Below are 48,481 nucleotides of genomic sequence, written 5' to 3' on the forward strand. Positions count from 1 at the left end.
GCCTGGGTCGCGAAGATGGCGGGCCTCGCGCTGGCGCTGGCGGCGTTTGAGAGCGCGATCGCCAAGATGCGCGTCTTCCGCGTGCCGGAATTCCTCGGCGCCGCGCTGCTGCTCGGGCTGCTCGGCGCGGTGCTGCTGTTCGTCTCCACGAGGCTGGCATGAGCTTCGGCCAGCTTCCCTACGACCTGTCGCACCTGCTGGGTGGCAGCGTGCTGCTGCTGTCCTTCCTGCTGCTGTACCAGCGACGCATCGGGGCCGTGATCAACGCCTTCGCGACGCAGGGCACGCTGCTCGCGCTCGCGGCCGCCTGGCAGGGCTGGGTGCAGGGGGCGCCGGGGCTCTACCTGACGGCGCTTCTGGCGTTCGCGGCCAAGGGCGTGCTCATCCCGCTCGCCCTCCATCATATCGTCCGACGGCTCGACCTGCATCGCACGGTGGAGACCGCGCTCAGCATCGGGCCTTCGCTCATGGCCGGCGTGGCGCTGGTCGGGCTCGCCATCCTGGCCGTGCTGCCTGCGACCGAGGGCGCGGGCGCGCTGGCGCGGGAGGACCTGGCGCTGGCGCTGTCCGTCGTGCTGCTCGGCATGCTGATGATGATCACGCGGCGCAACGCGATCAGCCAGGTGATCGGGCTGCTCAGCCTGGAGAACGGGCTGATCCTGGCGGCGATCGGGGTCGCGGGCATGCCGCTCGTGGTGGAGCTTTCGACCGCCGCGCTGGTGCTGATGGTGGCGGTCGTCGCCGCCGTCTTCGCCTTCCAGATCCGCGAACGCTTCGACACGCTCGATACCGCGAGCCTCGAGGAACATCGCGGGGAGCGGCGCTGATGCCGCTGCAATGGGCGATCGTCTTCCTGCCCTGGCTCGGCGCCGCGGCGCTGGCGGCGGTGCCCAACCTGCGCCAGGCCACGCTGGCGAACATCGGCGTCAGCGCGCTGTCGTTCCTGATGGCCGGCGCGCTGGCCGCCATGCCCTTCGCCGAGCATGGCTGGACGCGCACCGACGCGCTGAACCTGCCCTTCATCCTGGTCGCGTCCTTCGTCGGGCTCACCACGGCCGTCTTCTCGGCCGCGACGCTCGACGCCGAGGGCTTCGACCACTGGCGCATCCGCGCCTACCACGCGGCCTACCAGGTCTTCATGGGCGCGCAGTTCCTCGCACTTGTGGCCGACAACCTGGGCGTCATGTGGGTGGCGGTCGAGATCGCGACGCTCGCCACCGTCTCGATGGTCGCGGTGCACCGCACGCCCGCGGCCTTCGAGGCGGCGTGGAAGTTCTTCATCCTCTGCGGCGTCGGCATCGCGCTGGCGCTGTTCGGCACCATCGTCCTCTACCTCGCCGCGCAGCCCTTCCTGCAGGAGGAGAACGGGCTGTCCTGGGCGGCGCTGATGGGCGTGGCCGCGCGCTGCGACCCGGCCACGCTCAACCTCGCCTTCGCCTTCCTGCTGCTGGGCTACGGCACCAAGGCGGGGCTGGTGCCGCTGCATTCCTGGCTGCCGGACGCGCATGCCGAGGGGCCGGTGCCGATCTCGGCCGTGCTGTCCGGCCTGTTGCTGAACGCGGCTATGCTCGCGGTGCTGCGCGCGAAATCCATCGTCGGCGCGAACCCGGACGCGATCGCGCCCGGCCCCTTCCTGCTGGCGCTCGGCCTGGCGTCGGTGCTGCTGGCCGCGCTCGCGCTCTGGCGGCGGCGGGACGCGCGGCGCTTCTTCGGCTGGAGCAGCATCGAGCACATGGGCCTCGCGGCCTTCGCCTTCGGCCTCGGCGGCGCGGCGGCGAACCTGGCGGGGCTGTTGCACCTGCTTGGCCATTCGCTGGTGAAAAGCGCGGTCTTCTTCGGCGTCGGCCGCGCGGCGCAGGCCAAGGGCAGCCAGAAGATCGCCGAGATCGGTGGCCTGGTCGCGACGCATCCCGCGCTCGGCTGGGGGCTGGCGCTGGCCATCGCGGCGATCGCGGGGCTGCCGCCCTTCCTGTTGTTCGCCTCGGAATTCCGGCTGCTGACGGTCGCGGTGGCCGAGATGCCGTGGCTCGCGCTGCCGCTCGTGCTCGGCATGGTCACGGCGCTGGCGGCGCTGGTCACGGTGCTGCAGCAGATGTGCTTCGGCGCGCCGACGCCCGATGCGGCCGGCGCGCTGGACGGCTGGCGCGAATGGGCGGCGGCGGTGCCGCTCTGGCTGCACCTGGCGGTGGCGGCGGCGCTGGGCGTGGCGATGCCCGCGGCGCTGGCGGCGATGCTGGCGGAAGCGGCGAGGGTGGTCGGATGAGCCAGGAAAGCACGGGGGAGGGGAACCTCACCCGATCCGTGCCCCACGACGTCGCTGCGCGACGCCGTAGGAACCCCAAGCCCTCCCTTCTTTGGCATTTGGCGCCGGTCCTGGACGGTGGGACGCCAAGTGGCAAAGAAGGTTGGGGGGTGCGGGGGGAAGTTCCCTTCCCCCCCCCCGTGCCATGACCGCCACCGCCCTCATCCGTGCCGGCCTGCCGCAGGGCGCGCGCCCGCATGAGCGCCACCTGCTCACCGCCGAGGAATGGTCCCGCCTGCCCGCCGCGCTCGCGGCCGCGCCGGACCTCGCGCTGCTCGCCCTCTGGGCCGAGCCCGGCATGGTGCATGCTGCCTTCCTCGACGGCGCGGCGGTCCTGCTCGCCTCCGCGCCGGCCGAGGGCGGGCGCTATGCCGCGCTCTCCCCCGCGCGCCCCGGCGCGATCCGCTTCGAGCGCATGATCCGCGACCTCTGGGGCCTGGGCGCGGAGGGCGCGGTCGATCTCCGCCCCTGGCTCGACCATGGCCGCTGGCCGATGGCCGGGCCGCTCTCCGCCAACCCGTTGCCGACGCCCGGCGCCGAGCCGCCGCAGCCGGAATTCCTGCCGGTGGAGGGGGAGGGCGTCCACCAGATCCCCGTGGGCCCGATCCATGCGGGCGTGATCGAGCCCGGGCATTTCCGCTTCCACGTGCAGGGGGAGGTGGTGGTGCGGCTCGAGGCGCGGCTCGGCTACACGCACAAGGGCACGCTCTCGCTCATGCTGGGCAAGTCGCCGCGCGCGGCGGCGGCCTTCCCTGCCCGGTTGTCGGGGGATTCGACCGTGGCGCATGCCTGGGCCTTCGCCGCGGCGGCCGAGGCCGCGCTCGGCGTCGAGGTGCCGCTCCGCGCCGTCGCGCTGCGTGCCGCGATGGCGGAACTCGAGCGCATCCACAACCACCTGAACGACTGGGGCTTCGTCTGCAACGACGCCGCCTTCGCCTTTCCGCATGCGCGCTGCGGGTTCCTGCGCGAAGGCGTGCTGCGCGCCTGCCAGGCCGCCTTCGGCCACCGGCTGATGATGGACCGCGTGTTGCCCGGCGGCGTCGCGCCCGACATCGCGCCGGGCGGCGCGGAGGCGATCCTCGCCGCGCTGGCGGACGTGGACACGGAACTGCCGGCATTGGTGCGGATCTACGAAAGCCACGCGAGCCTGCAGGACCGCGTGGTCGGCACCGGCTTCCTCGACCCGGCGCATGCGCATGCCTTCGCGGCCGGCGGCTATGTCGGCCGCGGATCGGGCCGCGGCTTCGATGCGCGGATCGCGCTCGGCTACGCGCCCTACGGGCTGGACCCGCCGCTGCTGGCGCTGGAGCAGGGTGGCGACGTGGATGCGCGGGTGCGCGTGCGGATCGCGGAGCTGCGCAGCTCGGTCGCGCTGGTGCGCCGCCTGCTGGCCACGCTGCCCGAGGGCGAGACGCTGGTCCCGCTGCCCGCCGCGGCGGGGGAGGGCACGGCGCTCGTCGAGGGCTTCCGCGGCGACTGCCTGGCCTGGCTGCGGCTGGACGGCGGCGGGCTGATCCGCGGCGCCTTCCTGCGCGACCCGTCCTGGCTCCACTGGCCGCTGCTGGAAGCGGCGGTCGAGGGCAACATCGTCGCTGACTTCCCGCTGATCAACAAATCCTTCAACGGCTCCTATTCGGGGGTGGACCTCTGATGCTCTGGCCCCGCCTTGCCCGCGCCCTGCTGGCGCGGCCGCTGACGGACCCGGCACCCGGCGCGCCCGGCGCGACCGTCGCCGCGCTGGCCGAGCGCCTGGCGACCAGCGCCCGCGCCCGCCTCGGCCGCAGCCTCGCGATCCGGGAGGTCGACAGCGGGTCCTGCAACGGCTGTGAGCTGGAGGTGAACGCGCTGCAGAACGTCGCCTACGACCTCGAGCGCTTCGGGCTGCGCTTCGTGGCCTCCCCGCGGCATGCCGACGTGCTGCTGGTGACCGGCCCCGCCTGCCGCAACATGCGCGAGGCGATGGAACGCGCGCTGGCCTGCACGCCTGAGCCGCGCTGGGTGGTGGCCGCCGGCGACTGCGCCGTGGATGGCGGCGTCTTCAAGGGGTCCTACGCGGTCGAGGGCGGCGTCGGCGCCGTGCTCCCGGTGGACCTGCTGATCCCCGGCTGCCCACCATCGCCCGCGCAGCTGCTGGAAGGGCTGCTGGCGCTGCTGGAGACGGAGGCCCAGACAGAAAATAGGGCCGGCCGGATTGCTCCAGCCGGCCCATAAACCCAACCCGAAGGCGGGTCAGTCTGACGGCGACCTGCCGGGAATAAGCCGCCGCGACCCCTGAAGCATTGCAGGCCGCGTCTCTCTGGGTGGTGGCGGCGGCCTTAATTTCCTGCAACCAGCGGGCGTCCCGCGGTAGGCTCCTGGCCTCCGGATCGGCCAGGAGCCGGCCCCGGGGGTCGCTCGGGAGGTGCCACGATGCGCATGACCAGATCATGGCCGACCCGCGTGGGGCGGGTCGCCGTCCTGGCGCTGATGCTGCTGTTGCCCGCCGGGATGTCGGTGGCCCAGCAGCGCGTGGCGCTCGTGATCGGCAACGGCTCCTACCGCGCCGTCCCGCGCCTCGAGAATCCGGCCGCCGACGCGGTGGCCATCGCCGGGTCCCTCCGCGCCGCGGGCTTCGCGACCGACTTGGTGCGGGACGCCGGCAAGGCCGAGATGGAGGCGGCACTGCGCCGCTTCGGCGCGGCGGCGGAGGGGGCGGAACTCGCGGTCTTCTACTTCGCCGGCCACGGCATCCAGATCGGCGGCGAGAACCACCTGCTGCCGGTCGATGCGCGCCTCGCCCACGCACGGGACGTGGACTACGAACTGGTCGACGTGCCGCTGGTGCTGCGCGCCATGCAGGGCGCGCGGGCCCGGGTGATCATCCTCGACGCGTGCCGCGACAACCCGCTGGCGGCTCAGGCGCGCGGCTTCTCGGGCACGCGCTCGGTCGGGCGGGGCCTCGCGCGGGTCGATACGGTCGACCTCGGCACGCTGATCGCCTTCTCGACCAGCCCGGGCGCGGTGGCGCTCGACGGCAGCGGCCGCAACAGCCCCTTCACGGCGGCGCTGGTGCAGCACATGGCGACGCCGGGGCTCGAGGTCCGGCAACTCATGACGCGCGTGCGGCGCTCGGTGGTCGAGGCGACGGGCGGGCAGCAGGTGCCCTGGGACAACAGCAGCCTGATCACTGAGGTGGTGCTGCGCCCCGGCCGCGGCCCCGCGGGCCCCGCGGTGGCCGCCGCCCCGCCGCAGCCGCAGGCCGAACCCTCGGCGCCGCGCCGCCCGCAGGCGGCGTCCCTGCCTCAGCCGCCGGCGGTCGCGCAGCAGCCGGGGGCGGAGCCACGCTTCGCCGCCGTGCGACAGGTCGCGGCGAGCCAGGGCATCCCGCTGCCGCCGGACCTGCAGGCCGCGGGTGCCGGGCGCGCGGCGCATCCGATGATCGGTGCCTGGGGCGGTTCGCCGCGCTGGAACCGGACCTCGCGCAACTACCTGCTGCTCGTGCTCGGCGTCGACGCCGCCGGCGGCACGGCGGACGTCATCCTGGCCGGCGGCTGGGGCGCGCCGCGCAGCTTCTCCGACGGCCTGGCGCCCGGCTGGAGCCGCCACCGGGCCGTGGTCAGCGGCAACCGCCTGGCCTGGACTGACGCGGCGGGCGACCATTTCGAGGCGCGGCGCAACGATTTCTTCGGGGAGGTGGTGGAGATCGTCCACACCCGGTCGCGGACCGTGGGCGGGGTGTCCAACCCGCGCTCGCAGATCGGCCTGCCGCGGATCGAATGACGGGGCCGGCGGCCCCCGTCAGATCAGGCAGAGTTCCGCGAGGTCCCGCCGAAGCGCCGGCGGCAGGCGATCGAGGCCGCGGGCCGCGGGCCGGCCGCGCGCGACATCCGCCGGCGCTTCCTCCGGCTTGAGGTAGCGCCAGCCCTGGAATGGCTTCATCGGGCGCGCCTCGACCGCCACAATGTCGGGGTCCAGCAGCAGCGCGGCGCAGGGCGTGCCGTCGTCCCAGGCTTCCTCGCGCAGGCCGAGGATGCGCTGGCGGACCCGGACGAAACCGCCGATCACCCAGAAGATCGAACCGCCATTCGTGACCTCGTCGATTCGCTTCGGGAACATGCGCGTCCAGGCCCGGAGCGGTGGGTCGGTACGCAGCCGTTCCGTCTGGAGCGCCGCCAGCGCGGCGACGTCCTTGGGCCCGACGCAAAGCTTGATGAGATGCAGCACGCCGCTTCATCCCGCGCCTCGGCCCGAGTCGGCAAGGGGGCCGAGGGGTTCACATCGCGGCATCGCGTCGCTATCTCCAACAACAACGCCTCTTGTCGGGGGTGCCGGGAGCCTACGAAAAGCCTACGAAAGAGGATACGAAAACATGTTCAATCGCCGTCACATTCTTGCCGCCGGCCTTGCCGCGCCCGCCCTCGCCATGCCGGGGCTCGCGTTGGCTCAGCCCCGCAACCCCGCCTGGCCGCGCGCCCTGAACATGGGCACGGCCGCGCCGGGCGGCACCTATGCGCTGTATGGACCGGCCTGGGGCCAGATCGCGCAGGAAGCGACCGGAGTGAACATCTCCTACCGCGCCAGCCAGGGCCCGAACCAGAACATCATCCTGGTGCAGCGGCGCGAGGTCGAGCTCGGCATGGTGACGATGGGCGTCGCGCTGCAGGCCTGGAACGGCCAGGGCGCGTGGACCCAGGGCAACCAGATGCGCGACATCCGCGCCCTGTTCCCGATGTACGACACGCCCTTCCACGGCATCGCGCTCAAGCGGAGCGGCGTGGCCAAGCTGTCGGACCTCAACGGCAAGAATGTCGGCCTCGGCCCGCGCGGCGGCACGCCCGGCACCTATTGGCCGCTGATCCTGGAGCGGCTGAACATCCGCCCGGCCAACATCCGCTTCGGCTCGGGCTCGGACATGGCGGGCCAGGTGCAGGATGGGCTGCTCGACGCCTTCCTGTTCGCCTCGGGCGTCCCGGTGCCGGCCTTCTCGGAACTCGAGACGCAGCAGGACGTGAATTTCCTCGACTTCACGGCGGAGGAGGCGGCGACCATCGCGCGCGCCTTCCCGGAAGTTGCGCCCGGCACCCTGCCGGTCACGACCTACCGGAAGGCCGGCCGGCCGCTGAACATCGTCGGCATGTTCAACTTCTCGATCGGCCACAAGTCGCTGCCCGAGGACCTGGCCTATGAGATCGTGAAGTCGGTCCTGACCCAGAATGCGCGGCTGAAGCAGGCGATCGCGGCCGGCGCCGAGACGCTGGCCGAGAATGCCGGCAAGAACACCTTCCTGCCCTTCCACCCCGGCGCCGCGCGCTTCCTGCGCGAGGCCGGGCAGACCATCCCCGCCAACCTCGTGATGGCGTAACCATCGGGGCGGGGCGGGCGAAAGGGTATGCGAAGGCGGCCATGCCGGTCGCCGACGGAGACCCCGAATGGCCCGCCCCGCCCCGGCCGACGCGGCCCGCCGGAAGCTGGCCCGCCCGAAGCGGGACCTCAGGCTCGACATCATCCGGGGCTGGCTGCAGATCTCGATCTTCGGCGCGCATGCCGTGGGCTCGGCCTTCGGGGCCTACGGAATCCATGCGGTCTGGGGGCTGTCCGACAGCTCGGGGCAGTTCGTGTTCCTGTCGGGCTTCGTCCTCGCCTCCGTCTTCACGCTGAAGGCCGACCGCGACGGCGCGCCGGCGGCCGCGCGCGACGCCTGGCGCCGCGCGGGCCGGCTCTATCTCACACATCTCGTCGTGTTCTTCATGTTCGGCGCCATGGTCATCTGGTCCGAGATGGCGCTGCCCCTGCCGGGGGAGGTCGACCGCCTCGCCTGGCGGACACTGGTGGACGACCCCCTCATGGCCCTGCCAGCGGCGGCGGCGCTCGTCTACCTGCCGAACTACGTCGACGTGCTGCCGGTCTTCGTGCTCTGCATGCTGGTGCTGCCGGGGTTCCTGTGGCTCGCGGCTCGCATCGGCGCCTGGGCCCTGCTGCCGTCCTTCGCAGTCTGGGCGGGGGTGCAGGCGGGGCTCTGGCAGTACTGGTCCGTGCTGCCCGTCGGGCTCGACCCGCTTGCCTGGCAGTTCGTGTTCCTCCTGGGTGCCTGGTTCGGGCGGCAGGCGCTGCTGCACGGGGCGCGCCTGCGCCCGCATGCCGCGGCCATCGCGGCCGCGTTGCTGCTGGTCGGGCTGGGCTTCCTGCAACGGCTGGGGGAGGGGCTCGGGGCCGGCTGGGCGCTCGATGTCGAGACCGCCTGGATCCTGGCCGGCAAGGCCCATATCGGGCCGCTCGGCCTGTTGCACGGCCTGGCGCTCGCCTACCTGGTGGCGGTGCTCGTGCCGCGGGAGGCGCGCTGGATGCACCACCCGGCAGCGCAGGCCATGGCGGCGGTCGGCAGGCACAGCCTCAACATCTTCTGCCTCGGCATCTTCCTGTCCTGGATCGTGACGGCGGGGCTCAGGCTCCATCCCGGCGTCTGGTGGGTCGATCCGGCCATGACGCTGGGCGGGATCGCCATCCTGGTCGGCTGCGCGCTGGCGGCCGAGCGGCGCCGGACGGCACATGCGGTCGCCGCGCGATGAGCGCCGCCATAGGCTTCGATGGTTACGGCCCCGGCGTCGGGTCCTATAGACTGCGCCGGCAGCACAGCGGGGCCAGGGTGGCGGACGGACCGGATGGCAGGTGGGAGGCGTGGATGGTCGCGGCGCAGGCCGGCGACGGGCGGTCCTACGACCTGCTGCTGCGCGACTGCCTGCCGTTGCTGCGCGCGATTGCCCGCCGCCGGATCGCGGATTTCCACGAGGCCGAGGACGCCGTGCAGGACACGCTGCTCACCATCCACCGCATGATGGCGACCTACGACCCGTCGCGGCCGGTCAGGCCCTGGATCGCCGCGATCGCCGAACGCCGTTGCATCGACCGGCTCCGCCGCCGCGGCCGCGGCGCGGGGCGGGAAGCGCCGCTCGACGACCATGCCGAGACGCTGGCCGCGCCCGCCGGGGAGACCGGCGAGGACCGCATCGCCGGCCGCCAGCTGCGCGACGCCGTGGCCGAGCTGCCCGAGAGCCAGCGCACCGCGCTCCGCCTCGCCAAGCTCGAGGACCTTCCCCTGGCCGAGGCCGCTGCGCGGTCCGGCCTCTCGGTGGGCGCGCTGAAGGTCGCGACCCACCGGGCCCTGAAAACCCTGCGCCGGCGTCTCGGCGTGGAGGACACGTGATGAAGACCGAGGATCTGATCGGCCGGCTCGCCGGCGACCTCCGCCCCGTCCGGCGGCTTGCGCATCCGCTGCGCCGCGCGGCCATGTGGCTCGCCTTCGCCGCCGTGCTGGCGGCGGCGGCGGTCGCCTGGTACGGGCCACGCCACGACCTGATGGAACGCCTCGGCCGCCCGCATGAGGTGGCGCAGCTGATCTTCGCCGTGGCGACCGGCGTGCTGGCCGCCGTCGCGGCCTTTGAACTCTCCCTGCCCGACCGTTCCGCGCGCTGGGCGCTGCTGCCGCTGCCCGCGGCGGCGGCCTGGGTCAGCAGCCTGGGCTGGGGGTGCCTGGCGGACCTCGCGCGCGTCGGGCCGCAGGCGCTGGTGCTTGGAACATCCTGGGGGTGCCTGCGCTTCATCGTGATGCTGGGCGTGCCGCTCGCGCTGTCCATGGTCTGGATGCTGCGCCATGCGGGGCCGATCCGTCCCGTGCCGGTCGCGGTGATGGGCGGGCTGGCGGGTGCCGCGCTCAGCGGCGCGGCGCTGTCGATGTTCCACCACCTGGATGCGGCGGCGATGGTGCTCGCCTGGCATGGCGGCAGCACGCTGCTGGTGCTGGCGGTCTTCGTCGTGTTCGGGCGGGCCTGGGGGGCGCGCGCCGCGCCACGGTTCACGCCGGCTTAAGCGACGCCGATGCAATCTCCGCCCGTCCTGTGGCGGAGATGGCGATGCGTCTGTTTCTCAACCTCTCGGTCGGCCTGAAGCTGGCGGCGTCGGGATTGGTCGCGCTGGCCATGGTCGGCGCGATCGTGGCGACGATGCAGGTGACGGGCGCCTCGCTCGAGGACCGGATCCTGCAGCGCAGCGAGGTCGCGGCAAGCGCGGCCCTGCTGACCAACGCCTCGACTTCGGCTGCCGAAGCGCCGCTGCAGGTGCGCGCCCTTCTCGCGGCGAACACGCAGCACGACGTCGAGGCCGCCCGCGCCGGGGCGATCACGGCGATCGAGGGCGCCGTGGCCCTGGCCGCGCACGCCAACGCCAACCTCCAGGATGCAGGCGTCGCGACCCTCGTGGCCGAGATCGGCCGGCGCGCCGCCGCCTACGGCGCCACGGTCGGGGAGGCCGCGCGCCTGCGCCTGGTCGTCATCGAGGCGCGCGACAACGGCTTCCTGCGCCGCAGCCAGGACTACGACCAGGCCTTCGAGGGCGCGACCTCGACGATCGAGTTCGACCTCTCGGGAGATGTCCAGAACGAGGTGCGTACCCGCTTCCTGACCTTCCACCAGGGTGTGAACGACATGCGCGCCTCGGCGCTGCGCTACCTCGCGACCGGGGACGACCACATGGCCCAGCGCGCGCGCCGGGCGATGGCGCAGGCGCGCGTGCACATGCGGGGCGCGGTCGCGCAGGCGGGCAATTCCCAGCGGGTGCGGGAGGAGCTCGAGCGGATCGGCACGCTGGCGACCGAGGCGGGCGACGCCGCGCTTTCGGCCATCGACACGGGCGTCGCGCTCGGCAGGCTGATGGCCGAGACCTCGCAGCCTACCTGGCATGCGCTGTTCGCGGGCTTTTCCGATGCGAATGCGCGGCTGGTCGAGCTGGACCACGCCTCGGCCGAAGGGGTCACCGCCTCGCTCGCGCAGCAGTCGCGCATCGTGCTCGGGGCGACGGCGGCGATCGCGCTGGTGCTGGCGCTATCGGCCCTGCTGATGGCGCGCAGCATCGGCACCCCGCTGCGCCGCCTGGCGGGGGCGATCGGTGCCATCGCGGGCGGGGATGCCGCGGCCACGGTGCCCGAACGCGGCCGGCGCGACGAGATCGGACGCATCGCCGAGGCGGTCGAGGACCTGCGCGTGACCGTTGCCGAGGCCTTCAGCCGCGGCCAGATGATCGAGCAGCTGCCGTTGGGCGTGCTGGTGGCGGACCCGCGCGACGGGTTCCGCATCCGCTACGCCAATACGCACTCGACGGAGCTGGTGCGGACGCTGGAGGCGCACATGCCGGTCAAGGCGGATGGGATGATCGGGCAGTCCATCGACATCTTCCACAAGGGCCCCGGGCGTGTGCGCGGCATGCTGGAGGACCCGTCGCGGCTGCCGCACAAGGCGCGCGTGCGGATGGGGCCGGAGACGCTCGACCTCAACGTCTCGGCGCTGCGCGACCCGCAGGGCGCCTATGTCGGCGCGATGCTCGCCTGGCAGCGCGTGACCGAGCAGGCGCGCCTCGCCGATAGCTTCGAGTCGGACATCGGCGCCGTGGTGCAGTCCGTCGCCGCCTCGGCCGGACAGCTGCAGCAGGCGGCGCGCGACCTGTCCGACGCCGCCGCCGAGGCGGGGCGCGAAGCGATCGCGGTGTCCGAGGTCGGCGTGCAGGCCCATGCGGACGTGCAGGCGGTCGCGGCGGCGGCCGAGGAGATGGCCGCCTCGGTCGAGGAGATCACGCGCCGCGTGGCCGAGGCCGCGGAGGTCGCCCGCCGCGCGGTGGCCGAAGCCAAGGCGACCGATGCGACGATGCGTGGCCTGGCGGACGCGGCCTCGCGCATCGGCGACGTGGTGCGCCTGATCGGCGAGATCGCGGGCCAGACCAACCTCCTGGCGCTCAACGCCACGATCGAGGCGGCGCGCGCCGGGGAGGCCGGCAAGGGCTTCGCCGTGGTGGCGGGCGAGGTCAAGAACCTCGCCGGCCAGACCGCCAAGGCGACCGAGGAGATCGGCCGGCAGATCGCCGGGATGCAGTCGGCCACCTCCCAGGCGGTCGATGCCATTCGCGGCATCGGCGCGACTGTCGACCGCACGAGCGACATCGCGACCGCGATCGCCGCCGCGGTCGAGGAACAGGGGGCCACGACGCGCGAGATCGCGCGGAGCGCCGCGCAGGTCGCGCAGGCGACGGACACCGTCGCACGCCGGATCGAGGGCATCCGCGCGGCGGCGGACGCGACGGGCGGTTCGGCCGGGGCGGTGCTCGAGGCCTCGGGCGCGCTGTCGGGCAATGCCGAGACGCTTCGCGCGCGCGCGGACGGCTTCCTGCGGGAGGTGCGCGCGGCATGAGCCGCCGGGCGCCATCCGTGCCGTGCCCGGCCCGATCCTGGGCGAAGCCTTCGATCGGATGATTTCGCCGGATCGGTTCTTGCTCTAATCGGTCCTTGCTCTAGGACAGGCTCGGCGCGTCCGCCCGGGCCGCCACCCCGGGCAGCAGGAGCAGGCGATGGGCTATCGGATCGCGGTCGTCGGCGCCACCGGCGCGGTGGGGCGGGAGATCATCAAGACGCTGGCGGAACGGGCCTTCCCTGTCGCGGAGGCTGTGGCGCTCGCCTCGGGGCGCTCGGCCGGCGCCGAGGTTTCCTTCGGCGACAAGACCGTGCTGACGGTGCGCGACCTCGACCGCTTCGACTTCGCGGGCACGGACCTCGCGCTGTTCTCGCCGGGCGCGGCGGTCTCGGCCGTGCATGCGCCCCGCGCGGCGGCGGCGGGCTGCCTCGTGATCGACAACACCTCCCAGTTCCGCATGGAGCCCGGCGTGCCGCTCGTGGTGCCCGAGGTGAACCCGCAGGCGATCGCGAAGCGGCCGAGGAAGGGGATCGTCGCCAACCCCAACTGCTCGACCATCCAAATGGTGGTCGCGCTGAAGCCGCTGCACGACATCGCCAAGGTGAAGCGCGTGGTGGTCGCGACCTACCAGTCCGTCTCGGGGGCGGGGAAGGAGGCGATGGACGAGCTCTGGTCCCAGACCCGCGGCATCTTCGTCAACGACCCGCCGCTGGCCGAGCAGTTCACCAAGCCGATCGCCTTCAACGTCATCCCGCACATCGACCGCTTCATGGACGACGGATCGACCAAGGAGGAATGGAAGATGGCGGTCGAGACGCGCAAGATCCTCGACCCCGACATCCAGGTGGTCGCGACCTGCGTGCGCGTACCGGTCATGATCGGCCACGGCGAGGCGGTGCACGTGGAATTCGAGCGCCCGATCACCGAGCGCCAGGCGCGGGACGCGCTGCGCGACGCGCCGGGCATCACGCTGCTCGATACCCGCGACGATGGCGGCTACGCGACACCGATCGAGATCGCGGGGGAAGATGCGGTCTTCGTCTCCCGCCTCAGGCGCGACCCGACGGTGCCGCATGGCCTCGCCTTCTGGTGCGTGGCGGACAATCTGCGCAAGGGGGCGGCGCTCAATGCGGTGCAGATCGCGGAGGAGATGCACCGGAACGGGGCGTTGAAGGCCGGGGGAGGGTGAACCTCCCCCGGACCCCCTCCCTTCTTTGTCATTTGGAGACCAACCTCCCCTGACGGTGCCCGAGTGACAGAAGAAGGAGGGGGACCGGGGGAGTTCACTCCCCCGGCCTTCTTCGCCTCGGCCAGGCCAACACCAACCCGCCCGCCGCGATCAGCCCGCACCCCGCGAGCGCCCACGCCTCCGGCACGCGTGCGAACAGGATCGCATCCAGCGCCAGCGCGAAGACGATCCGCGAATAGTGCCAGGGCGCCAGGCCCGAGACCTCCGCGCGCCGCACCGCGCCCGCGATGCAGAGCAGCGCCGCCGTCTGCACCGCCGCATAGACGGCCACGAGCACCAGCGCCGCGGCATCGGGCATGCGCCAGAGGAAGCGCATGGCCGGCGCCAGCAGCACGACGCCGGCCAGCGCGCCCTGCAGCGTCGCGTCCCATTCGTTCGCGACCGCGCGGATGCGCCGCGTCATCACCTGATAGAGGGCGTAGGTCAGCGCTGCGCTGACCGGCACGGCGGCGGCCGCGCTGAACAGCTCGCCCCCCGGCCGCACCACCGCGAGCATGCCGGCAAAGCCCAACGCCAGCGCCGCCCAGCGCCGCGGTGTCACCGTCTCCCGCAGCACGAGCGCGCCCAGCGCCACCAGGATGATGGGCGCGGTGAAGCCCAGCGCCGACGCTTCGGTGACCGGCACCAGCGAATAGCCGAGCACGGCGAGCGTGGTGGACAGGATGAGCATCGCCGCCGCGATGCGCTGGTCGCGCGCCTGCGCGGGCGCCAGTAGGCGGCGCAGGGCGCCGGCCGGGTCCGCGAGGCGCGGCAGGATGACCGCCGCGCCGGCCAGCACCAGGGCCGAGCGCAGGAAGGTGATCTGCACCGGGTCGAGCGATGCCGACAGGATCTTCGCGATCGCGTAGCCCAGCGTGTAGAGCAGCCCCGCCGCCAGGGTCAGCAGGACCGCCAGCGCCGGCTGGCTCATCGGCGGTCGGGGTAGTCGCGCCCGGGGCGGGCGCGGTAGGCGGGCAGCGACCAGCCCGTCGCGATGGCCGCTGCGCGCGCGCCGAAGGCGAGAAGCCCGCCCGCCGAGATTGCCGCGGTGCGCCCCGCGCCGGCCTCCTGCAGCAGGATGAAGGCGATGGCGCCGAGTGCGGCGGCGGTGGCGTAGATCTCGCGCCGGAGGATCAGCGGCACCTCGGCGCAGACGATGTCGCGCAGCACGCCGCCGAAGGTCGCGGTGACGGTGCCCATCAGCACCGCGACCCAGGGTGTCGCGCCCGCGCGGAGCGCCGCCTCCGCGCCCAGCACGGCGAACAGCCCGAGCCCGACCGCATCGGCCCAGAGCAATGCCACGAAGCGCCGCTCCAGCAGGTGCGCGGTGAAGAACACCAGGATCGCGAGCGCCGCCGCCAGCGCCACCATGCCCGGCACCGCAAGCCAGAAGACCGGCTGGTTCAGGATCACGTCGCGCACCGTGCCGCCGCCGAAGGCGCAGAGGCAGGCGACCAGAATGAAGCCGACCGGGTCGAGCTGCTTGCGCGACGCCGAGAGCGCGCCGGCAACGGCCAGCACCGCGACCGCGGCCCAGGTGAGGCCGGCGAGGAGGTCGTCGAAGGCCGTCATCGGCAGAGCCGCGGTGGCGGCGGCTTCACTCGGCCGGGACCGCCGCGGCCCGCCGGCTGCGCGCCTCCGCCTGGGCGGACCCGGCGCAGAGCAGCGAGAGCCCGAGCAGCGCCGCCACGACCGGCAGCACCAGGCCCGGATACCCCATGTCGATCAGGAAGCCGAGCGGCACCGGCGTGATGGCGCCGCCGAGCGGCAGGCCGGAGGAGACGAAGCCGAAGACCTTACCGATCTGCCCCGGCGGCGCAGCATCCTTCAGCATGACGTCGCGCGGCGTGCGCGATGCCCCCATGGCGAGCCCGCCGAGCAGGCCCACCACGGGCAGCATGGCCTCCGGCAGCGGCAGCAGGCCGAGGGCGAGGATCATGGCGATGGCGAAGCCGGTCAGCACGACGACGAAGCCGATCAGGTTCCGCTTCGTGCGGTCCACGATCCAGCCGCCGACCAGCGTGCCGGAGGTGGCGCCGACCATGTAGCCGGTCAGCACCATCGAGGCGACGGCGACCGGCGTGCCCCAGAGCTTGCCCAGCACCGTGATGACGAAGGCCTGGATGCCGGACCCCGCCATCGAGGACAGCATGAAGAAGCCGAAGAACAGCAGGATGGGACGGGAGAGAAGGAGCTCGCGCCCCGAGGGTTCCCCGGCGGGCTTCGCCTTGGGCTTCGCCTGGTCCTGCAGGATGCGGCTCTGGACGATGATGGCGAGCACGACCGGAATGCCGAGCAGCCCCACCACCAGCAGCGCGCCGCGCCAGCCCATCGCCGCCGCGAGCAGGGCCACGACCGGCGGTGCCAGCGCGAAGCCGAGGTTGCCCGTGAAGGTGTGCAGGGCGAAGGCGCGGCCCATCCGCGCCTTGTCGATCGAGCCGGCGAGGATGGCGTAGTCCGCCGGGTGGATCACGGAATTGCCGACGCCGGACAGGATGGCGAGCAGCCAGATCGCCCAGATGCCCGGCGCGAAGGCCATGGCCGAGACCGAGAGCGCCATCAGCAGCGTGCCACCGACCAGGAAGGGCCGGGCGCCGTGGCGGTCGACCCAGAAGCCGACTGGCGTCTGCAGCAGCGCCGTGGTGCCCGACATCAGCGCCACGGCAAGGCCCAGTTCGGCGAAGGAGACGCCGAATTCCTCGCGCCAGACCAGGAACAGCGGCGGCAGGCTGAGGACGTAGAAATGGGACAGGAAATGCCCGGTACCGATCAGGGCGATGATGCGGGCGTCGCGGCCGGTACCGGGGGCGGGCTCGGCGGTCATGTCGGCACACCTGTGAAATGCATCACATTGCTTGCGCGGGTGTGCCTTCCGCGTCAACGGCTCCCGGCACTAGCATGGCTGCGATGAAGCGGGCGCGGGCCCCTTTGACGGGAGCAGGCGGCGATGGCCAGGAAGGTCGTGACCTACGAACGCGGGACAACCTACATCTCGAACATCGTCGCCGGCAGCACGCCCTGCTACGGCCTCGTCGGCACCCTTTGGATAGGCGGGCTCGCCTTCGACACGCTCGAGCGCTTCGAGCTCGACCTCAAGACGAAGGACTACGTGCACCTGCCGAAAGGGGACTACCAGCGCGCCGTCATGTACTGGCATTCCGGCAAGAAGCGGGTGATCCACCCCTGGGCCGGAAAGGCACCATCCCAGAAGCAGGAGAACATCCTGATCCATGCCGGCACCAAGCCGTCCCATTTCGAGGGGTGCCTGGGCGTCGGGTTCCTGGAAAAGGCGGGAAGCGCCCAGGAGCTTCGATACGACAAGGAATCGCTCGAGTTGATCTGGGAACAGGCGGGCGGCGTGCCAGGGAAGCAGGAGGGGTGGAACGCCTCCTCGCCGATCGTGCTGTTCAGGGTGCTGAACGCCTTTCCCGACCGGACGGCGCTCAGGCCGCATTCCGGCTGAATGCGTGGGTCGCAAACAAGGAAATCCGACGGAAGGGAGCGCAAGTCATGGCTACGTCAGCCGTCATCTATGAACGCGGAACCTCCTACGTCACGAACATCAGCGGCGGGAAGACCTGCTACGGCCTGGTCGGCGAGATCTGGATCGGCGGCCTCTGCTTCGAGACGCTTGAGCGCTTCTCCCTGAAGGACAAGGTGGATTTCATCCACTTGGCCAAGGGCGACTATGCCGGTGCCGTGATGTACTGGGACGCGAAGCGCGGGCGGGTGCTGAACCCCTGGAACGGCGCGGCGACGAGCAAGCAGCTCAACAACATTCTGGTCCACAGGGGCAGCAGGCCGTCGCATTTCGAGGGCTGCATCGGCCCGGGCTTCCTGGAGAGGCGCGGCACCGCGCGGGAATTGAGCTATTCGCCCGAGGCCATGGAGGTGATCTGGGAGACGGCCGGCGGCGCACCCGGCGACAGGACGGGCTGGACCAGGACCGCGCTGAAGGTGCACCTCACGGTCAAGAACGCCTTCCCGGACCGCGCGACGCTGACGTCGCATACGGGCTGACCGCGACGGGATCGCCGCCCGCGCCGATTTGACGCTGTCCCGCGCCGCACCATACAACAGCGCCCGCAAAGGCCGGCCCCCGGCCAGGGGATCGGGGCAAGCGGCCGCACGGAGTACCGGACCCATGTCCAAGATCACCGACACGCGGGAGGCCTTGATGGTCGGCCGCCGGTCGGACGGCTCGCTCGTCCGCCGCCCGCTGTCTCCTCACCTGCAGGTCTACGACATGATGCAGGTCACGAGCGCGCTTTCCATCACCCACCGCATCACCGGCACCGTCTGGTCCGTGGGGATGGTCTTCCTCGTGTGGTGGCTCGTCGCCGCCGCCGCCGGGGAGGCGTCGTTCAACGGCGTGCAATGGTTCTTCGGGTCGTTCTTCGGCGCGATCGGCCTGATGGCCCTGACGGCCGTGGCCTGGTTCCACACCCTGGCGGGGCTCAGGCACCTCTACTGGGATTCCGGGCGGGGCTACGACCTGCCGACCACCTACCTGACCGGCCGGGCGGTGCTGATCGGCACCGCGGCGCTCACCGCGCTGACCTGGCTCGTCATGCTGATTTCCTGGATCTGACGGACATGGCCGCGCCCACGATTCGCACCCTTCGTTCCCCGCTCGGCCGCGTGCGCGGCCTCGGCGCCGGGAAGGGCGGCACGCATCACTGGTGGATGCAGCGCGTCACCTCCATCGCGCTTCTGCCGCTGACGCTCTGGCTGGTCTTCTCACTCGCCACCATGCCGGACAGCACCTGGCAGGAAGCGACGGCCTGGATCGGCCGCCCCCTCAACGCGGTGCTGCTGCTGGCCTTCCTGGCCGCCGCCTTCCACCACACGGCGGCGGGCCTGCAGGTGGTGATCGAGGATTACATGCGGGGCGAGATGGCGCGGCTGGCCACGCTGCTCGCAGTCAAGGGCCTCTGTGTCCTGCTCTGGCTGGCGGCGACGCTCGCGGTGCTGCGCATCGCGGTCTGACGCCCCCTGGCGGGATCGCCCGGGCTGACTAGGTGGTTGGTTGAGAACGGCACACGACGCGGGCCGGAGGGCAACTTCCCCGCCGCGGAAATGAACGAGACGGATGCGATGAACGCGATCAGCAAGCCTTCGAACGGCGCCTACCGCATCGTGGACCACACCTACGACGTGGTGGTGGTGGGTGCGGGCGGCGCCGGCCTGCGCGCCACCTTCGGCATGGGCGCGGCGGGGCTCAAGACCGCCTGCATCACCAAGGTGTTCCCGACGCGCTCCCATACCGTGGCCGCGCAGGGCGGCGTGGGCGCCGCGCTCGGCAACATGGGCGAGGACGACTGGCGCTGGCACATGTACGACACCGTGAAGGGGTCGGACTGGCTCGGCGACCAGGACGCGATCGAATACATGTGCCGCGAGGCTGTGCCGGCCATCATCGAGCTCGAACACTACGGCGTGCCCTTCTCCCGCACCGAGGACGGCAAGATCTACCAGCGCCCCTTCGGCGGCCACATGACGCATTTCGGCAAGGAGCCCGCCATGCGGGCCTGCGCCGCGGCCGACCGCACCGGCCACGCGATCCTGCACACGCTGTACCAGCAGTCGCTGAAGCACAATTGCGAGTTCTTCATCGAGTATTTCGCCCTCGACCTCATCATGGACGATGAGGGCGTGTGCCGGGGCGTGACCGCCTGGTGCCTTGAGGATGGCTCCATGCACCGCTTCCGCGCGCAGACCGTGGTGCTGGCCACCGGCGGCTACGGGCGTGCCTATTTCTCCTGCACCTCGGCCCATACCTGCACGGGCGATGGCGGGGGCATGGTGCTGCGCGCCGGCCTGCCGCTGCAGGACAACGAGTTCGTGCAGTTCCACCCGACCGGCATCTACGGCTCGGGCTGCCTGGTCACGGAAGGCGCCCGCGGCGAGGGCGGCTACCTGACCAATTCCGAGGGCGAGCGCTTCATGGAGCGCTACGCGCCGACGGCCAAGGACCTGGCGTCGCGCGACGTCGTCTCGCGCGCCATGTCGATGGAAATCCGCGAGGGCCGGGGCGTCGGGCCGCAGAAGGATCACATCCACCTGCATCTCGAGCACCTGGGCGCAGACATCCTGCACGAGCGCCTGCCCGGCATTTCCGAGACGGCGAAGATCTTCGCCGGCGTGGACGTGACGAAGGAGCCGATCCCGATGCTGCCGACCGTCCACTACAACATGGGCGGCATTCCGACGAACATCCATTGCGAGGTGCTGGCCGCCACGTCCAAGGACCAGGACAAGGTGGTGCCCGGGCTGATGGCGGTGGGGGAGGCGGCCTGCGTGTCGGTGCACGGCGCCAACCGGCTCGGCACCAATTCGCTGCTCGACCTGGTGGTTTTCGGCCGGGCGGCGGCGCACCGGGCCGCCGAGACGATCAAGCCCGGCGCGTCCCAGCCGCCGTTGCCGCCCAAGGCGGGCGAGGCCTCGCTCGACCGCTTCGACCGCGTGCGCAACGCGAAGGGCGGCACCAGCGTGTCGGACCTGCGCCTGACCATGCAGCGCACCATGCAGACCCATGCCGCGGTGTTCCGCACCACCGACCTGCTGCGCGAGGGCGTCGAGAAGATGGACAAGGTCGCCGCCGGCTACGGCGACATCAAGATCGCGGACCGTTCGCTGATCTGGAACTCCGACCTGGTCGAGGCGCTGGAACTCGACAACCTGATCGGCAACGCGCTGACCACCATCCATGGCGCCGATGCGCGCCACGAAAGCCGCGGCGCCCATTCGCACGAGGACCATCCGGACCGCGACGACGCGAACTGGATGAAGCACACGCTGGCGCGGGTGGACGACAAGTATGCGGTGAAGCTCGACTACCGCGACGTTAAGATGCGCACGCTGACCAACGAAGTGCAGGTCTTCCCGCCCAAGGCGCGCGTGTACTAGGACCCGGACCGATGGCAACCTTCACGCTTCCCAAGAACTCCACCGTCGGCGAGGGCCGCACCTACGCCGCCCCCGCGGGCGCCAAGAATGTGCGGTCGTTCAAGATCTATCGCTGGGACCCCGATGGCGGCGCCAACCCGCGCACCGACACCTACGAGATCGACCTCGACCAGTGCGGGCCGATGGTCCTGGACGCGCTGATCAAGATCAAGAACGAGGTCGACAGCACGCTGACCTTCCGGCGCTCCTGCCGGGAGGGCATCTGCGGCTCCTGCTCGATGAACATCGACGGGCTGAACACGCTGGCCTGCCTCAAGCCGATCGACGAGGTGAAGGGCGAGGTCCGCATCAACCCGCTGCCGCACATGCCGGTGGTGAAGGACCTGGTGCCCGACCTCAGCCAGATCTACGCGCAGCTGCGCAGCGTGGAGCCCTGGCTCAAGGCCGACACGCCGCCGCCGCCGGACGGGGAGCGCCTGCAGTCCAAGGAGGAACGCGCAAAGCTCGACGGGCTCTGGGAATGCATCCTCTGCTTCTGCTGCTCGACCGCCTGCCCGTCCTACTGGTGGAACGGCGACCGGTACCTCGGCCCCGCGGTGCTGCTGCAGGCCTATCGCTGGATTGCGGACAGCCGCGACGAGGCGACCGGCGAGCGGCTCGATGCGCTGGAAGACCCGTTCAAGCTCTATCGCTGCCACACCATCATGAACTGCACCCGGGCCTGCCCGAAGGGTCTGAACCCGGCGCAGGCGATCGGCGAGATCAAGAAGCTGATGGTCGAGCGGCAGGGCTGACCCGCCGCCCCCCTCGCGCCTCCCGACGCGCCGCGGTCCCGATGGGGCCGCGGCGCTTTCCGTTTCGGGGGGTGACGCGGCGCTCCGCGCGGCGCTAGCCTCCCGGCAACGAGAACCGACAGGAGGCCAAATTGCCGAGAACCGTCCACGTCCTGCTCGCCGGAGCGATCGCCGTCGCGGCACCCGCGGTCCATGCCCAGACCCTGAGCCTCGCCTCGGCGGCGCCGGTCACCTCCATGGACCCGCATTTCCACAACCTCGGTCCGAACAATGCGATGATGATGCATGTGTTCGACCGCCTGGTGGAGCGCGACGCGCGCGCGCGGCCGCACCCCTCGCTCGCGGAATCCTGGCGCGCCCTCTCGGACACCGTCTGGGAATTCAAGCTGCGACAGGGCGTCACCTGGCATGATGGCCGCCCCTTCACGGCGGAGGACGTCGTCTTCTCCTTCGCGCGCGTGCCGAACGTGCCGAACAGCCCGGGCGGCTTCCAGGGCTTCCTGCGCGCCATCGACCGTGTCGAGGTGGTGGACCCGCACACCATCCGCATCCACACCAAGCGGCCGCATCCGCTGATGCCGCTCGACCTCGCCTCGGTCTCCATCATCGCGCGGCACGCGGCCGAAGGCGCCTCGACCGAGGACTTCAACAACGGCCGCGCGGCGATCGGCACCGGCCCCTACCGCTACGTGTCCTACCGGCTGGGGGACCGGACGGAGCTCGAGCGCAACCCGTCCTATTTTGGCGGCGCCGAGCCCTGGGCGCGCGTCAACTACCGCATCATCAGCAATGACGGCGCGCGCACCGCCGCGTTGCTGGCCGGCGATGTCGACCTGATCGAGCAGGTGCCGACCTCCGACCTCGCACGGATGCGCCGCGAGCCCCGCGTGACCGTCACCTCGATCCCGAGCCTGCGCACGGTCTACCTCGTGCCGGACTACGGGCGGGAGGGCGGCGACCCGCAGGTGACCGACCATGCCGGGCAGCCGCTGCCGGCCAACCCCTTCCGCGACGCGCGGGTGCGCCGCGCGCTCTCGATGGCGATCAACCGCGAGGCGCTGGCCGAGCGCGTGATGGAAGGCGCGGCCACGCCCACCGCGCAATGGCTGCCCGAGGGCGCCTTCGGCTACAACCCGCGGGTGCGCCCGCGCGCCTACGACCCGGACGGCGCCAAGCGGCTGCTGGCCGAGGCCGGCTATCCGCAGGGCTTCCGCGTCGTGCTGTCCGGCCCGAACGACCGCTGGCCGAATGACGGGCGCCTGACCCAGGCCGTCGCGCAGATGTGGACGCGGATCGGCGTGCGCACCGAGATCCAGGCCTTCCCCTGGACCGGCTTCGTGCCCCGCCGGATGCGCTTCGAATACGCGATCCAGCTGGCCGCCTGGGGCTCGAGCACGGGGGAGGCGTCGAACTTCCTCGCCAACGTGGTCGCGTCGCGCGACCGCGCGCGCCTGACCGGTGCGAACAACAACGCCCGCTATTCCAGCGCGGCCTTCGACGAGATCGTGCTGCGCGGTTCCGCCATCATGGACGACGAGCGCCGGGAGGCCGCCTGGCACGAGGCGGTGGACCGCTACGTCGAGGAGGAGCCCTACATCCAGCTCATCCAGTATGTGAACAACTGGGCGGTGCGGCGCGGCATGACGCACGACCCGCGGATGGACGAGCGCACCATCGCGATGGGGGTGCGCCGGGCGCAGTAGTGCCCGCGGCCGGCGTGCGATTGATTTGACAAGATCCGCGCCGGCCCCCGATGCTTCCGCCACGTCCAGGGTTAAGAAACGAGACGAAGGGGAGTAAGATGATGGTCGCACATCTGACGCGTCGCGGGCTGATCGGAACCGCAGGGGCGCTGCCCTTCGCAGGCGGGGCGCTGGCCCAGCAGCGCGAGATCAAAATCGGCGTCATCTACGATTATACCGGCCCCTTCGCGGGCGGCGGCTCGCTCGCCGCCGCCATCGGCACCAAGCACGCGATCGAGATGATCAACGAGCGCGGCGGCGTCGAGGGCCATCGCATCAACGCGATCTTCGCCGATGCCCAGTCGCGCACGGAAGTCGCGATCAACGAGGCGACGCGCCTGATGGAGCAGGAACGCGTCGACCTGCTGATGGGCGTCTTCTCGAGCGCGCATTGCGTGCCGCTGGCGCAGCGCGTCAATGCGCAGCGCCGTTTCATGTGGGCGAATGTCTGCGTCGCCTCCTCGGTGTTCAAGGACCGCAACCTCGAATACGTGTTCCGCGCGCAGGTCCACAGCGACCAGTTCGGCGAGGCGTCCTGCCAGTTCATCGCGGACGTGTCGCAGGAACGGCTGCGCAAGCGCCCGGCCGACGTGCGCGTCGCCATCATCTACGAGGATGGGCCCTACGGCGCGGGTGTCGCCGCCGGCAACGAAGCCAAGGCACGCCAGCTCGGCATGCGGATCGTGCTGAAGGAAGGCTATGCGGCGACCGCGCCCGACCTCTCCTCCCTGGTCACGAAGCTGCGGCGGGAACGGCCCGACGTCATCCTGCACACGGGCTACAACCCCGACATCACGCTGTTCCTCCGCCAGTCGCGCGAACTCGGCCTGCGCTGGAGCGCGCTGATCGGCCATGGCGCCGGCTACGGCCAGATCGACCGGCTGAAGCAGACCTTCGGCAACGACGCCGACTACATCTTCAACGTGGACCCGGTGGCGGCGCAGCTGCTGAACCCGGCGTCGCTCAGGCCCGGCCTCGGCGACATCACGGCCGAGATGGTCCGCCGCTACCGTGCCGAGACGAATGCGACCGAGGTCCCGCCGCATACCTCGATGGGCTTCAACCAGACCTGGATCTTCCTGACCGACGTGCTGCCGCGCGCGATCCGCAACCATGGCGGCTTCACGCCCGATGCGCTGCGCCAGGCCGCGCTTGCGACCGACATCCCCGAAGGCGGCACCATCCAGGGCTACGGCGTGCGCTTCTTCCCGGCAGGGACCCCGATGGCCGGGCAGAACGAACGGTCCTCCCCCGTCGTGATGCAGTACGTGGGCGGGGAGACCAAGATCGTGTGGCCGGCCGCGATCAAGACCGCCGAGCCCGTGATCCCGCTGCCCGCCGGCCACGCCTACGCCGCCCGCTGAGGGCGGCGCAGCCCGGGCATGCTGAAGGTACAGGACCTGACGAAGCGCTTCGGCGGCTTCGTCGCCGTCGACCGCGTCTCCTTCTCGCTCGAGCAGGGGGAGATCCTCGGCCTGATCGGCCCGAACGGGTCGGGCAAAAGCACGACCTTCAACATGATCGCCGGCATGCTGAAGCCCTCGGCCGGGACGATCATGCTGGAGGGGCGCGAGATCGGCGGATTGGCACCGATCGAGATCTGCCACCGCGGCATCGGGCGCACCTTCCAGATCCCGCGCCCGTTCCGCCAACTCACCATCCTCGAGAACGTGGTCACCGCCGCCTTCTTCGGCCAGCGCGGCCATGTCAGCCGGACGAAGGCGCACGACCACGCGGAGGAGGCGCTGGCGCTCGTCGGCCTGCCGACCGACCCGCAGGCCGAGGTCGCCTCGCTCGGCGCCGCGGGCCTCAAGAAGCTCGAGCTCGCGCGCGCCATCGCGACGCAGCCGAAGCTGCTGCTGGCGGACGAGAGCCTCGGCGGGCTCGACGAGACCGAGATGAACCAGGCCGCCGACATGCTCGACCACATCCGGCGCGAGAAGAACATCACCATCATCTGGGTCGAGCACATCATGGGCGTGCTGATGCGCGTCGTGGACCGCGCCATCGTGCTCGACCACGGGGAGAAGATCTTCGAGGGCCTGCCGCGCGAGGTGGCGAAGGACCCGAAGGTGATCGAGATCTACCTCGGCACCGAGAAGATCACCTTCCAGGAAGGCGTGGCGACATGACGGGCGACGTCATGCTCGAGGTCCGCCGCGTCTCGGCCGGCTACGGCAGCTTCCGCGCCCTGTTCGACGTGAGCCTGGAGGTCCGCGCGGGGGAGGCGGTCGGCGTGATCGGCCCGAACGGTGCGGGCAAGACAACGCTGCTCCGCGTCATCTCCAAGATCATCGCGCCCAGTTCGGGGGAGGTAGTGATGGAAGGCACGCCGCTCGGCCCCGTCCCAGCGCATCGCGTGGTCGAGATGGGCATCGCCCATGTGCCCGAGCATCGCCGCCTGTTTCCGCGCCTGACGGTGGAGGAGAACCTGCGGATGGGCGCCTTCCACCCCGAGGCGCGCAAGCGGTTCCGCGAGAGGCTCGACTTCGTCTACGAGCTGTTCCCCCGCATGAAGGAACGCCGCGACCAGATGGCCGGCACCATGTCGGGCGGCGAGCAGCAGATGTGCGCCATCGGCCGAGGGCTGATGAGCGGGCCGAAGCTGCTGCTGATGGACGAGCCCTCGGCGGGCCTTGCGCCGGTCATCGTCCAGCAGGTCTTCGGCCTGGTGAAGCGCATCCGCGCCGAGGGCTACACCGTGCTGATCGTCGAGCAGAACATCCAGCAGGTGCTCCAGGTCGTGGACCGGGCCTACCTGCTCGAGGTCGGCACCATCAAGCAGTCCGGAAGCTCGGCCGAGCTGCTCGCCTCGCCGGAGATCCGGCGCGCCTATCTCGGGCTCTGAGGGCACGCATGTTCGACACCTTCCTGCTCGAATCCATCATCAACGGCATCCTGCTCGGCGGCGTGCTGGCGCTGCTGGCGCTCGGGCTGAACCTGGTCTTCGGCGTCATCGACGTGGTCTGGATCTGCTACGCCGAGCTCGTGATGATCGGCATGTACACGATCTGGTGGCTGTTCGTGTTCTACGGCCTGCCGCTGCCGGTCGCGATCGGCGCGGGCATCGCCGTCGTGGCACTTCTCGGCGTGCTGCTGCACATCCTGGTCATCCAGCCCGTGCTCGGCACGGCGCCGATCAACCAGCTGCTGGTCACGGGCGGCGTGCTGTTCTTCCTGCAGGCGGCGGCCACGCTGGTGTTCGGGATCGAGTTCCGCAACCTCGGCGTGCGGATGCCGGTGGTCGAGTTCGGCGACATGTTCTTCAGCTTCGCCCGCATCCTGGCTTTCGCGACGGCGCTGGTCGGCGTGCTGCTGCTCTGGCTGTTCCTGACGCGCAGCTACCTCGGAACCGCCATCCGCGCCATCAGCCAGGACCGCGAGATCATGCCGCTGATGGGCGTCGATCCGCGGCGGATCTACCTCATCACCTCCGCGATCGGCGGCGGCATGGCCGGGGTGGCGGCGAGCCTGCTGGTGCTGCAATACGACGTGCACCCCGCGATCGGCCTGTCCTTCGGGCCGATCACCTTCATGGTCTGCGTCATGGGCGGGCTCGGTAACATGCTGGGCGGCTTCGTGGCCGCCTTCGTCTTCGCGCAGTTCATCTCGGTCGGCGGCTACTTCTTCCAGATCGAATGGGGCTACGTGATCGCCTTCGCCTTCTTCATCGCCATGATGTTCATCAGGCCCAAGGGCCTGTTCAGCCGCTGACGGAGGGGCAGGGCATGGACAAGCGCATCCTGGCGGTTCTCGGCATCGCGGCGCTGGCGGCGGTGCCGCAGTTCGGCCTCGGCAACTACCACCTGCACCTGCTGATCACGGTGCTGATCTGGGGCTTCGTCTACACCTCCTGGTCGGTCATGGGCCGCTTCGGGATGGTCTCGCTCGGCCATGGCGCCTTCCTCGGCGTCGGCGGCTATGTCGTGACGATGCTGTGGAACAGCTTCGGCCTGACGCCCTGGGTCGGCATCCCCATCGCGATCGTGCTCTCGATGACGATGGCGCTGCTCGTGGGCTACCCCTGCTTCCGCTTCCGCATCGTCGGCCACTACTTCGCGCTGGTGACGCTGGCGCTGGGGGAGGTGGTGCGCCTGACCATCGTCGGCCTGCGCGACCAGACCGGCGGATCGCTCGGCATGACGGTGGAGGGCGTGCCGGGCGGGACCTCCTTCCTCGCGCTGCAGTTCGGCGAGCGCGCCACTTTCTTCTACCTCGCGCTGATCGTCTGGGCTGCGGGGCTCTGGGTCTGGCGCATGGTCGACCGCTCCATGCTGCGCTACGCCCTCGAGGCGTCGTCGGAGGACGAGGACGCCGCCGCGTCGGTCGGCGTCAACGTCACGCGCGCCAAGCTCATGATCACCATGCTGAGCGCCGGCATGACGACGATCGGCGGTGCGCTCTACGCGCAGTACCAGATGTACATCAACCCTGAGACCATCTCGGGCATCGGCATCTCGCTGCAGATCGTCTTCGCCGTCATCGCGGGCGGCTTGTTCACGCAACTCGGCCCGACGGTCGGCGCGATGTTCACGCTGCTGCTGGCCGAGACGCTGCGCGTCACCTTCGGCCACGACATCCACGGCCTGGACGGCACGATCTACGGACTGCTGCTGGTGCTCTTCATCATCTACATGCCGAAGGGGATCACCGGGTCGATCGCCGCCGGCCTCGTGCGCCGTCGGGGCGCGCCGGGCGCGGCGCCGGCCGCCGCCACGCACTGAACGGCAGCCGCCCAGGCCGATCAGCGCGGCCCGAGGCCGAGGCGCCGGCGCAGTTTCTGCCAGGCCGACAGCGCGCCCGGCGGAGCGTCCGGCAACGGCGGCAGCCGCGCCGCGGCGGATTTCGGCATCAGCGCGACGCGCCGCGCGCGTAACGCCGCCAGGCGCCGCCAGGCCCGCGCCTGCTCCTCGCTGCCCTCGGACGCCGTGCGCCAGGCCATCAGCGCCTCGACCTCCGCGCGCTGCAGGCGGATCACGACGACGGCAGGGTCCGCCGCGCGGTCGGATGCGCCATGCCAGGGGCGCCGCAGCGCCTCGGTGGGCAGCGGCTCAGCCACGGCGGAGGACCTCCGCCGCCTCCACCGCGAAATAGCTCAGCACGCCGTTGGCGCCGGCCCGCTTGAAGCCCATCAGGCTCTCCATCATCGCGCGCTCGCGCTCGATCCAGCCGTTCTGCACCGCGGCCATGATCATCGCGTATTCGCCGCTCACCTGATACGCGAAGGTCGGCACCGCGAAGCGGTCCTTCACGCGGCGCACGATGTCGAGGTAGGGCATCCCCGGCTTGACCATGACCATGTCGGCGCCCTCGGCCAGGTCGAGCGCCACCTCGCGCAACGCCTCGTCCGAATTGGCCGGGTCCATCTGGTAGGTCTTCTTGTCCCCGCGCAGCGCCTTGCCCGATCCCAGCGCATCGCGGAACGGGCCGTAGAAGGCGCTCGCGTACTTGGCGGCGTAGGAAATGATGCGCGTATCGATGAAGCCCTGCCCGTCGAGCGCCGCACGGATCGCGCCGATCCGCCCGTCCATCATGTCGGACGGCGCGATCACGTCGATGCCCGCCGCCGCCTGGTTCACCGCCTGGCGCACCAGGATGGCGACGCTGTCGTCGTTGTGGACGTAGTCGCCCGTGCGCGTCGACCGGATCACGCCGTCATGGCCGTGGTCGGTGTAGGGGTCGAGCGCCACGTCGCCGATCAGGCCGAGGTCGGGGAAGGCGCGCTTCAATTCGCGCGCCGCGCGGCAGATCAGGTTGTCGGGGTTGAGCGCCTCGGTCCCTTCGGCATCCTTCGCCTCGGCTGGTGTCGCGGGGAAGATCGCGACCGCCGGCACGCCGAGGCGCACCGCACGCTCGACATGCTTCGCCACGAGGTCGACGGTCACGCGCGCCTGGCCCGGCATCGAGGCGACCGGGCGTTCCTCGCCGGTGCCCTCGATGACGAAGATCGGCCAGATCAGGTCGTCGGTGGTGAGCGTGTTTTCCGCCACCAGCCGGCGCGTCCAGGCGTCGCGTCGGTTTCGCCGCATGCGGATGGCGGGATAGGCGCCGGCGGCGGCCGGCGCCTCCGCCACGAAGGGCGCGCCCTGGCGGCGGTCGGCATTCATTCGGCGGCGGCCTTCATGGACGGCCCCGTCGCCGCGGCCAGCGCCTGGTCGAGGTCGGCGATGATGTCGTCGATGTGCTCGATGCCGATGGACAGGCGGATGTAGCCGGGTGTCACGCCCGAGGCCGCCTGCTCGGCGTCCGTGAGCTGGCTGTGCGTGGTCGTCGCCGGATGGATCGCGAGGCTGCGGGCGTCGCCGATATTGGCCACGTGGTAGAACATCTGCAGCGCCTCGATGAAGCGCTGCCCGGCCTCCTTGCCGCCCTTGATCTCGATCCCCATCAGGCTGCCGTAACCGCCCTTGAGGTGCGCGTCCGCGCGGCGCTTCCACTCGCCTTCCATCACGGACGGGTGGATGACACGCTCGACCGCCGGATGCTGCGCCAGGAAGGCGGCCGCCTTCAGCGCATTGGCGTTGTGGCGCTCCATGCGCAGCGGCAGGGTCTCGAGCCCCTGGATGGTCAGGAAGGCGTTCATCGGTGCCATCGGCGCGCCGAGGTCGCGCAGCAGGCAGGTGCGCATGCGGATGATGTAGGCGACCGGGCCGAGCGGCTTGACCGCCTGCGTCCAGACCGCACCATGGTAGGACGGGTCGGGCTTGTTCAGCGTCGGGAAGCGCCCGGCATGGGCCTCCCAGTCGAAATTGCCGCCATCCACGACCATTCCGCCGATGCTCGTGCCGTGGCCGCCGATCCACTTGGTGGTGGAATGCATGACGATGGCCGCGCCGTGCTGCAGCGGGCGGCAGATCACCGGGGCGGCGGTGTTGTCCATGATGAGCGGCACGCCGATTTTCCGCCCCAGCGCCGCCACCTCGGCGATCGGGAAGACCTGCAGCTTCGGGTTCGGCAGGGTCTCGGCGTACCAGCAGCGGGTGCGGTCGTCCGTCGCCTTCACGAAGTTCTCGGGGTCCGCCGGGTCCACGAAGCGGACCTCGATGCCAAAGGACTTCAGGGTATTGGCGAACAGGTTCCAGGTGCCGCCATAGAGGTCGGTGGAACTGACGATGTTGTCCCCCGCCTCGCAGAGGTTCATCACGGAGAAGGTCGTCGCCGCCTGGCCCGAGCCGAGCGCGAGGCCGGCGACGCCGCCCTCCAGCGCCGCGACGCGCTTTTCCAGCACGTCCACGGTCGGGTTCATGATGCGGGTGTAGATGTTCCCCATCTCGGCCAGCGCGAAGAGCCGCGCGGCGTGGCCGGTGTCCTGGAACTGGAAGGAGGTCGTCTGGTGGATCGGCACCGCGACCGATCCCGTCGACGGGTCCGCGCGCCAGCCGGCATGCAGGGCGATGGTCTCGGGGTTCGTGAAGTTCGGGCCAGACATGGCACCCTCCCGTTGCGGCGATTTCCCAGGGGCTTCAAGTGCCACGGGATCGGGCATCGCGAAAGGGAAATGCTCGCGTGGCACGCGGCGGTGCCGGCGTGGTGCGCGCTTCTGTGTCCGGTGCGCGGCCGAGAACATCCTTCCACGCTGGCGCCAGGGCCGAGGGCCCGGCAGGCATGGGCATGCCCTGCGGGCCGCGAACTCCAGCCCCGTCGCCCTCAGGCCGCCAGCAGGCGGCCGATTTCCGCCCAGATGCGCGCCCAGCCTGCGTCGCGGCCGAACTCGTCGCCGGCGGCGGCGTTCTCCGGCGGCGCCCCCTGCCGGCGGTGCAGCGCCGCCAGCACCAGCGCGGCCGAGACGAAGCCGCGCGTGCGGTGGCTGAGGGCAGGCCCTGTCCGGACGATGTCGGGTGCCGTCGGGTCGTCAATCCGCAGATGCGCGATCCCGGCGCGCAGCGCGACCTCCCGGGCCGGCCGCGCGCCCTCCGGGCGCCCGTGCTCCACCACGAAGGCCGGCCGCGCGCGGGCCCAGGTCGCGGCATCGAAGTAGTCGCCGAGCGGCGCGAGCGACACGCGCCCCGCCGCGACGGCCAGAGGCCCCGCGGCCGGCCAGGCGGGGGCGGCGCCCGGCCCCGGCCGCGCGGCGAAGATGCGGACATCCCGGCCGAGCGTCGTCGTGAGAAAGGCCAGGATCGGGCGCAGCGCGGCCGCGGCGGCATCCTCGGCTAGCAGCGCGACGGAGCCGTCCTCCGCGCCCCGCAGCGCCGCCAGCAACCGGCTCTCCTCCCCGCGCCAGAGCAGCGGCACGGCGGCGCGATCGGCCCGGGCGGCGTGCATGACGGCGGCGGCGGTGCGGCTCGGCGCCTCCTCGAGCAGCAGGAAGCGCGGAAAGGCGCGGGCCAGCGCCGCGAGGCGCGCCGGGTCCGGTGCCGCCCCGTCGAGGGCGAGGGCGCCGAGGTGGCAGGTGCCGAGCCGCGTGCGGACCGGCCCGGCGGGTGCCGCATCCGGCAGCGCCGCAAACCAGGCAAGGAAGTGCGGTGCCGCGAGCAGCGCGTCCAGCGTCATGAGCCGCGGCGCAGTATCGTCGAACAGGATCGCGCCGGCCTCGCCCAGCCCGGGCGCGGCCGAGGGGTCCACCACGACCCGACCGCGCCGCGCGAGCAGCAGGAGCGCCGCGGGATCGGCCGCCGCCGCCGCGCCCGCCAGGTGGAAGACGACCGGCGCACGGAAGCCGGCATAGCGGGCGGCGTCGAGCACGTGGTCGAGCACGAGGGCACCGGTCCGCACCTGCTCGAAGCGCAGCGCGACGACGACGGAGGGCGGCAATTCGCGCGCGCGCGCGCCGGCCGCGGCCAGGGTCTCGAGGATGCTCGCCTCGGCACGCGCGACCGAGCGGCGGGACGCCTCGGCGAGCGCCGCCACCTCCGCCGGGTCCCGCACCAGGCGGTGGGCCGCGCGCAGCATCGCCTCGAAGTCAGGGCATTCGTGGAAGGGGTGGGTGGGGACGTAGCCCTCGAAGGCGTGGGCGTGGCTGATCAGCGGCATGGCCCGGGACAGCGCCTCGCCGACCTTGATCTTGAGCCCGGTCGAGAAGGCGAGCGGCGCCAGCACCACGTCCACGGCGTCGTAGAGCTCGTCCATGCTGCCCACGGTGCCGAGCATCCGCAGATAGGGCCGCTTCACCCCCTCGAGCAGCGTGCAGACCGACCCCGCGACCAGGATCTCGACCGGCAGCAGCGTGCGCCGCAGGTAGGCGTCGGCGACCTTGAGGAAGGCCCGGATGTTGGCCGCGTTGATGTTGTTGCGCCCGCCCACGATGCCGAGGCGGAGCACGCCGTCCGTGCTCGGCGCCGGGCGCGGCGGCGCGGGCGGCTCGGCGTGGAGCAGCGTCAGGACCGGGCGGGCGGTCAGGGTGCGGAAGAACTCCGCTTCCTGGTCCTTGATGGCCCAGACGATGTCGGCGCGGTCGAGGGCGATCCGTTCCTCATCGGCCGTCGTATGGAAGTATTCCGGCGCGAGCCCGTTTGCCGCGAGCAGCTGCCGGCGTTCCGCGAAGCGGTCATGCGTGTCGAGGATCCGCAGCACGCCCGGCGGGGCATGTTCGAGCGCCTTCGACAACCAGGTGTAGTTCACGACCAGCGCGTCGTAGCGGCCCACCTTGAACAGCCAGTCGAGCATCTGGCCGATCGCCGGGTCCCACCACTCGTCGATGCCATGGTCCTCCCCCTCCGCGGGGCGGGTGTGGAGCGGCCGCGTGACGGGGCAATGGAAGACCTCGTCCCACTGCGCGGCCATGCCGGCCAGCGCCGCGCGGGGGAGGGAGGAGCGCCATTCCTCGTCCGAGGGGTAGTGCAGCAGCGCGACATGCGCGCCCTCGCGCCGCAGCGCCTCGTTGACCTGGACGATCCGGTTCCGGTTGCCGAGCGTGACCGGGAAGGTCGGCACCGGCGACAGCACGAGGACGCGCAGCCCCGCCCAGGACCCCGTCCCGGGCGCGTCAGAGGTCATCCTGTTCCCCGAGGCCCGCGAGCAACGCGGTGACGGCGTTGTAGACGGCCGAGATCTGCCAGCGGAAATCGGCTGCGCGGTCCTGTTCCAACGCCAGTCCGCGCAGCGTCCGGTCGGCCGGGTTCCGCGCGAGCAGGAAGGCCTTGACCGAATCCCAGCAATCGTCGCGCCGCGCGAGCCGCCCGTTCGGATCCTTCAGGTAGTCCGAGACCGCCTGCCAGGCGGCGCGGCGGCGGAACCAGCGCTGCGTCAGCCTCTCGGGGTCGACCCAGTGCTCGACCGCGGCGAGCGGGTCGTAGGCCACGAGGCCGCCCTGGGCGCGGATCCGGTCGGTCAGCGCCGTTTCCTCGGACGACAGCAGGCTGGCCGGGCCGCCGGTGCGGCCGAGCGAGGTGTCGAACCAGCCGGCCGCACGCAGCGCGTCGATCCGGAAGGCGATGTTAGCGCCGGCGACCCATTCGCGTTCGGTCAGCAGGCGGCGCTCGGGGCCGAGGTCGACGACGGTGAGGCTGCCCAGCATCTCGTCCGGCAGCCAGTCCGGCCGCGGCGCCACCCACCAGGGGCGGATGCGGCCGCCCACGACCTGCACGTCCGGGCCGAACTGGTCGAAGCAGCCTGCGATGTGCTCGAGCCAGGCGGGATCGGCGCGGGCATCGTCGTCCAGGTAGGCGATGATGGGCGCGCGCGCGGCGCGGGCGGCGACGTTGCGCGCGTTGGACAGGCCGGGGCGCGGCTCGTGCAGCCAGACGAGGTTCTCGTGCTGCGCGAAGGCTGCCGATTCGCGGGCCGAGCGGGCGGGGTCGGGGGAATTGTCGACGACGATGACCTCGAAGGTCCCGGCCGGCAGGGTCTGGGCGATGGCGGTCTCGATCGCGCCGGGCAGCAGGTCGTAGCGTTCGTAGGTGCAGATGGCCGCGGTGATGCGGCGCGACGGCGCGGCCATGGCGGGGTCCTCAGGCGCGGTCGACGCGCAGGCGCTGGAAGGCGACGCCCAGCATGCGCTGGTCCGCCTTGCCGCTGGCCGCGGGCGAATGGACATGCGCGACGCGGAGCGTGAGGCGCGTCGGCCCGTCCCCCGCGCGGGGCGCGATCGGGTCGGAGCGGAGGATCTTCTCCTCCCCCAGGCGGGTCAGGGGGTAGGCGGTGCCGTCCACCTCGATCGCGAGGTCGCGCGCGTTGCGCGGCACGCCGAAGTGGAACAGGCGGAGCGTGGCGACGAGCGGCGCGGCGCGGTCGAGCCAGGCTTCGAAATGGACATCGGCGCCGGGGCCGGTCCAGCGGAAGGCGCCCTCGGGGCCCCATTCGAGCTGGTAGAAGCCATCCTGGATGGGGAGGAGCTGGTCGGCGGCGATCTCGAACCAGTCGGGCAGGGGGGGAGCTTCGGGGGCGGCGGGCGGCGAGGGCGCGGCAGGGGCGAGGGCGGCGTCGCGGAGCTGGAGGATGCGTTCGTAGGATTCGAGGCGCGCGCGCAGGTCGGCGACTTCGGCGCGGAGAGCGACGAGGTCTGAGGCATCGGGGTGCGGAACCATCGTGTTCGGATCCGACGTCGCGTCCATGGCTGGTTTCCGGGAAGGGGAGCGTGACAAGCGTCACGAGGCTTCTAGGTCCCGCATCCTCCCATTGGAAGGACCTGCGCGCTATCCATGCCGGTCGAGGGCGTCGGCGATGTCGGGCATGCGCCGGCGGAGGTCCTCGATCAGCGGCGCCATCCTCTCATTCACGATCGCGCGGACCTCGGCGGTGTCTCCGGTGGGCTTGCCGCCTTCGAACACGCGTTCGCGCGCGTTCCGGAATCGGGCTTCCTCGAACGGCAGGCCCAGGAAATCGCAGATCCGCCGCAGGACGCCGACAGGGTCGTCGCGGATCAGCCCGTTGTAGTCGACGTGCAGCTGGCCGGGCGGAAGCATCCCCCTCCAGCGCAGGAGCCAGGTCGCGTAGTCCGAGTACCAGGAGACGCCGTTCCACCAGTTGGACAGCGCGATCTCCTTCATCCGCTCGGCGGTCGGCGTCTTGCCGCAGAGCATCGCGAGGTGGGACATGGCGCGCGCGACGGGGTGGCGGAGCAGCGCGATGACCTTGAGGTTGGGGTTCAGCGCCAGCGCGTGGCGGATGCCCTCGCGCGGTAGCACGCAGTATTGCGGGGAGATCTCGCCGCAGACCTGGTCGACGCCGCAGCCCGCGAACAGGGTGGCGTAGGCGGCGTCATCCATCGGCTCGCGCGAGAGGGCGTCGAGGCTGGCGAGGACGCGGGCGCGAATCTCGGGGCGGGTGCGCTTGGGGTCGAGCCGCTCCGGCGCGTTCCAGTGGGCGCGGGCCTGGGCGACCTGGTTGGCGCGGTGCTCGGCATCCGCCTTGGCCCAGCCGGGGACGTAGAGGGTGGAGAAATAGGCGACCTCCTTCACCGGCGGCATCAGGATGCCGGGGTGCGAGCGGAGGTTCGCGTAGAGCCAGGTGGTGCCGGCCTTCTGGGCGCCGATGCAGAGGAAGTCGGGATGGGGGCTGCGGGCCGGCTCAAGCACTGAAAAATGCGGGCTCCGACGGCTTCCGGAGAGTGAAGCGGTATCGCTTTCGCTCATATTCTCATCGAGCATCATGCGTCTCACTCTCGACCATTCTGGTTAAATGAACGCGTCGCTCGTCCAAGGTTGAATGATCCTATGCTTAACGTTTGCCTCGCAGGCATGGAAGGCTTTCGAAGCTTTCGATCATCAGGTCTGCCCCGCCGTCAGTAGCGGCTCGCCACTTGCCGGAGTGCCTGCCCGTAGCCCACGCCTTCGGTCAGCAGGGGTGCGATATCCGGATGCTTCGACAGAGTCGCGATCTTGTAGTCCTCGCTGGTGGTGAAGGGGTCGCGGAGTTTGCCGGCAAGCGAGACTGCGCGAGCCGAAGGCATGCTGTCCTCGCAGACGAGCTGGGCGACCTTGAGCGCGAACTGATCGATCCACCAGTTCCTTCCAGGCCGTTCGTCCCAGAGGTATCTGACGCAGTCACCCGCGAGGGAGAGGAAACGCGCGGCTTCGTCGGTCGCCGGGACGAACATCCACGTGGCGGCGAAGGCGCGCCACGGGAGGTAGCCGAAGCTCGGGCCGGGATGCAAAAGCCCCGTCACGTTGCGCTCGCTGCGCGAAAGGGCCAAGGCCGCCTCGAACGGGTGCGATATGGCGGCGTCGGCATCGACGATCCACATGGGCGCGCCGATCTGCCGCAGGATGTGCGCGCCATGGAGAAGGCGAGCCGACGCGAAGTAGGCGCGGTCGAAGTTGCCGCCCGTGGTTTCCGACGACAGCCAGAAACGGCCCGGGAGTGCCGAGCCCGCCGCCATCAGGCGGGCGAGCACGCCCTCGTCCTCCTTGGTCCTGAAGACGACGTGGAAATGCAAGGCTGCGCCTGGATGGTCGAGCGCCACGACCGACCGCGCCCAGTTCTCGGCAAACGCCGCAGCATACACCGGGTCGAACGACACGCTGTAGACCATGTCATGGCCGCCCTGCCCCGTACTATGGAAGGACAGGTCGCTTGGCAGCCGAGACCGCGCCGCGGTGAGATCCGCCGTGGTTGGAAAGGTCTTCGCGAAGGAGGCGCCACCGCCGAAGTCATCCTTGACCACGCGGTAGAAATCGCTGTGCCGCGCCGCGCAGGCGAGCTGCGCGAAGGCAGCCTTGCGTCGCCCCATCACGAAGTGCCGGAGGCCGGCAACGATTTCATGATAATAGTTGTCCCGGCAGTTTATTGCTTCCGGTATTTCGAGAAGCGTCCCGATGCGGTTATCCAGCTCATTCGTTCCAAGCCGCAGGTCGGGCGTCCAGGACGCGCGGTCATGGAGCAAGGCCCGGGCGGCATACGCGAAGGCGTATGGCAGGTCAGTCGGCGCTGCGTTTCCCTTCAGCAGGGCCACGCAATCGTCATGGAAGGCCGGTAGCGTCCGCGTGCTGACCGCGTGGCGAAATCGACCCAGGAAGCGAGCCTTGGTCTCTTCGAAGGATGGCGTGCCGGTGACGGCTGCATTCATGAGGGGTCGGTGTCCTCGTTACATGAAGTACGGTGGGTCAAGCCGGGTCTCGGCAGCGCGGCTCTCCCTCACCCCTTCACGCCGTCGTCGTTACCGCCGTATACCCGGCTCGGTCCCGATGCGCACGCCGGGCCGAAAGGCGCCGATCGGGGCTGACGATGCATAGAACCTTCAGCCGAGTGACGGCGCCCGTTCCTGACATCCGGACGATGCTGGCAATGATTTGTGACCGTATCGTAATCCACCCCTCCGAGCCTTCGGAACCCACCCGATGAACACCGAACTCGCGTCACTCGATGACCTGGGACTCATGTACGGAACGGACAAGGCGTCGCGGGGCCACGGCTACCTCGCTACTTACGAACGCTTCCTCTCGCCCTTGCGGTTTCGTCCGCTGCAGATTCTGGAAATCGGCGTCAAGGAAGGCGCCTCGGTGCGGATGTGGCGCGACTATTTCGTGAATGCGCGCGTCATCGGATTCGATATAGTGCCCGCCGTTCAACGGTTCGCCGAACCACGCATCGCCATCGAGATCGGCGATCAATCGTCGTCGGACGATCTCGCGGCGCTCTGCTCGAAGCATGGTCCGTTCGATCTGATCGTAGAGGATGGCTCCCACTACTGGGGGCATCAGATTTTTTCTCTGGAAAAATTGTTCCCGGAACTGAAGCCGGGCGGAATTTACATCATGGAAGATATCCAGACCAGCTTTTCGCCGCTCGCCGAGCGGTACAGCCGTGGCAGCGATGTCTCCGCGGTCGAGTACCTGAAGCGGGTCGCCGACATCGTCGCAGCGGCATCAGCCAGGCCGGCGGATGTCCCTCCGGACATGCTTGCAGTCGCTCGCGAAGTTGGTTTCCTGCTGTTCACCAAACACGCCGCCATCATCGAGAAGCGGCGGCGCGGTTGAGACATCGTTCGCGGTGATGGAAACCGGGCGCACCAATGTCGCCGCAACCACTGTCTCCGCGGACGAGATCCCTGGTGCTGCCCGCGTCTTCCTGAGGGCGCATCACCGCAAGGACATCATCCTGACGCCGCTGCGGCGGGCGGACCGTCCTGGCCACCCCTTGTCCTACGGGGCGTTCGATGCGGACGGTCGTCTCATGCAGGAGTTCATGCTGCGCCGACTGGGCGGGGCCTGGCCGCTCGGCGATTTCGCTACGCCCTCGCGGACGATCGAGCCCACGCATGTCTATGGCGGGGTGCTGTCGGGCCATTTCGGGCATTTCCTGGTGGAATCGCTCGCGCGGGCCTGGTGGATGCGCATGCGGCCGCGCGTGCCGGTCGTGTGGCATGCGACGGACGGCGCAGTGTCCCCCTGGCAGGCCGAGATCCTTGCCATGCTCGGCATCGGTGGGGCCGGGTCCTTCGTGCTTGAACAGCCGACCCTGTTCCGGCACCTCGTGCTGCCTGATCCGGGCTTCATGATCGAAAGCTTCCTGGCGCAGGACCAGGCGGAGGCGCTGGCAGCCTATCCGTTCCGCGTGCCGTTGCGCGGAAAGCGCGTTTGGCTGTCCCGCTCGGGCCTTTCACCGAACCTTGGGATCGTCGCCGGCGAGGCGGAGGTCGAGCGCGAACTCGCCGCGCGCGGCTGGTCGATCGTCGCGCCCGAACGTCTGACCGTCCTCGCTCAGCTCGAGACGCTCGCCGACGCTGAGGTGGTCGCCGGTTTCGAGGGCTCCGCCTTTCACATTCTGCTCCTGGCCCAGCAGCCGCGGGCGGCCATCCGGATCGTCGCGCGCTCGACCGGGCTGCTCAATCCGTCCTACGGCCTGATCGCCGCCGCCAAGGGCCTGGCGCAGACCAGTCTCAGGGTCGCGCTGGAGCCCATGCGGGGCGCCGGGCGGGTCGCGTCCTACAAGCTGCATGCGCCGCAGGACGTCATCGATTTCGTCGATGCGCCCTGAGCGCTCACCTTGCCGCGCGCGAACCGGAGGAGCCGGGGACGCCCATGCCCGTTGAGTGGACCTCGCCGCCAAGGCCGTGCTTCGGACCCGTGCCGGATGCCTTGGTGTATGCCTCTGCGTCGCACGTTCTGAGGGCGCGCCTGCATCGCCAGGTCCTCCTTTCCGGCCTGCTTCGCCCCGACGCGACCGCGGAGGCCGGGTTCCTCGCGACCTTCGGCGACGGGCGCTACGTGGACGACCTGTATGTCCGACGCGCTCGGATATCCTGGCCGCGCCTCGCGCCGGGGCAGGTCGAGGGCCTGGAGGACCCGGACGATCTTCGACTCCGTTGCGCCTATGGCGGCGTGCTGTTCGGCCATTTCGGGCACTTCCTGATCGAGAGCCTGAGCCGCTTCTGGTGGCTGAAGTCGAACCCGGCGATGCCGGTCCTCTGGCATGCCGTCGTCCCGCGCGTCCTGCCCTGGCAACAGGAGATCTTCGGCCTGCTCGGCATGGCCGGGGTGTCGATGCACCTCATCGCGCGGCCACTGAAGGTCGCGCAGCTCGTCGTGCCGGAACTGGGCTTCGTGATCCAGAATCAGGTGTCCGACGCTCAGGCACGGGCGTTGGGCGTCGTGCCCTTCGGCCGTCCGGATCCAAGCCGTCGCATCTGGCTGTCGCGTTCGGCATTGCCGGGCCGCGGGGGCTTGACGCCCGTGCTCGAACGATGCCTGGAAGAGCGCCTTCGCGAACTTGGCTGGCATGTCTTGCATCCGGAGGCGCTGGCGGTTGCCGAGCAACTCGATGCCCTGAAGGGCGCGCGCACCATCGCAGGCATCGAGGGGTCGGCCTTCCACCTTCTGCTTCTCGGCCGTGACATCGAGAGCCAGATCAGGATCGTGCGGCGAGACGACGCCAGCATGCCGATAAATTCGAATTACATGCTGATCGCAAACGCGAAAAACCTTGACCAGAAGGTATCGGAATTCTCAATGACCTCCGAGGAATTCCAGGGCGGTGAATCCGGCAAAGAAGCGTTTGTCGATCGAGTATTGGATTTTATGGATGGTCCCTAGTCCCGAAGGTACGTCTTCGTGACCTTCTCGCTGGCCGCGCCACCGTCTCGACCCATGATGGCAGAATGATCGGAATGGAACCCTTGCCGCTCCCCCTCGCCTCCGACCACGCCGGCCTCCCCCTCAAGCTCGCCCTCAAGGCAGCCCTCGAAGCGGAAGGCCACGCCGTCCACGACCTCGGCACCCACGGCCCCGAGTCGGTGGACTACCCCGACTACGCCGCCAAGGTCGCCCAGGCGGTCGCCTCCGGGCAGGCCCCCTTCGGCATCCTTGTCTGCGGCACCGGCATCGGCATGGCCATCGCCGCCAACCGCCGCCCCGGCATCCGCGCCGCCGTCCTGCACGACAGCACCGAAGCCCGCCTCACCCGCGCCCACAACGACGCCAACATCGCCTGCTTCGGCGCCCGCACCATCGGCGCCGAAACCGCGATCGATGCGCTCCGCGCCTTCCTCGCCACCCCCTTCGAAGGCGGCCGCCACCAACGGCGGGTGGACAAGCTCGACCCGGACAGCGCAAAACCCGGCGCATGATGCGCCCGACCCCCGCCCCCCTCCGCGCGCCGGACGGCCCCTCCGCCGGCGTCGCCCCCGCCGAGACCTTCTTCCGCGCCCCGCTGGCCGTCGCCGACCCCGCCATCGCGGCCGCCGTCGCCCAGGAGCTCGCCCGCCAGCAGGACGGCATCGAGCTCATCGCCAGCGAGAACATCGTCTCCCGCGCTGTCCTCGAAGCCCAGGGCAGCGTGCTCACCAACAAATACGCCGAAGGCTACCCCGGCCGCCGCTACTACGGCGGCTGCGAGGCCGTCGACATCGCGGAACGCCTGGCGATCGAACGCGCCTGCCAGCTGTTCGGCTGCGGCTTCGCCAACGTCCAGCCGCATTCGGGCGCGCAGGCGAACCAGGCGGTCTTCCTCGCCCTGCTCGCCCCCGGCGACACCTTCATGGGCCTCGACCTCGCGGCCGGCGGGCACCTGACGCACGGCTCGCCCGCCAACCAGTCCGGCAAGTGGTTCAAGCCCGTCCCCTACACCGTGCGGCGCGAAGACCAGCGCATCGACATGGCGGAGGTCGCGCGCATCGCCCGCGAATCGAAGCCGAAGCTGATCATCGCCGGCGGCTCGGCCTATGCCCGCACCTGGGACTTCGCGGCCTTCCGCGCCATCGCGGACGAGGTGGGCGCGTATTTCATGGTCGACATGGCGCACTTCGCCGGCCTGGTCGCCGGCGGCGCGCACCCGTCCCCTTTCCCGCACGCCCACGTGGTCACCACCACCACGCACAAGACGCTGCGCGGCCCGCGCGGCGGCATGATCCTCACGGACGACGAGGCGCTGGCGAAGAAGTTCAACTCCGCCGTCTTCCCAGGCCTGCAGGGCGGCCCGCTGATGCACGTCATCGCCGCCAAGGCCGTGGCCTTCGCGGAGGCGCTGCGCCCCGAATTCCGCGCCTACTCCGCCCAGATCGTGGCGAATGCGAAGGCGCTGGCCGAGGAACTGCAGGCCCAGGGCCTCGACCTCGTGACCGGCGGCACCGACAACCACCTGCTGCTGGTCGACCTCCGCCCCAAGCGCCTGACCGGCAAGGTGGCGGAGGCCGCGCTGAACCGTGCGCACCTCACCTGCAACAAGAACGCCATTCCCTTCGACCCCGAGAAGCCGATGGTGACCTCGGGCGTCCGCCTCGGCACGCCCGCCGGCACCACCCGCGGCTTCGGGACCGGGGAATTCCGCGCCATCGGCCGCCTGATCGGAGAGGTGCTGGACGGCGCCGCCGCGTCCAATGCGGACGGCGCCAACACCGCGGTCGAGGCCGCGGTGAAGGCCAAGGTGCTCGACCTCTGCCGCCGCTTCCCCGTCTACGCCGGCTGAGGCCCGCCCGATGAAGTGCCCCTTCTGCGGCGCCGAGGACACGCAGGTGAAGGACAGCCGCCCCGCCGAGGATGCGGCCGCGATCCGCCGCCGGCGCGCCTGCGCGTCCTGCGGGGCGCGCTTCACCACCTTCGAGCGTGTCCAGCTGCGCGAGATCACGGTGCTGAAGACCGACGGCCGCCGCGTCCCCTTCGACCGGGAGAAGCTGGCGCGCTCGATCCGCGTCGCGCTCCGCAAGCGCCCGGTCGACGAGGACCGGATCGAGCGTCTGGTGAATTCCATCCAGCGCCGCCTCGAGACCGAGGGCGAGACCGAGATCCCGTCGCGCAAGATCGGCGAGATCGTGATGGAGAGCCTGCGCGAGCTGGACCAGGTCGCCTATGTCCGGTTCGCCAGCGTTTACCGGAACTTCGGGGAAGCGCGCGACTTCCAGGCCTTCCTTGGGGAACTCGGCAGCAAGGACTGACGGGGCGCGATGATCCCCGCGGTCATCCTTCTGCTCCTCGCGCTGGTCTTCGGCCCGATGCTGTATGTGCGCTGGGTGATGGCCCGCCACGCGTCGGAACGCGCCGACCTGCCCGGCACCGGTGGCGAGCTGGCCCGCCACCTTCTGGACCAGGCTGGGCTGCACCACGTGCTGGTCGAGCCGACCGACCAGGGCGACCACTACGACCCCGCGACGCCCGCGGTACGCCTGACCCCCGAATACCATGACGGCCGCTCGATCACCGCCGTCGCGGTCGCGGCGCATGAGGTCGCGCACGCCGTCCAGGACCGTGACAATGACCCGGTCTTCCGGCTGCGTATGGTGCTGATGCGGGCGCTGGCGCCGCTGCGCCTGGCCGTGGTCGCGCTGCTGACGGTGGTGCCGCTGCTGGGCGGCCTGGCCGGAGCGGGGCATCTCGTGATCCCCTCGGTCGTGCTGGCCATGGCGCTGTTCGGCCTGTCGGTGGTGGCGCAACTGGCGACGCTGCCGCTCGAGATCGATGCCAGTTTCCGCCGCGCCCTGCCGGCGCTGCGCCAGGGCGGCTACCTCGACCCGCGCGACCTGCCGGGCGCCTCGGCGGTGCTGCGGGCGGCGGCGCTCACCTATGTCGCCGCCGTGCTGATGTCGCTGCTGCAATTGGCGCGCGTGGTGCGCTGATACCGATCGGACGAAGGCTTCAATTTTGTCCGCCTCAGACGCGTCGTGCGGAAGACACGCGCGGCGTGACGCGGCGCGCATCCGCGCGGCCTGGCTTCGCGGCACAGGCCGCGGCGCCCGCTTGGTCCTCCGGGAAGCAGGTGGGACCCTCGTCCGCCTGGCATGCGGCGGTGCGCCGGAGATTTCGCCCGGCCCGATATTCCTCTAGACGCGGCTCGGGATGCCCGACGACCTCCTCCACATGCGCGCCGCCCTCGCGATCGCCCGCCGCGGCCTCGGCAATGCCTGGCCGAACCCGGCCGTCGGCTGCGTGCTTGTACGCCACGGCCAGGTGGTCGGCCGCGGCTGGACCCAGCCCGGCGGCCGCCCGCATGCCGAGACCGAGGCGCTGCGCCGCGCCGGGGCCCGCGCCCGCGGCGCCACCGCCTATGTCACGCTGGAACCCTGTTCCCACCACGGCCGCACGCCGCCCTGCTGCGACGCACTGGAAGCAGCCGGCATCGCCCGCGTGGTGGTGGCCATGCGCGACCCGGACCCGCGGGTGAACGGGCGCGGCCTCGCGCGGCTGCGCGCCGCCGCCATCCCCGTCGAGGAGGGCCTGCTGGAAGCCGAGGCCCGCGCGCTGAACGCCGGCTTCTTCCGCCGGACCGAGGTCGGGCTGCCGCTGGTCACTCTGAAGCTCGCGACCACGCTGGACGGCCGCATCGCGACCGCCGCCGGGGAAAGCCGCTGGATCACAGGGCCGGAGGCGCGCCGCGCCGTCCATGCGCTGCGCGCGCGGCATGACGCGGTGCTGGTCGGCTCGGGCACCGTGATTGCCGACGATCCGGACCTCACCTGCCGCATCCCGGGCATGGAGCGCGTGCCGATGTTGCGCGTGGTCGCCGACGCCCGGCTGCGCACGCCGCCCGGCGCCCGGCTGGTCACGACGGCCACGGCCGCGCCCACCTGCATCGTCACAGCGCCCGGCCATCCGCCCGTGTCGCTCGCCCCCTTCATCGCCGCCGGCGTCGCGGTGCAGACCGTGCCCGCCGCGCCGGAAGGCGGCCTCGACCTCCGCGCGCTGCTGGCGGCGCTGGCGCAGCGCGGCGTGACGCGCGTACTGGCCGAGGGCGGCGCCGGCATCGCAGCCGCGCTGCTCCGCGCCGGGCTGGTCGACCGCCTGGCCTGGTTCCACGCCCCGGGCGTGATGGGCGCCGAGGGGCTGCCCGCGGCCGAGGGCTTGCGCCTCGCGGCACTTGCCGCCATGCCCCGCTTCCGGCGACTGGACGTGCGACCCATCGGCGCCGATGTGATGACCGAATTCGAACGCCTGGAGATGCCCTGATGTTCACCGGGATCGTCACCGCCCTCGGCACGGTGCGGGAGGTGCAGCCGATCGGCGGCGGGCACGACCTGCGCCTCGTCATCGGCACCGCGCCCGACTTCCTGGCCGGGCCGACGCCGGCGGTGCTCGGCGCCTCGATCGCCTGCTCGGGCGTCTGCCTGACCGTGGTGCACCTGGCGGCCGATGCCTTCGCGGTGGACTGCTCGGCCGAGACGGTGTCGAAGACCACGGCCGGGTCCTGGAAGCCCGGCACGCGCGTGAACCTGGAACGCGCGCTGCGCATGGGTGACGAGCTTGGCGGGCATCTCGTCGCCGGCCACGTGGACGGCGTCGGGGCGGTGGTTTCCGCAACGCCCGAGAATGCCTCGGTCCGCTGGCGCTTCCGCGTGCCGCCCACGGTCGCGCCCTATATCGCGCCCAAGGGCTCGGTCGCGATCGACGGCGTTTCGCTGACGGTCAACGAGGTTGACGGTGACGTGTTCGGGGTCAACATCATTCCCCACACGGCCTCGGTCACCACCTTCGGCACGCTGCAGCCCGGCGACAGGGTGAACATCGAGGCGGACATGATGGCGCGCTACGTGGCGCGGCTCCGGGAGTACCAGCGATGAGCGCGACGACGGGCACGGGGCCGGTCCGGACCTCCTTCCACGACTTCATCTCGCCCGCCGAGGACCTGCTCGAGGAAGCGCGGCGCGGCCGCATGTTCGTGCTGGTGGACGACGAGGACCGGGAGAACGAGGGCGACCTCGTCATCCCCGCCCAGTTCGCCACGCCCGACGCGATCAACTTCATGGCCCGACACGCGCGCGGGCTCATCTGCCTCGCCATGACGCGCGCCCGGGTCGAGCAGCTCGCCCTGCCGCTCATGGCGCAGTCGAACGGCACGCGGCACCAGACCGCCTTCACCGTCTCGATCGAGGCGAAGGAGGGCGTCACGACCGGCATCAGCGCCGCCGACCGCGCCCGCACCGTGGCCGTCGCGATCAATCCCGAGCATGGGCGGGATGACATCGTGACGCCCGGCCATGTCTTCCCGCTGGTGGCGCGGGACGGCGGCGTGCTGGTGCGCGCCGGCCATACCGAGGCGGCGGTCGACTTCGCGCGCCTGGCGGGGCTGAACCCGTCGGGCGTGATCTGCGAGGTCATGAACGACGACGGCACCATGGCGCGGATGCCGGACCTCGTCGCCTTCGCGCAGCACCACGGGCTCAAGCTCGGCACCATCGCCGACCTGATCGCCCATCGCCGCCGCACCGAGCGCCTGGTCCGCCGTGTCGAGGACGCGATCCTGCCGCAGGCGATCGGCGGCGACTGGCGCGCCGTGGTCTATGCCAGCACCGTGACGGAGGGCGAGCACCTGGCCCTGGTGAAGGGCGAGGTGGCGGGCGAGGAGCCGGTGCTGGTGCGCATGCACGCCGCCTCGCTCCTGAACGACCTCGTCGCCGGGCGCACCATCGGCGAGCTGCACGGCGCGATGCGCATGATCGCCGAGGAAGGCCGCGGCGTCGTCGTCCTGCTGCGCGACTGGCGCGCCGATGGCCTGTCTGACCAGATCCGCCGCGGCCGCGGCCGCATGGTCGCGCCGGAACTGCGCGACTACGGCATCGGCGCGCAGATCCTGGCCGACCTCGGCGTCACGCGCATGGTCCGGCTGTCCAACCACCCGCGGCCGATCGTCGGCCTCGAGGGCTACGGGATCGAGGATGTCGAGACCCGGCCCATCGCGACAGGTCCGACGCCGTGAGCACCCTCGATTCCCCCGAGCGCGGCCCGGCCGCGCTGGCCGGCCCCGCGCCCCGCATCCTGGTGCTCCAGGCGCCCTATTACCGCGATGTGGTGGAAGGCATGCTTGCCGGCGCGCGCCGCGTGCTGGCCGGCGTCGCCGCGACCGTCGAGGTGGCCGAGGTCGCCGGCGGCTATGAATTGCCGGCCGCGCTCGCCATGGCGCTGAAGGCGCCGGGGCGCTGGGACGGCTTCCTGCTGCTCGGCTGCGTCGTGCGCGGGGAGACCGACCACTACACCTTCATCTGCGACGCGATCTGCCACGGCGTGATGGATGTCTCGACCCGGAGCGCCGCCGCCATCGGCTTCGGGCTGCTGACGGTGGACACGCTCGACCAGGCGATCGCGCGCTCGCGCGACGACCGCATGAACAAGGGCGCCGAGGCCGCGCATGCGGTGCTCGGCCAGGTCGCGCTCGCGCGGCGCTGGGGTCTCGCGGGATGAGCATGCGCCCGAAACCGGCCGGCCGGCCGCGCACCGGCGCGCGCGTCGCCGCCGTCCAGGCGCTGTTCCAGTCCGAGCACACGGGCGAGAGCGCCGAGACGGTCGCGCAGCAGTTCATCCGCCACCGCATCGGCGCCGGCGAGGGCGACGCGGCGTTCGAGGATGGCGGCGTGCCGCTCGCCAACATCCCGCTGTTCGAGGCGATCCTGAAGGCCGCGGCCACGCAGGCGGAGGAAGCGGATGCCGCGATCCGCGCGCATCTCCAGAAGGACTGGACGCTGGAACGCCTCGACCCCGTGCTGCGCGCCGCGCTGCGCGCCGCGGCGGCAGAGCTGCTCGGCGGCGCGGAGCCGCCGGCGCGCGTCGTCATCAACGAATACCTCGACGTCGTCCGCGGCTTCCTGGACGAGGATACGGCGCGCTTCGCCAATGGCGTGCTCGATGCCATGGCCCACGCGCTGCGCGCCGCGGAGTTCGGGACGCCGCGGTGAGCCTGCCGCCGGAATTCGCGCTGATCGCGCGCCATTTCCGGCCGCTGGCAGGGGAGGGGGCGCTCGACCTCGCGGACGATGCCGCGGTGCTCGACATTCCGGCCGGCCGGCGGCTCGTGATCGCGGCGGATGCGATGGTCGAGGGTGTGCACTACCTGCCCGGCGACCCGCCCGGGACGGTCGGGCGCAAGCTGCTGCGGGTGAACCTCTCGGACCTCGCGGCCATGGGCGCGGCGCCGCTCGGCTACCTGATGACGACCAGTTTCCCGCGCGGCATCGCCGATGACTGGATCGCGGGCTTCGTGCGGGGCCTCGCGGAGGACCAGCGCGACTTCGGCCTCGCGTTGCTCGGCGGGGACACGACCGGGACGCCGGGGCCGGCCTGCCTGTCGCTTACCATTCTCGGCACGGTCGCGCCGGGGGCCGTGCTGCGGCGCGCGGGCGCGCGGCCGGGGGACGACCTCTGGGTCTCGGGCACGATCGGCGACGGGGCGCTCGGGCTGCGCGTGCTGCGGGGGGAGGTGCCGGGCGATGCGGCCGGTCATCTCGCGCGCCGCTACCGGCTGCCTGAGCCGCGCCTGGCGCTCGGTCAGGCCATCGCGGGCGTCGCGCATGCGGGGATGGATGTCTCGGATGGGCTTGTGCAGGACCTCGGGCATCTCTGCCGCGCGGCCGGTTGCGCGGCGGTGGTCGAGGCCGCCGCCGTGCCGCTGTCCGCCGCCGCCCGCGCCGCTCTGGACCTGGACGCGGCGCTGCTCCCCGCGCTGCTGACCGGCGGCGACGACTACGAACTGCTGTTCGCCGCGGCGCCCGCCGACCGCGCCGCCATCGAGGCCGCCGCCGCGGCCGCTGGCACGCCGGTCACGCGCATCGGCCGCTTCGCCGAGGGCGCGCCGGAGGTGGCGGTCCTCGCCGCGGACGGCACGCCGCTGCCGCTCGCGCGCGGCGGCTGGAGCCATTTCTGACGGTGGACGCGATCCCCGCCGATGCCGTCCCCGCAGCCCGCGCGGCCGACGCGCGCATGCGCCGCAACGTCTGGCTGCTGTTCTTCTACCAGGCGCTGATGGGTGCGTCGATGATCGGCCAGGTCGCGATGTCGGCGCTGATCGGCCACTCGCTCGCCGAGGACAAGGCGCTCGCGACCCTGCCCATGGCGCTGCAGATGGACACCTCCAGAAACCCTGCTGTCAGTGGGCGTGATGGTCGATCGGTGGGTGCGTACCCAGCGCCGGGATGACAGGGCTGGGGCTGCCCGTGGATGTTTGCCGGGGTGCGCGGGTTACGGGTGCGGCAGTCCCAGAGCCTACGCCGTCGCTGGCCTGCTGCT

At 71.2% G+C, this 48,481-nt stretch carries 50 protein-coding genes (1 of these 50 running past the window's edge); 38 read left to right on the top strand and 12 right to left on the bottom strand.

Going from position 1 to position 48,481, the window contains the following annotated elements; all coding sequences use genetic code 11:
• The 6 genes from E8M80_RS08990 to E8M80_RS09015 all read left to right on the top strand — a co-directional run.
• A protein-coding gene (locus E8M80_RS08990) for a respiratory chain complex I subunit 1 family protein (protein ID WP_137125334.1) crosses the window boundary here: on the top strand, window positions 1–162 show its end. The gene continues 798 nt to the left of window position 1, outside the view; the window shows 162 of its 960 coding nt (coding positions 799–960); its start codon lies beyond the left edge, outside the window; it ends in the stop codon at window positions 160–162.
• Complete coding sequence (locus tag E8M80_RS08995) at window positions 159–827, top strand: hydrogenase-4 component E (protein WP_137125335.1); 669 nt, start codon at window positions 159–161, stop codon at window positions 825–827. Before E8M80_RS08990 ends, E8M80_RS08995 begins: the two co-directional genes overlap by 4 nt.
• Window positions 827–2,263 (top strand): hydrogenase 4 subunit F, encoded by a 1,437-nt coding sequence (locus tag E8M80_RS09000; RefSeq protein WP_137125336.1) that lies wholly within the window; start codon window positions 827–829, stop codon window positions 2,261–2,263. Before E8M80_RS08995 ends, E8M80_RS09000 begins: the two co-directional genes overlap by 1 nt.
• Before the next feature lie 184 nt (window positions 2,264–2,447).
• Window positions 2,448–3,953, top strand: a complete 1,506-nt coding sequence (locus E8M80_RS09005; protein ID WP_137125337.1) for a nickel-dependent hydrogenase large subunit — start codon at window positions 2,448–2,450, stop codon at window positions 3,951–3,953.
• Window positions 3,953–4,513, top strand: a complete 561-nt coding sequence (locus E8M80_RS09010; RefSeq protein ID WP_137125338.1) for an NADH-quinone oxidoreductase subunit B family protein — start codon at window positions 3,953–3,955, stop codon at window positions 4,511–4,513. The genes E8M80_RS09005 and E8M80_RS09010 overlap by 1 nt, the downstream gene beginning before the upstream one ends.
• A 204-nt stretch (window positions 4,514–4,717) precedes the next feature.
• Window positions 4,718–6,061 carry a caspase family protein gene (locus E8M80_RS09015; RefSeq protein ID WP_170979293.1) on the top strand — a complete coding sequence of 448 codons (1,344 nt, stop codon included), beginning with the start codon at window positions 4,718–4,720 and terminating at the stop codon, window positions 6,059–6,061.
• 18 nt (window positions 6,062–6,079) lie between these two features.
• Here E8M80_RS09015 and E8M80_RS09020 read toward each other — a convergent pair whose 3' ends face one another.
• The gene (locus tag E8M80_RS09020; protein WP_137125340.1) at window positions 6,080–6,505 is read right to left on the bottom strand and encodes a DUF1489 family protein; all 426 of its coding nucleotides are present in this window, start codon (window positions 6,503–6,505) and stop codon (window positions 6,080–6,082) included.
• Window positions 6,506–6,650: 145 nt separating this feature from the next.
• Between E8M80_RS09020 and E8M80_RS09025 the strand changes: the two genes are divergently transcribed.
• The 6 genes from E8M80_RS09025 (at window position 6,651) to E8M80_RS09050 (ending at window position 13,699) form a co-directional block, all read left to right on the top strand.
• Window positions 6,651–7,643, top strand: a complete 993-nt coding sequence (locus E8M80_RS09025) for a TAXI family TRAP transporter solute-binding subunit (RefSeq protein ID WP_170979294.1) — start codon at window positions 6,651–6,653, stop codon at window positions 7,641–7,643.
• A 67-nt stretch (window positions 7,644–7,710) separates the two neighbouring features.
• Window positions 7,711–8,847 (top strand): OpgC domain-containing protein, encoded by a 1,137-nt coding sequence (gene opgC / locus E8M80_RS09030; protein ID WP_137125342.1) that lies wholly within the window; start codon window positions 7,711–7,713, stop codon window positions 8,845–8,847.
• Entirely contained in the window at window positions 8,844–9,482 is a 639-nt protein-coding gene (locus tag E8M80_RS09035) for a sigma-70 family RNA polymerase sigma factor (RefSeq protein WP_137125343.1), read from the top strand. Before opgC ends, E8M80_RS09035 begins: the two co-directional genes overlap by 4 nt.
• Window positions 9,482–10,144: an NrsF family protein gene (locus E8M80_RS09040; RefSeq protein ID WP_137125344.1), complete on the top strand. Its 663-nt coding sequence runs from the start codon at window positions 9,482–9,484 to the stop codon at window positions 10,142–10,144. The genes E8M80_RS09035 and E8M80_RS09040 overlap by 1 nt, the downstream gene beginning before the upstream one ends.
• Before the next feature lie 44 nt (window positions 10,145–10,188).
• The gene (locus E8M80_RS09045; protein ID WP_170979295.1) at window positions 10,189–12,510 is read left to right on the top strand and encodes a methyl-accepting chemotaxis protein; all 2,322 of its coding nucleotides are present in this window, start codon (window positions 10,189–10,191) and stop codon (window positions 12,508–12,510) included.
• Window positions 12,511–12,667: 157 nt separating this feature from the next.
• A complete protein-coding gene (locus tag E8M80_RS09050) occupies window positions 12,668–13,699 on the top strand; it encodes an aspartate-semialdehyde dehydrogenase (protein WP_137125345.1) in 1,032 nt (343 codons plus the stop codon).
• Between the two features lie 94 nt (window positions 13,700–13,793).
• On the opposite strand, the gene E8M80_RS09055 is transcribed toward E8M80_RS09050, so the two are convergent.
• From E8M80_RS09055 to E8M80_RS09065, 3 genes are read right to left on the bottom strand one after another with little or no spacing between them, the layout of a single operon-like run.
• Complete coding sequence (locus E8M80_RS09055; protein WP_137125346.1) at window positions 13,794–14,669, bottom strand: DMT family transporter; 876 nt, start codon at window positions 14,667–14,669, stop codon at window positions 13,794–13,796.
• Window positions 14,666–15,310: a trimeric intracellular cation channel family protein gene (locus tag E8M80_RS09060; RefSeq protein WP_137125347.1), complete on the bottom strand. Its 645-nt coding sequence runs from the start codon at window positions 15,308–15,310 to the stop codon at window positions 14,666–14,668. Before E8M80_RS09060 ends, E8M80_RS09055 begins: the two co-directional genes overlap by 4 nt.
• 25 nt (window positions 15,311–15,335) lie before the next feature.
• Window positions 15,336–16,562, bottom strand: coding sequence for an MFS transporter (locus E8M80_RS09065; RefSeq protein WP_170979296.1), 1,227 nt, complete (start codon window positions 16,560–16,562; stop codon window positions 15,336–15,338).
• Window positions 16,563–16,685: 123 nt separating this feature from the next.
• Between E8M80_RS09065 and E8M80_RS09070 the strand changes: the two genes are divergently transcribed.
• The 12 genes from E8M80_RS09070 to E8M80_RS09125 all read left to right on the top strand — a co-directional run bounded on the left by E8M80_RS09070 (window position 16,686) and on the right by E8M80_RS09125 (window position 27,907).
• Window positions 16,686–17,201 (top strand): DUF5675 family protein, encoded by a 516-nt coding sequence (locus E8M80_RS09070; protein ID WP_137125348.1) that lies wholly within the window; start codon window positions 16,686–16,688, stop codon window positions 17,199–17,201.
• Between the two features lie 47 nt (window positions 17,202–17,248).
• Window positions 17,249–17,758 (top strand): hypothetical protein, encoded by a 510-nt coding sequence (locus E8M80_RS09075; protein ID WP_137125349.1) that lies wholly within the window; start codon window positions 17,249–17,251, stop codon window positions 17,756–17,758.
• A 124-nt stretch (window positions 17,759–17,882) separates the two neighbouring features.
• On the top strand, window positions 17,883–18,329 hold the full coding sequence (sdhC, locus tag E8M80_RS09080; RefSeq protein WP_137125350.1) for a succinate dehydrogenase, cytochrome b556 subunit: 447 nt from the start codon (window positions 17,883–17,885) through the stop codon (window positions 18,327–18,329).
• 5 nt (window positions 18,330–18,334) lie between these two features.
• The gene (gene sdhD / locus E8M80_RS09085) at window positions 18,335–18,727 is read left to right on the top strand and encodes a succinate dehydrogenase, hydrophobic membrane anchor protein (protein ID WP_170979297.1); all 393 of its coding nucleotides are present in this window, start codon (window positions 18,335–18,337) and stop codon (window positions 18,725–18,727) included.
• 108 nt (window positions 18,728–18,835) lie between these two features.
• Window positions 18,836–20,647, top strand: coding sequence for a succinate dehydrogenase flavoprotein subunit (sdhA, locus tag E8M80_RS09090; RefSeq protein WP_137125395.1), 1,812 nt, complete (start codon window positions 18,836–18,838; stop codon window positions 20,645–20,647).
• A gap of 11 nt (window positions 20,648–20,658) precedes the next feature.
• On the top strand, window positions 20,659–21,441 hold the full coding sequence (locus E8M80_RS09095) for a succinate dehydrogenase iron-sulfur subunit (protein WP_137125351.1): 783 nt from the start codon (window positions 20,659–20,661) through the stop codon (window positions 21,439–21,441).
• 131 nt (window positions 21,442–21,572) lie between these two features.
• Window positions 21,573–23,144: an ABC transporter substrate-binding protein gene (locus E8M80_RS09100; protein WP_370287306.1), complete on the top strand. Its 1,572-nt coding sequence runs from the start codon at window positions 21,573–21,575 to the stop codon at window positions 23,142–23,144.
• 98 nt (window positions 23,145–23,242) lie between these two features.
• Window positions 23,243–24,547 (top strand): ABC transporter substrate-binding protein, encoded by a 1,305-nt coding sequence (locus E8M80_RS09105; protein WP_240789952.1) that lies wholly within the window; start codon window positions 23,243–23,245, stop codon window positions 24,545–24,547.
• A gap of 18 nt (window positions 24,548–24,565) precedes the next feature.
• The gene (locus E8M80_RS09110; RefSeq protein ID WP_137125352.1) at window positions 24,566–25,315 is read left to right on the top strand and encodes an ABC transporter ATP-binding protein; all 750 of its coding nucleotides are present in this window, start codon (window positions 24,566–24,568) and stop codon (window positions 25,313–25,315) included.
• An 11-nt stretch (window positions 25,316–25,326) separates the two neighbouring features.
• Entirely contained in the window at window positions 25,327–26,031 is a 705-nt protein-coding gene (locus E8M80_RS09115) for an ABC transporter ATP-binding protein (RefSeq protein WP_137125398.1), read from the top strand.
• An 8-nt stretch (window positions 26,032–26,039) separates the two neighbouring features.
• Complete coding sequence (locus E8M80_RS09120; RefSeq protein WP_137125353.1) at window positions 26,040–26,897, top strand: branched-chain amino acid ABC transporter permease; 858 nt, start codon at window positions 26,040–26,042, stop codon at window positions 26,895–26,897.
• Between the two features lie 14 nt (window positions 26,898–26,911).
• The gene (locus E8M80_RS09125) at window positions 26,912–27,907 is read left to right on the top strand and encodes a branched-chain amino acid ABC transporter permease (RefSeq protein WP_137125354.1); all 996 of its coding nucleotides are present in this window, start codon (window positions 26,912–26,914) and stop codon (window positions 27,905–27,907) included.
• 20 nt (window positions 27,908–27,927) lie between these two features.
• On the opposite strand, the gene E8M80_RS09130 is transcribed toward E8M80_RS09125, so the two are convergent.
• From E8M80_RS09130 to E8M80_RS09165, 8 genes are all read right to left on the bottom strand, one after another.
• Window positions 27,928–28,242, bottom strand: a complete 315-nt coding sequence (locus E8M80_RS09130; RefSeq protein WP_137125355.1) for a hypothetical protein — start codon at window positions 28,240–28,242, stop codon at window positions 27,928–27,930.
• The gene (gene hemB / locus E8M80_RS09135; protein ID WP_137125356.1) at window positions 28,235–29,290 is read right to left on the bottom strand and encodes a porphobilinogen synthase; all 1,056 of its coding nucleotides are present in this window, start codon (window positions 29,288–29,290) and stop codon (window positions 28,235–28,237) included. Before hemB ends, E8M80_RS09130 begins: the two co-directional genes overlap by 8 nt.
• Window positions 29,287–30,612 carry an O-acetylhomoserine aminocarboxypropyltransferase/cysteine synthase family protein gene (locus E8M80_RS09140; RefSeq protein ID WP_137125357.1) on the bottom strand — a complete coding sequence of 442 codons (1,326 nt, stop codon included), beginning with the start codon at window positions 30,610–30,612 and terminating at the stop codon, window positions 29,287–29,289. Before E8M80_RS09140 ends, hemB begins: the two co-directional genes overlap by 4 nt.
• Before the next feature lie 218 nt (window positions 30,613–30,830).
• Complete coding sequence (locus E8M80_RS09145; protein ID WP_137125358.1) at window positions 30,831–33,119, bottom strand: glycosyltransferase; 2,289 nt, start codon at window positions 33,117–33,119, stop codon at window positions 30,831–30,833.
• Window positions 33,109–34,062 (bottom strand): glycosyltransferase family 2 protein, encoded by a 954-nt coding sequence (locus E8M80_RS09150; protein WP_170979298.1) that lies wholly within the window; start codon window positions 34,060–34,062, stop codon window positions 33,109–33,111. Before E8M80_RS09150 ends, E8M80_RS09145 begins: the two co-directional genes overlap by 11 nt.
• A 10-nt stretch (window positions 34,063–34,072) precedes the next feature.
• Window positions 34,073–34,675 carry a hypothetical protein gene (locus E8M80_RS09155; RefSeq protein ID WP_137125360.1) on the bottom strand — a complete coding sequence of 201 codons (603 nt, stop codon included), beginning with the start codon at window positions 34,673–34,675 and terminating at the stop codon, window positions 34,073–34,075.
• 81 nt (window positions 34,676–34,756) lie between these two features.
• A complete protein-coding gene (locus E8M80_RS09160) occupies window positions 34,757–35,638 on the bottom strand; it encodes a sulfotransferase (protein WP_170979299.1) in 882 nt (293 codons plus the stop codon).
• A 206-nt stretch (window positions 35,639–35,844) separates the two neighbouring features.
• Window positions 35,845–37,128, bottom strand: coding sequence for a hypothetical protein (locus E8M80_RS09165; RefSeq protein WP_137125362.1), 1,284 nt, complete (start codon window positions 37,126–37,128; stop codon window positions 35,845–35,847).
• A 271-nt stretch (window positions 37,129–37,399) separates the two neighbouring features.
• Between E8M80_RS09165 and E8M80_RS09170 the strand changes: the two genes are divergently transcribed.
• The 14 genes from E8M80_RS09170 to E8M80_RS26575 all read left to right on the top strand — a co-directional run bounded on the left by E8M80_RS09170 (window position 37,400) and on the right by E8M80_RS26575 (window position 48,391).
• Window positions 37,400–38,038, top strand: a complete 639-nt coding sequence (locus E8M80_RS09170; RefSeq protein ID WP_137125363.1) for a class I SAM-dependent methyltransferase — start codon at window positions 37,400–37,402, stop codon at window positions 38,036–38,038.
• Between the two features lie 16 nt (window positions 38,039–38,054).
• On the top strand, window positions 38,055–39,038 hold the full coding sequence (locus tag E8M80_RS09175) for a DUF563 domain-containing protein (RefSeq protein ID WP_170979300.1): 984 nt from the start codon (window positions 38,055–38,057) through the stop codon (window positions 39,036–39,038).
• Window positions 39,039–39,082: 44 nt separating this feature from the next.
• Entirely contained in the window at window positions 39,083–40,093 is a 1,011-nt protein-coding gene (locus E8M80_RS09180; protein ID WP_137125365.1) for a glycosyltransferase 61 family protein, read from the top strand.
• A 74-nt stretch (window positions 40,094–40,167) separates the two neighbouring features.
• Window positions 40,168–40,626, top strand: a complete 459-nt coding sequence (rpiB, locus tag E8M80_RS09185; RefSeq protein ID WP_137125399.1) for a ribose 5-phosphate isomerase B — start codon at window positions 40,168–40,170, stop codon at window positions 40,624–40,626.
• Complete coding sequence (gene glyA, locus E8M80_RS09190) at window positions 40,626–41,963, top strand: serine hydroxymethyltransferase (protein ID WP_137125400.1); 1,338 nt, start codon at window positions 40,626–40,628, stop codon at window positions 41,961–41,963. The genes rpiB and glyA overlap by 1 nt, the downstream gene beginning before the upstream one ends.
• A 10-nt stretch (window positions 41,964–41,973) precedes the next feature.
• Window positions 41,974–42,429 (top strand): transcriptional regulator NrdR, encoded by a 456-nt coding sequence (gene nrdR / locus E8M80_RS09195; RefSeq protein ID WP_137125366.1) that lies wholly within the window; start codon window positions 41,974–41,976, stop codon window positions 42,427–42,429.
• 9 nt (window positions 42,430–42,438) lie between these two features.
• Complete coding sequence (locus E8M80_RS09200) at window positions 42,439–43,107, top strand: zinc metallopeptidase (protein WP_137125367.1); 669 nt, start codon at window positions 42,439–42,441, stop codon at window positions 43,105–43,107.
• Between the two features lie 220 nt (window positions 43,108–43,327).
• Entirely contained in the window at window positions 43,328–44,434 is a 1,107-nt protein-coding gene (gene ribD, locus E8M80_RS09205; RefSeq protein ID WP_240789954.1) for a bifunctional diaminohydroxyphosphoribosylaminopyrimidine deaminase/5-amino-6-(5-phosphoribosylamino)uracil reductase RibD, read from the top strand.
• On the top strand, window positions 44,434–45,045 hold the full coding sequence (locus E8M80_RS09210) for a riboflavin synthase (RefSeq protein WP_137125368.1): 612 nt from the start codon (window positions 44,434–44,436) through the stop codon (window positions 45,043–45,045). The genes ribD and E8M80_RS09210 overlap by 1 nt, the downstream gene beginning before the upstream one ends.
• Window positions 45,042–46,181, top strand: coding sequence for a 3,4-dihydroxy-2-butanone-4-phosphate synthase (gene ribB, locus E8M80_RS09215; protein ID WP_137125369.1), 1,140 nt, complete (start codon window positions 45,042–45,044; stop codon window positions 46,179–46,181). The genes E8M80_RS09210 and ribB overlap by 4 nt, the downstream gene beginning before the upstream one ends.
• On the top strand, window positions 46,178–46,663 hold the full coding sequence (gene ribH / locus E8M80_RS09220; protein ID WP_137125370.1) for a 6,7-dimethyl-8-ribityllumazine synthase: 486 nt from the start codon (window positions 46,178–46,180) through the stop codon (window positions 46,661–46,663). The genes ribB and ribH overlap by 4 nt, the downstream gene beginning before the upstream one ends.
• A 2-nt stretch (window positions 46,664–46,665) precedes the next feature.
• Window positions 46,666–47,154 carry a transcription antitermination factor NusB gene (gene nusB / locus E8M80_RS09225; protein WP_370287310.1) on the top strand — a complete coding sequence of 163 codons (489 nt, stop codon included), beginning with the start codon at window positions 46,666–46,668 and terminating at the stop codon, window positions 47,152–47,154.
• Window positions 47,151–48,119 (top strand): thiamine-phosphate kinase, encoded by a 969-nt coding sequence (gene thiL / locus E8M80_RS09230; RefSeq protein ID WP_137125372.1) that lies wholly within the window; start codon window positions 47,151–47,153, stop codon window positions 48,117–48,119. The genes nusB and thiL overlap by 4 nt, the downstream gene beginning before the upstream one ends.
• Window positions 48,120–48,121: 2 nt before the next feature.
• Entirely contained in the window at window positions 48,122–48,391 is a 270-nt protein-coding gene (locus tag E8M80_RS26575) for a hypothetical protein (protein ID WP_240789955.1), read from the top strand.
• Window positions 48,392–48,481: the final 90 nt, after the last annotated feature.

The organism is Roseomonas sp. HF4, assembly GCF_005222755.1.
Taxonomy (GTDB): Bacteria; Pseudomonadota; Alphaproteobacteria; order Acetobacterales; family Acetobacteraceae; genus Neoroseomonas.

Excerpts from the sequence above, each read along its gene's own strand:
- E8M80_RS08995 (WP_137125335.1), top strand. The coding sequence starts at position 159 with ATGAGCTTCGGCCAGCTTCCCTACGACCTGTCGCACCTGCTGGGTGGC.
- E8M80_RS09000 (WP_137125336.1), top strand. The coding sequence starts at position 827 with ATGCCGCTGCAATGGGCGATCGTCTTCCTGCCCTGGCTCGGCGCCGCG.
- E8M80_RS09005 (WP_137125337.1), top strand. The coding sequence starts at position 2,448 with ATGACCGCCACCGCCCTCATCCGTGCCGGCCTGCCGCAGGGCGCGCGC.
- E8M80_RS09010 (WP_137125338.1), top strand. The coding sequence starts at position 3,953 with ATGCTCTGGCCCCGCCTTGCCCGCGCCCTGCTGGCGCGGCCGCTGACG.
- E8M80_RS09015 (WP_170979293.1), top strand. The coding sequence starts at position 4,718 with ATGACCAGATCATGGCCGACCCGCGTGGGGCGGGTCGCCGTCCTGGCG.
- E8M80_RS09025 (WP_170979294.1), top strand. The coding sequence starts at position 6,651 with ATGTTCAATCGCCGTCACATTCTTGCCGCCGGCCTTGCCGCGCCCGCC.
- opgC (WP_137125342.1), top strand. The coding sequence starts at position 7,711 with ATGGCCCGCCCCGCCCCGGCCGACGCGGCCCGCCGGAAGCTGGCCCGC.
- E8M80_RS09035 (WP_137125343.1), top strand. The coding sequence starts at position 8,844 with ATGAGCGCCGCCATAGGCTTCGATGGTTACGGCCCCGGCGTCGGGTCC.
- E8M80_RS09040 (WP_137125344.1), top strand. The coding sequence starts at position 9,482 with ATGAAGACCGAGGATCTGATCGGCCGGCTCGCCGGCGACCTCCGCCCC.
- E8M80_RS09045 (WP_170979295.1), top strand. The coding sequence starts at position 10,189 with ATGCGTCTGTTTCTCAACCTCTCGGTCGGCCTGAAGCTGGCGGCGTCG.
- E8M80_RS09050 (WP_137125345.1), top strand. The coding sequence starts at position 12,668 with ATGGGCTATCGGATCGCGGTCGTCGGCGCCACCGGCGCGGTGGGGCGG.
- E8M80_RS09055 (WP_137125346.1), bottom strand. The coding sequence starts at position 14,669 with ATGAGCCAGCCGGCGCTGGCGGTCCTGCTGACCCTGGCGGCGGGGCTG.
- E8M80_RS09060 (WP_137125347.1), bottom strand. The coding sequence starts at position 15,310 with ATGACGGCCTTCGACGACCTCCTCGCCGGCCTCACCTGGGCCGCGGTC.
- E8M80_RS09065 (WP_170979296.1), bottom strand. The coding sequence starts at position 16,562 with ATGACCGCCGAGCCCGCCCCCGGTACCGGCCGCGACGCCCGCATCATC.
- E8M80_RS09070 (WP_137125348.1), top strand. The coding sequence starts at position 16,686 with ATGGCCAGGAAGGTCGTGACCTACGAACGCGGGACAACCTACATCTCG.
- E8M80_RS09075 (WP_137125349.1), top strand. The coding sequence starts at position 17,249 with ATGGCTACGTCAGCCGTCATCTATGAACGCGGAACCTCCTACGTCACG.
- sdhC (WP_137125350.1), top strand. The coding sequence starts at position 17,883 with ATGTCCAAGATCACCGACACGCGGGAGGCCTTGATGGTCGGCCGCCGG.
- sdhD (WP_170979297.1), top strand. The coding sequence starts at position 18,335 with ATGGCCGCGCCCACGATTCGCACCCTTCGTTCCCCGCTCGGCCGCGTG.
- sdhA (WP_137125395.1), top strand. The coding sequence starts at position 18,836 with ATGAACGCGATCAGCAAGCCTTCGAACGGCGCCTACCGCATCGTGGAC.
- E8M80_RS09095 (WP_137125351.1), top strand. The coding sequence starts at position 20,659 with ATGGCAACCTTCACGCTTCCCAAGAACTCCACCGTCGGCGAGGGCCGC.
- E8M80_RS09105 (WP_240789952.1), top strand. The coding sequence starts at position 23,243 with ATGATGGTCGCACATCTGACGCGTCGCGGGCTGATCGGAACCGCAGGG.
- E8M80_RS09110 (WP_137125352.1), top strand. The coding sequence starts at position 24,566 with ATGCTGAAGGTACAGGACCTGACGAAGCGCTTCGGCGGCTTCGTCGCC.
- E8M80_RS09115 (WP_137125398.1), top strand. The coding sequence starts at position 25,327 with ATGCTCGAGGTCCGCCGCGTCTCGGCCGGCTACGGCAGCTTCCGCGCC.
- E8M80_RS09120 (WP_137125353.1), top strand. The coding sequence starts at position 26,040 with ATGTTCGACACCTTCCTGCTCGAATCCATCATCAACGGCATCCTGCTC.
- E8M80_RS09125 (WP_137125354.1), top strand. The coding sequence starts at position 26,912 with ATGGACAAGCGCATCCTGGCGGTTCTCGGCATCGCGGCGCTGGCGGCG.
- hemB (WP_137125356.1), bottom strand. The coding sequence starts at position 29,290 with ATGAATGCCGACCGCCGCCAGGGCGCGCCCTTCGTGGCGGAGGCGCCG.
- E8M80_RS09140 (WP_137125357.1), bottom strand. The coding sequence starts at position 30,612 with ATGTCTGGCCCGAACTTCACGAACCCCGAGACCATCGCCCTGCATGCC.
- E8M80_RS09145 (WP_137125358.1), bottom strand. The coding sequence starts at position 33,119 with ATGACCTCTGACGCGCCCGGGACGGGGTCCTGGGCGGGGCTGCGCGTC.
- E8M80_RS09150 (WP_170979298.1), bottom strand. The coding sequence starts at position 34,062 with ATGGCCGCGCCGTCGCGCCGCATCACCGCGGCCATCTGCACCTACGAA.
- E8M80_RS09155 (WP_137125360.1), bottom strand. The coding sequence starts at position 34,675 with ATGGACGCGACGTCGGATCCGAACACGATGGTTCCGCACCCCGATGCC.
- E8M80_RS09165 (WP_137125362.1), bottom strand. The coding sequence starts at position 37,128 with ATGAATGCAGCCGTCACCGGCACGCCATCCTTCGAAGAGACCAAGGCT.
- E8M80_RS09170 (WP_137125363.1), top strand. The coding sequence starts at position 37,400 with ATGAACACCGAACTCGCGTCACTCGATGACCTGGGACTCATGTACGGA.
- E8M80_RS09175 (WP_170979300.1), top strand. The coding sequence starts at position 38,055 with ATGGAAACCGGGCGCACCAATGTCGCCGCAACCACTGTCTCCGCGGAC.
- E8M80_RS09180 (WP_137125365.1), top strand. The coding sequence starts at position 39,083 with ATGCCCGTTGAGTGGACCTCGCCGCCAAGGCCGTGCTTCGGACCCGTG.
- rpiB (WP_137125399.1), top strand. The coding sequence starts at position 40,168 with ATGGAACCCTTGCCGCTCCCCCTCGCCTCCGACCACGCCGGCCTCCCC.
- glyA (WP_137125400.1), top strand. The coding sequence starts at position 40,626 with ATGCGCCCGACCCCCGCCCCCCTCCGCGCGCCGGACGGCCCCTCCGCC.
- nrdR (WP_137125366.1), top strand. The coding sequence starts at position 41,974 with ATGAAGTGCCCCTTCTGCGGCGCCGAGGACACGCAGGTGAAGGACAGC.
- E8M80_RS09200 (WP_137125367.1), top strand. The coding sequence starts at position 42,439 with ATGATCCCCGCGGTCATCCTTCTGCTCCTCGCGCTGGTCTTCGGCCCG.
- ribD (WP_240789954.1), top strand. The coding sequence starts at position 43,328 with ATGCCCGACGACCTCCTCCACATGCGCGCCGCCCTCGCGATCGCCCGC.
- E8M80_RS09210 (WP_137125368.1), top strand. The coding sequence starts at position 44,434 with ATGTTCACCGGGATCGTCACCGCCCTCGGCACGGTGCGGGAGGTGCAG.
- ribB (WP_137125369.1), top strand. The coding sequence starts at position 45,042 with ATGAGCGCGACGACGGGCACGGGGCCGGTCCGGACCTCCTTCCACGAC.
- nusB (WP_370287310.1), top strand. The coding sequence starts at position 46,666 with ATGCGCCCGAAACCGGCCGGCCGGCCGCGCACCGGCGCGCGCGTCGCC.